General features: G+C 37.5%; 60 protein-coding genes (2 of these 60 running past the window's edge). 21 read left to right on the forward strand and 39 right to left on the reverse strand.

Going from position 1 to position 57,671, the window contains the following annotated elements; genetic code table 11:
* From ABYK18_RS02805 to ABYK18_RS02845, 9 genes are all read right to left on the reverse strand, one after another.
* A protein-coding gene (locus tag ABYK18_RS02805; RefSeq protein WP_373035096.1) for an FAD-dependent oxidoreductase crosses the window boundary here: on the reverse strand, window positions 1-720 show its beginning. Its footprint begins 1,275 nt before the window's first position; only the first 720 of its 1,995 coding nucleotides appear in the window; it begins with the start codon at window positions 718-720; its stop codon lies off the left edge, out of view.
* 9 nt (window positions 721-729) lie between these two features.
* Entirely contained in the window at window positions 730-954 is a 225-nt protein-coding gene (locus tag ABYK18_RS02810; protein WP_373035097.1) for an NADH-ubiquinone oxidoreductase subunit E family protein, read from the reverse strand.
* A complete protein-coding gene (nuoD, locus tag ABYK18_RS02815; RefSeq protein WP_373035098.1) occupies window positions 954-2,195 on the reverse strand; it encodes an NADH dehydrogenase (quinone) subunit D in 1,242 nt (413 codons plus the stop codon). The genes ABYK18_RS02810 and nuoD overlap by 1 nt, the downstream gene beginning before the upstream one ends.
* A 12-nt stretch (window positions 2,196-2,207) precedes the next feature.
* On the reverse strand, window positions 2,208-3,014 hold the full coding sequence (locus ABYK18_RS02820) for an NADH-quinone oxidoreductase subunit C (RefSeq protein ID WP_373035099.1): 807 nt from the start codon (window positions 3,012-3,014) through the stop codon (window positions 2,208-2,210).
* Complete coding sequence (locus ABYK18_RS02825) at window positions 3,014-3,523, reverse strand: NADH-quinone oxidoreductase subunit B family protein (RefSeq protein WP_373035100.1); 510 nt, start codon at window positions 3,521-3,523, stop codon at window positions 3,014-3,016. Before ABYK18_RS02825 ends, ABYK18_RS02820 begins: the two co-directional genes overlap by 1 nt.
* Window positions 3,505-3,894 carry an NAD(P)H-quinone oxidoreductase subunit 3 gene (locus ABYK18_RS02830; RefSeq protein ID WP_373035101.1) on the reverse strand — a complete coding sequence of 130 codons (390 nt, stop codon included), beginning with the start codon at window positions 3,892-3,894 and terminating at the stop codon, window positions 3,505-3,507. Before ABYK18_RS02830 ends, ABYK18_RS02825 begins: the two co-directional genes overlap by 19 nt.
* Window positions 3,895-4,179: 285 nt before the next feature.
* Entirely contained in the window at window positions 4,180-5,916 is a 1,737-nt protein-coding gene (locus tag ABYK18_RS02835; protein WP_373035102.1) for an ATP-binding protein, read from the reverse strand.
* A 72-nt stretch (window positions 5,917-5,988) separates the two neighbouring features.
* Window positions 5,989-6,849 carry a deoxyribonuclease IV gene (gene nfo / locus ABYK18_RS02840; RefSeq protein ID WP_373035103.1) on the reverse strand — a complete coding sequence of 287 codons (861 nt, stop codon included), beginning with the start codon at window positions 6,847-6,849 and terminating at the stop codon, window positions 5,989-5,991.
* Entirely contained in the window at window positions 6,849-7,316 is a 468-nt protein-coding gene (locus tag ABYK18_RS02845; RefSeq protein WP_373035104.1) for a hypothetical protein, read from the reverse strand. Before ABYK18_RS02845 ends, nfo begins: the two co-directional genes overlap by 1 nt.
* An 80-nt stretch (window positions 7,317-7,396) precedes the next feature.
* Between ABYK18_RS02845 and ABYK18_RS02850 the strand changes: the two genes are divergently transcribed.
* Both ABYK18_RS02850 and ABYK18_RS02855 read left to right on the forward strand, forming a co-directional pair.
* The gene (locus ABYK18_RS02850) at window positions 7,397-8,668 is read left to right on the forward strand and encodes a DNA polymerase IV (protein WP_373035105.1); all 1,272 of its coding nucleotides are present in this window, start codon (window positions 7,397-7,399) and stop codon (window positions 8,666-8,668) included.
* A gap of 50 nt (window positions 8,669-8,718) precedes the next feature.
* On the forward strand, window positions 8,719-9,669 hold the full coding sequence (locus tag ABYK18_RS02855) for a DUF234 domain-containing protein (protein WP_373035106.1): 951 nt from the start codon (window positions 8,719-8,721) through the stop codon (window positions 9,667-9,669).
* Here the strand turns inward: ABYK18_RS02855 and ABYK18_RS02860 are convergent.
* Genes ABYK18_RS02860 through ABYK18_RS02870 form a run of 3 tightly spaced genes read right to left on the reverse strand, consistent with a single transcriptional unit; the run spans window position 9,666 to window position 11,662 of the window.
* The gene (locus ABYK18_RS02860; RefSeq protein WP_373035107.1) at window positions 9,666-10,469 is read right to left on the reverse strand and encodes a J domain-containing protein; all 804 of its coding nucleotides are present in this window, start codon (window positions 10,467-10,469) and stop codon (window positions 9,666-9,668) included. The two genes, ABYK18_RS02855 and ABYK18_RS02860, sit on opposite strands and share 4 nt — an antisense overlap.
* A gap of 60 nt (window positions 10,470-10,529) precedes the next feature.
* Window positions 10,530-11,375 carry an N-carbamoylputrescine amidase gene (gene aguB, locus ABYK18_RS02865; RefSeq protein WP_373035108.1) on the reverse strand — a complete coding sequence of 282 codons (846 nt, stop codon included), beginning with the start codon at window positions 11,373-11,375 and terminating at the stop codon, window positions 10,530-10,532.
* Between the two features lie 8 nt (window positions 11,376-11,383).
* Window positions 11,384-11,662, reverse strand: a complete 279-nt coding sequence (locus tag ABYK18_RS02870; protein ID WP_373035109.1) for a peptidylprolyl isomerase — start codon at window positions 11,660-11,662, stop codon at window positions 11,384-11,386.
* Window positions 11,663-11,989: 327 nt separating this feature from the next.
* On the opposite strand from ABYK18_RS02870, the gene ABYK18_RS02875 reads away from it, so the two are divergent.
* A complete protein-coding gene (locus tag ABYK18_RS02875) occupies window positions 11,990-12,400 on the forward strand; it encodes a hypothetical protein (protein WP_373035110.1) in 411 nt (136 codons plus the stop codon).
* A gap of 75 nt (window positions 12,401-12,475) precedes the next feature.
* Here the strand turns inward: ABYK18_RS02875 and ABYK18_RS02880 are convergent, their stop codons facing one another.
* Window positions 12,476-14,089: a GMC family oxidoreductase gene (locus ABYK18_RS02880; protein WP_373035111.1), complete on the reverse strand. Its 1,614-nt coding sequence runs from the start codon at window positions 14,087-14,089 to the stop codon at window positions 12,476-12,478.
* Window positions 14,086-14,589 carry a gluconate 2-dehydrogenase subunit 3 family protein gene (locus ABYK18_RS02885; RefSeq protein WP_373035112.1) on the reverse strand — a complete coding sequence of 168 codons (504 nt, stop codon included), beginning with the start codon at window positions 14,587-14,589 and terminating at the stop codon, window positions 14,086-14,088. Before ABYK18_RS02885 ends, ABYK18_RS02880 begins: the two co-directional genes overlap by 4 nt.
* 101 nt (window positions 14,590-14,690) lie before the next feature.
* Between ABYK18_RS02885 and ABYK18_RS02890 the strand changes: the two genes are divergently transcribed.
* From ABYK18_RS02890 to ABYK18_RS02910, 5 genes are read left to right on the forward strand one after another with little or no spacing between them, the layout of a single operon-like run.
* Window positions 14,691-15,470 (forward strand): TOBE domain-containing protein, encoded by a 780-nt coding sequence (locus tag ABYK18_RS02890; protein WP_373035113.1) that lies wholly within the window; start codon window positions 14,691-14,693, stop codon window positions 15,468-15,470.
* 9 nt (window positions 15,471-15,479) lie between these two features.
* A complete protein-coding gene (gene modA / locus ABYK18_RS02895; RefSeq protein WP_373035114.1) occupies window positions 15,480-16,217 on the forward strand; it encodes a molybdate ABC transporter substrate-binding protein in 738 nt (245 codons plus the stop codon).
* Complete coding sequence (locus ABYK18_RS02900) at window positions 16,214-16,615, forward strand: molybdopterin-binding protein (RefSeq protein WP_373035115.1); 402 nt, start codon at window positions 16,214-16,216, stop codon at window positions 16,613-16,615. Before modA ends, ABYK18_RS02900 begins: the two co-directional genes overlap by 4 nt.
* Window positions 16,609-17,301 (forward strand): molybdate ABC transporter permease subunit, encoded by a 693-nt coding sequence (gene modB, locus ABYK18_RS02905; RefSeq protein WP_373035116.1) that lies wholly within the window; start codon window positions 16,609-16,611, stop codon window positions 17,299-17,301. The genes ABYK18_RS02900 and modB overlap by 7 nt, the downstream gene beginning before the upstream one ends.
* Window positions 17,302-17,336: 35 nt before the next feature.
* On the forward strand, window positions 17,337-18,191 hold the full coding sequence (locus ABYK18_RS02910) for an ABC transporter ATP-binding protein (protein WP_373035118.1): 855 nt from the start codon (window positions 17,337-17,339) through the stop codon (window positions 18,189-18,191).
* On the opposite strand, the gene ABYK18_RS02915 is transcribed toward ABYK18_RS02910, so the two are convergent.
* From ABYK18_RS02915 to ABYK18_RS02975, 13 genes are all read right to left on the reverse strand, one after another.
* The gene (locus ABYK18_RS02915; RefSeq protein WP_373035120.1) at window positions 18,178-18,495 is read right to left on the reverse strand and encodes a cupin domain-containing protein; all 318 of its coding nucleotides are present in this window, start codon (window positions 18,493-18,495) and stop codon (window positions 18,178-18,180) included. The genes ABYK18_RS02910 and ABYK18_RS02915 overlap by 14 nt on opposite strands.
* Window positions 18,492-19,277, reverse strand: a complete 786-nt coding sequence (amrB, locus tag ABYK18_RS02920; RefSeq protein ID WP_373035121.1) for an AmmeMemoRadiSam system protein B — start codon at window positions 19,275-19,277, stop codon at window positions 18,492-18,494. Before amrB ends, ABYK18_RS02915 begins: the two co-directional genes overlap by 4 nt.
* 13 nt (window positions 19,278-19,290) lie before the next feature.
* The gene (gene amrA / locus ABYK18_RS02925; protein WP_373035122.1) at window positions 19,291-19,863 is read right to left on the reverse strand and encodes an AmmeMemoRadiSam system protein A; all 573 of its coding nucleotides are present in this window, start codon (window positions 19,861-19,863) and stop codon (window positions 19,291-19,293) included.
* Window positions 19,864-19,903: 40 nt separating this feature from the next.
* Window positions 19,904-20,776, reverse strand: a complete 873-nt coding sequence (locus ABYK18_RS02930; protein ID WP_373035123.1) for a TIGR01777 family oxidoreductase — start codon at window positions 20,774-20,776, stop codon at window positions 19,904-19,906.
* A gap of 105 nt (window positions 20,777-20,881) precedes the next feature.
* Entirely contained in the window at window positions 20,882-24,223 is a 3,342-nt protein-coding gene (locus ABYK18_RS02935; RefSeq protein WP_373035124.1) for an EAL domain-containing protein, read from the reverse strand.
* Window positions 24,224-24,321: 98 nt separating this feature from the next.
* Window positions 24,322-27,891: a bacteriohemerythrin gene (locus tag ABYK18_RS02940; protein WP_373035125.1), complete on the reverse strand. Its 3,570-nt coding sequence runs from the start codon at window positions 27,889-27,891 to the stop codon at window positions 24,322-24,324.
* 74 nt (window positions 27,892-27,965) lie between these two features.
* Window positions 27,966-30,203: an AAA family ATPase gene (locus ABYK18_RS02945; RefSeq protein ID WP_373035126.1), complete on the reverse strand. Its 2,238-nt coding sequence runs from the start codon at window positions 30,201-30,203 to the stop codon at window positions 27,966-27,968.
* Window positions 30,204-30,206: 3 nt separating this feature from the next.
* A complete protein-coding gene (gene glyQ / locus ABYK18_RS02950; RefSeq protein WP_373035128.1) occupies window positions 30,207-31,088 on the reverse strand; it encodes a glycine--tRNA ligase subunit alpha in 882 nt (293 codons plus the stop codon).
* 31 nt (window positions 31,089-31,119) lie between these two features.
* Window positions 31,120-31,977, reverse strand: a complete 858-nt coding sequence (locus ABYK18_RS02955; RefSeq protein ID WP_373035129.1) for a DUF89 domain-containing protein — start codon at window positions 31,975-31,977, stop codon at window positions 31,120-31,122.
* Window positions 31,977-32,447 carry a DUF3972 domain-containing protein gene (locus ABYK18_RS02960; RefSeq protein WP_373035130.1) on the reverse strand — a complete coding sequence of 157 codons (471 nt, stop codon included), beginning with the start codon at window positions 32,445-32,447 and terminating at the stop codon, window positions 31,977-31,979. Before ABYK18_RS02960 ends, ABYK18_RS02955 begins: the two co-directional genes overlap by 1 nt.
* Before the next feature lie 143 nt (window positions 32,448-32,590).
* Window positions 32,591-33,088, reverse strand: coding sequence for a 5-(carboxyamino)imidazole ribonucleotide mutase (gene purE / locus ABYK18_RS02965; RefSeq protein ID WP_373035131.1), 498 nt, complete (start codon window positions 33,086-33,088; stop codon window positions 32,591-32,593).
* 42 nt (window positions 33,089-33,130) lie between these two features.
* Window positions 33,131-34,423, reverse strand: a complete 1,293-nt coding sequence (locus tag ABYK18_RS02970; RefSeq protein WP_373035132.1) for a peptidase U32 family protein — start codon at window positions 34,421-34,423, stop codon at window positions 33,131-33,133.
* Entirely contained in the window at window positions 34,423-35,124 is a 702-nt protein-coding gene (locus tag ABYK18_RS02975; protein WP_373035133.1) for a chemotaxis protein, read from the reverse strand. Before ABYK18_RS02975 ends, ABYK18_RS02970 begins: the two co-directional genes overlap by 1 nt.
* A 78-nt stretch (window positions 35,125-35,202) precedes the next feature.
* Here ABYK18_RS02975 and ABYK18_RS02980 point away from each other — a divergent pair, with 78 nt between their 5' ends.
* Window positions 35,203-35,982, forward strand: coding sequence for a histidinol-phosphatase HisJ family protein (locus ABYK18_RS02980; protein WP_373035134.1), 780 nt, complete (start codon window positions 35,203-35,205; stop codon window positions 35,980-35,982).
* A gap of 48 nt (window positions 35,983-36,030) precedes the next feature.
* Here the strand turns inward: ABYK18_RS02980 and ABYK18_RS02985 are convergent, their stop codons facing one another.
* Window positions 36,031-36,474 carry a globin gene (locus tag ABYK18_RS02985; RefSeq protein ID WP_373035136.1) on the reverse strand — a complete coding sequence of 148 codons (444 nt, stop codon included), beginning with the start codon at window positions 36,472-36,474 and terminating at the stop codon, window positions 36,031-36,033.
* Window positions 36,475-36,529: 55 nt separating this feature from the next.
* On the opposite strand from ABYK18_RS02985, the gene ABYK18_RS02990 reads away from it, so the two are divergent.
* The 7 genes from ABYK18_RS02990 to ABYK18_RS03020 all read left to right on the forward strand — a co-directional run bounded on the left by ABYK18_RS02990 (window position 36,530) and on the right by ABYK18_RS03020 (window position 42,871).
* Window positions 36,530-37,762, forward strand: a complete 1,233-nt coding sequence (locus ABYK18_RS02990) for a hypothetical protein (protein ID WP_373035137.1) — start codon at window positions 36,530-36,532, stop codon at window positions 37,760-37,762.
* Between the two features lie 64 nt (window positions 37,763-37,826).
* On the forward strand, window positions 37,827-38,147 hold the full coding sequence (trxA, locus tag ABYK18_RS02995; RefSeq protein WP_008336027.1) for a thioredoxin: 321 nt from the start codon (window positions 37,827-37,829) through the stop codon (window positions 38,145-38,147).
* Window positions 38,148-38,167: 20 nt separating this feature from the next.
* The gene (locus ABYK18_RS03000) at window positions 38,168-38,656 is read left to right on the forward strand and encodes a hypothetical protein (protein ID WP_373035139.1); all 489 of its coding nucleotides are present in this window, start codon (window positions 38,168-38,170) and stop codon (window positions 38,654-38,656) included.
* 21 nt (window positions 38,657-38,677) lie between these two features.
* On the forward strand, window positions 38,678-39,616 hold the full coding sequence (gene trxB, locus ABYK18_RS03005; protein WP_373035252.1) for a thioredoxin-disulfide reductase: 939 nt from the start codon (window positions 38,678-38,680) through the stop codon (window positions 39,614-39,616).
* A 17-nt stretch (window positions 39,617-39,633) separates the two neighbouring features.
* Window positions 39,634-40,401, forward strand: coding sequence for a 4-hydroxy-tetrahydrodipicolinate reductase (gene dapB, locus ABYK18_RS03010; RefSeq protein WP_373035140.1), 768 nt, complete (start codon window positions 39,634-39,636; stop codon window positions 40,399-40,401).
* Window positions 40,402-40,460: 59 nt separating this feature from the next.
* Window positions 40,461-41,816, forward strand: a complete 1,356-nt coding sequence (gene purF, locus ABYK18_RS03015; protein ID WP_373035141.1) for an amidophosphoribosyltransferase — start codon at window positions 40,461-40,463, stop codon at window positions 41,814-41,816.
* A gap of 95 nt (window positions 41,817-41,911) precedes the next feature.
* Window positions 41,912-42,871, forward strand: coding sequence for a TIGR01212 family radical SAM protein (locus tag ABYK18_RS03020; RefSeq protein WP_373035142.1), 960 nt, complete (start codon window positions 41,912-41,914; stop codon window positions 42,869-42,871).
* Between the two features lie 93 nt (window positions 42,872-42,964).
* Here the strand turns inward: ABYK18_RS03020 and ABYK18_RS03025 are convergent, their stop codons facing one another.
* The 7 genes from ABYK18_RS03025 to ABYK18_RS03055 all read right to left on the reverse strand — a co-directional run bounded on the left by ABYK18_RS03025 (window position 42,965) and on the right by ABYK18_RS03055 (window position 49,650).
* Complete coding sequence (locus ABYK18_RS03025) at window positions 42,965-43,519, reverse strand: DUF2393 family protein (protein ID WP_373035143.1); 555 nt, start codon at window positions 43,517-43,519, stop codon at window positions 42,965-42,967.
* Entirely contained in the window at window positions 43,510-44,022 is a 513-nt protein-coding gene (locus ABYK18_RS03030; RefSeq protein ID WP_373035145.1) for a DUF2393 domain-containing protein, read from the reverse strand. Before ABYK18_RS03030 ends, ABYK18_RS03025 begins: the two co-directional genes overlap by 10 nt.
* Window positions 44,023-44,709, reverse strand: a complete 687-nt coding sequence (gene hisIE / locus ABYK18_RS03035; protein WP_373035146.1) for a bifunctional phosphoribosyl-AMP cyclohydrolase/phosphoribosyl-ATP diphosphatase HisIE — start codon at window positions 44,707-44,709, stop codon at window positions 44,023-44,025.
* Window positions 44,709-45,797 (reverse strand): SPFH domain-containing protein, encoded by a 1,089-nt coding sequence (locus ABYK18_RS03040; RefSeq protein ID WP_373035253.1) that lies wholly within the window; start codon window positions 45,795-45,797, stop codon window positions 44,709-44,711. Before ABYK18_RS03040 ends, hisIE begins: the two co-directional genes overlap by 1 nt.
* A gap of 35 nt (window positions 45,798-45,832) precedes the next feature.
* Complete coding sequence (locus ABYK18_RS03045) at window positions 45,833-46,753, reverse strand: branched-chain amino acid transaminase (protein WP_373035147.1); 921 nt, start codon at window positions 46,751-46,753, stop codon at window positions 45,833-45,835.
* Between the two features lie 165 nt (window positions 46,754-46,918).
* Window positions 46,919-48,181 (reverse strand): hypothetical protein, encoded by a 1,263-nt coding sequence (locus tag ABYK18_RS03050; RefSeq protein ID WP_373035148.1) that lies wholly within the window; start codon window positions 48,179-48,181, stop codon window positions 46,919-46,921.
* A 104-nt stretch (window positions 48,182-48,285) separates the two neighbouring features.
* Window positions 48,286-49,650, reverse strand: coding sequence for a methyltransferase domain-containing protein (locus tag ABYK18_RS03055; protein WP_373035149.1), 1,365 nt, complete (start codon window positions 49,648-49,650; stop codon window positions 48,286-48,288).
* A 106-nt stretch (window positions 49,651-49,756) separates the two neighbouring features.
* On the opposite strand from ABYK18_RS03055, the gene ABYK18_RS03060 reads away from it, so the two are divergent.
* A complete protein-coding gene (locus tag ABYK18_RS03060) occupies window positions 49,757-50,035 on the forward strand; it encodes a DnaJ domain-containing protein (RefSeq protein ID WP_373035150.1) in 279 nt (92 codons plus the stop codon).
* A gap of 101 nt (window positions 50,036-50,136) precedes the next feature.
* On the opposite strand, the gene pstS is transcribed toward ABYK18_RS03060, so the two are convergent.
* The 4 genes from pstS to ABYK18_RS03080 all read right to left on the reverse strand — a co-directional run bounded on the left by pstS (window position 50,137) and on the right by ABYK18_RS03080 (window position 54,792).
* A complete protein-coding gene (gene pstS / locus ABYK18_RS03065; RefSeq protein ID WP_373035151.1) occupies window positions 50,137-51,141 on the reverse strand; it encodes a phosphate ABC transporter substrate-binding protein PstS in 1,005 nt (334 codons plus the stop codon).
* 119 nt (window positions 51,142-51,260) lie between these two features.
* Entirely contained in the window at window positions 51,261-52,154 is an 894-nt protein-coding gene (ppk2, locus tag ABYK18_RS03070) for a polyphosphate kinase 2 (protein WP_373035152.1), read from the reverse strand.
* Window positions 52,155-52,167: 13 nt separating this feature from the next.
* On the reverse strand, window positions 52,168-53,064 hold the full coding sequence (gene ppk2 / locus ABYK18_RS03075) for a polyphosphate kinase 2 (RefSeq protein WP_373035153.1): 897 nt from the start codon (window positions 53,062-53,064) through the stop codon (window positions 52,168-52,170).
* Between the two features lie 96 nt (window positions 53,065-53,160).
* Window positions 53,161-54,792, reverse strand: coding sequence for an inorganic phosphate transporter (locus tag ABYK18_RS03080; protein ID WP_373035154.1), 1,632 nt, complete (start codon window positions 54,790-54,792; stop codon window positions 53,161-53,163).
* Between the two features lie 160 nt (window positions 54,793-54,952).
* Here ABYK18_RS03080 and pstC point away from each other — a divergent pair, with 160 nt between their 5' ends.
* The 4 genes in view from pstC to ABYK18_RS03100 are tightly spaced (at most 47 nt apart) and all read left to right on the forward strand, a layout consistent with a single transcriptional unit that may run on beyond the window.
* On the forward strand, window positions 54,953-55,810 hold the full coding sequence (pstC, locus tag ABYK18_RS03085) for a phosphate ABC transporter permease subunit PstC (RefSeq protein WP_373035155.1): 858 nt from the start codon (window positions 54,953-54,955) through the stop codon (window positions 55,808-55,810).
* On the forward strand, window positions 55,810-56,652 hold the full coding sequence (pstA, locus tag ABYK18_RS03090) for a phosphate ABC transporter permease PstA (RefSeq protein ID WP_373035156.1): 843 nt from the start codon (window positions 55,810-55,812) through the stop codon (window positions 56,650-56,652). The genes pstC and pstA overlap by 1 nt, the downstream gene beginning before the upstream one ends.
* Window positions 56,652-57,437, forward strand: a complete 786-nt coding sequence (gene pstB / locus ABYK18_RS03095) for a phosphate ABC transporter ATP-binding protein PstB (RefSeq protein ID WP_373035157.1) — start codon at window positions 56,652-56,654, stop codon at window positions 57,435-57,437. Before pstA ends, pstB begins: the two co-directional genes overlap by 1 nt.
* Before the next feature lie 47 nt (window positions 57,438-57,484).
* Window positions 57,485-57,671, forward strand: the beginning of a protein-coding gene (locus ABYK18_RS03100) for a phosphate uptake regulator PhoU (RefSeq protein ID WP_373035158.1). Its footprint extends 485 nt past the window's final position; only the first 187 of its 672 coding nucleotides appear in the window; its start codon is at window positions 57,485-57,487; the stop codon falls past the right edge of the window.

Below are 57,671 nucleotides of genomic sequence, written 5' to 3' on the forward strand. Positions count from 1 at the left end.
ACCAAGACGCTTAAGTTCCATGATAGAGATAGGTTCATCAAGATTCGTTCTTCTACAAGCATCTTCACAAGGATGCGGACAAACACGACCGCAAACATGTGCTAAAGGCATAGTTTGACGCGTAGCTTGCAGAGAATCATCAAATCTTAAATCTCTTACACCCTCAATATATCCCGGAATGTCAACATGTGCAGGACACATGTCAGTACAAGGCGCAGTAATTTTTGCAATATAACCGACTTCATCGTTATAGTGTTTAGACGGTTTTTGATTGTTTATACAATCCATGAACTCATCTTCAAAATGAGTCATTAAATCAATAATAGGATTTGGAACAGTCTTACCGATCTCACATTTTGAAGTGATCTGCATACTTTTACCGATTTCTTTTAAGTGGTCCATATCAGCTATGCTACCTTCACCACGTGCAATCTTGTCTAGTTGGTCATATAGAATTCTGCCACCCCATCTTCCGGGTGCACATCTTCCACAAGCTTCAGAGTATACTTGATACTGCGCAGCATATTCCATAGCTAGACGGATTACATCAACATCCTCGTTGAACAGTGAAACACCGTCCCAGCCGATAAAGGCTTTCGAGTCACGATGGTCATCGTAAGTTGCAGGTAGGTTATAAGCTGATTCTTCCCACTCTTCTTGTGGTTTGCCGACATTGTTAATCAGTTCACCATTCCAAGTAGAAAAATATACTTTACTCAAATTAAATCCCTAAGCTTTTTTTACTACGATAGTCCAGTCGACTTCGTTAAACTTTAAAGAGTTCATCAACTCATAACCACATTCTCTTACTAAATCTGCTGATTTTTGAATTGGAGTAAAATCACCAATTTCAAATAAAAAGATTGCTACTTCTTTTGCACTGTGAGTTCCTAAAATCTCTTTCATTCTAGGTTCAAACTCAGATTTCAAGTGTCTTAAATCATATCTTTTCATTATCTGTCAACCTCACCAAATACAATATTTGTAGTACCAATAATTGAAACAACATCCGGGATAAAGTGTCCAGGAAGCAAGTCAGTTAAAATACCTGTGTGCCAAAAAGACGGAGCACGAAGCTTCAGTCTGTACGGATACGGTCCGCCTTGGGAGTTGATGAAGAAACCTAACTCACCTTTTGGTGATTCGGTAGCTACATAAACTTCTCCTACAGGAGGTCTCATACCTTGTGTTACAAGAACAAAGTGCTGCATTAAAGAGTAGTTTTGCGTCATGATATCAAGCTTTGGAGCCGATACATATTTAGGAGCATGAGCCATTAACTCTGTTTCTCCGTCTTTAACACATTTTTCATACATATCTATTACTTGGTAAAGAATCTTAGCAGACTCTCTCATCTCTTCCATATAGATACGGTAACGAGCGAAGTTATCGCCTTTATCTGAGTAAGGAACATTGAACTCTACTTCATCATATAACTCATACGGCTCTTCTTTACGAAGATCCCAAGCTACACCTGACGCACGAAGCATAGGGCCTGTACAACCCCATGAAAGAGCCATCTCTTTAGAAATAGTACCGACTTCTTCCATTCTCATTAACCAGATACGGTTAGTATCAAGAAGATCTTCATAATCTTTGATATTTTGAGGTAATTTATTTAAAAATACTCTTAGTTGATGTAGGAAGCTATCTTGAATATCCAAAGGAACACCACCTATACGAATAGCAGCATGCGTAAGTCTAGCTCCACAATAACCTTCGATGATATCCATCAAATATTCTCTCTCGCGGAATGCAAACAAGAAAACTGTCATCGCACCTATATCCAGAGCAGTAGTAGCTAACCAAAAAAGGTGAGACATAAGACGGTTAATCTCTAAAAGCAGCATACGTATAACTTTCGCACGGCGAGGAACTTCTAAACCGATAAGTTTCTCAACTGCAAGAGCAAATCCGTAGTTGTTCGCAGATGAAGCGATATAATCCATACGGTCAGTTGTAGGCATGAACTCATTGTAAATCATGTTCTCAGCCATTTTCTCCATACCACGGTGAAGATAACCAATATCCGGATGCGCTTTTACAATCATCTCTTGTTGAAGGTGAAGCATTAAACGAAGCTGTCCGTGAGCTGATGGATGCTGAGGACCGAAGTTTAGGATAAGCTCATTATCGTCTCTATCAAAAGTGATATTTTCAAAAAACGGTGTTAATCTATTTTTAATTTGTGCCATATTTTTACCACCCTATCTTTGAGGATCATCAATAACAACTGATGACTCTTTATCAAGTTTCTTAATCAAGAACACACCACCGTCTTCTTGGTAAGCCTGCTCTATAGCAAGCTCGTCTCCTGTAATTGTTGTTCCTTTAGGAACTTCATGTCCTAAACGAGCAAATCTCTGTGAATCATAACGGTCAATTCTTGAAGTGTCACGAATTTCAGGCCCAATTTCTTCTCTCGCTTCTTTTCCATAGATCTTATCTACTTCATACCAAGCCGCAAACTCATCACCTTGTAATGGATAAGTCTTAAGAAGAGGATGTCCCTGCCAGTCATAAGGCATTAAAATTCTTTTCATAAACGGATGTCCGTTAGCTTGAATACCGAACATGTCAAACATCTCTCTCTCAGACCAGTCAGCCGAGCGGAAAAGTTTCTCTACAGAGTTTACCGCTTGTCCTTTTTCTATGAAAAGTTTAATACGGATACGTTTACGTTTGCCCATACTCAGCATCTGATAGAAGATTTCAAAACCGCCTCTATCTGCAAGCCAGTCAATAGCACTCATCTCTGAAAGCTGAGTATATTCAAGCTCATCTCTCATAAGTTCTAAAACACCGTAATTGTCTTTAGCGTTGATGTAAACAACCATCTGTCCAACTTGGATGAAAGCATCTAAAACTTCAAACTTAGATTTTATTGCCTCTAAATCTGCGCTGAAAACTTCATCACTTTCTACCGTACTCTTTGCAACTTGCGGAGATTTATAAAATCTGTCCGTATAGTATGCTTTTTTCTGTACATTGTCTTTAGGTGTATATGCTCTCATTACATTAACCTTTTTGCTTTTTGTGCTTTAGACGCATGATTTGCACGGATTTTTTGTTGTAGTAACATAACTCCGTACTGAAGTGTCTCTGGACGAGGTGCACAACCAGGAAGATATAAATCAACAGGGATAATTCTGTCAACACCCTGAACTGTTGCATATGTGTTGAACATACCGCCCGTATTTGCACATGAACCCATTGAGATAACCCATCTAGGCTCAGTCATCTGGTCGTATAGTCTTTTGATAAACTCAGCGTGCTTCTTTGTAAGCGTTCCCGCAACAATCATAACATCTGCTTGACGAGGAGATGCTCTAAAGATTGTTCCAAAACGGTCAAAGTCATATCTTGACGCACCCGATGCCATCATCTCAATACCACAACAAGCAAGACCGTAAGTAAGTGCCCATAATGAGTTTGAACGACCCCAGTTAACGATTTTATCAATACTTGTCAGCGCTACAGGCAAGCCGGCGCTTTGTGTATAATTTACTTTATGTTGTGCCATTCAAGTGCTCCTTTCTTCCATGCATATACGAATCCAATAGCTAATAAAAATATAAACATTAGCATCTCGGCAAAACCAAACCAGCCGAGTAGTTTAAAGTCTACCGCCCATGGAAACATAAAAATAATCTCAACATCAAATAGTAAGAAAAGTAACGCAAATAGATAAAATTGTGGTGATATTCTATTTGGTTGTCTAGTTACCTCTGGTCCACACTCGTAAACTGAGAGTCTAATCTTTTCGCTATTTTTCGCAGCTAACGCGCGACTCGCTAAACGAGCTATCATAGTCGTAGCCGTAAATGCACCAAATGTTATAACAAATAATACAAATACCCCAAAATACGGATTTGCAGTGCTAATATGCTCCATATAACCTACCTTTAAATAATTTTTTCATTGTTTTCAAGCATTATCCTAGAAAAAACAGTTAGTGCACTATATCAAAAAGAGTATTAAATTTACGAAGCCAAAAGGGGAAGAATTTTAAAATGCTACTAAACGCTACATGATTTTTAGCACTTGGTAACATAGGTGTAAAAAAGTAACACTAGGATTTACAAAGAGTGAAAAACAGCTAAATTTACGCTTAATTATTAGATTAGATTTTTTATGAATTATTATAAGAATGTGCAATAACTCTACATTAAAGTAGAATTATTTACTTAAAAACCCCATGGATTTTTCACTGTCGAAATTTGCATCTCTTTCTCTTTTAATCTCACTTATGAAATCATTTAAAGTAAAAAGAGGCTCATCTGTTACGGCTACTTTATATGCCGTGTTTTTTATGATTAGATTGATTTGTCCGCCTGTCAATGAGTAGCTAGCCAACTCTTTTACGTCAAAACCTTTTTCATACGGAGCATTTAGAGGAAGCATCTTCTCCCAAAGTATGAGTCTTTGTGCTTCATCTGGTTTTTTAAACTCTATCTTGTAATTAAATCGTCTTGAAAACGCTTTGTCTATGTTTTCAAGCAGGTTAGTCGTAGCTATAAGCATACCTCTGAAGTTCTCGATCTGTTCTAAAAAGATGTTTTGCATCTGGTTGTGCATCTGCTCAGAACCACTTGAAACACCGCTAGAACGTGCACCCAAAAACTGGTCTGCTTCATTTAACAAAAGAATAGGCTCAGATTTTGTTCTCTCGCAAAGGTCATAAAAGGTATCAAATATCTTACGGACGTTTTTCTCACTCTCGCCGACATACATTGAGAGAATCTTAGAACAGTCAAAAGCGAGCACCTGGCGCTTTAGTGATTTTGCCAGTGAGTAGGCAGTCATAGTCTTACCGGTTCCAGCGTGACCGTAAAAGATGATTCTTGCATCTATACCGCTTTTTTTATCTTTTATTCCCCACTCTATCAAACGGTTTACTACTTCTTTGTCAACTTGGCGCATCAGGTTTTCAAGTGTAGTTTGTGTCTCTTTTGCAAGAACTACATCTTCTAAAGAGGTCTCCGGTTCTATGAGTTCAAAGATATCCTGGTCATCTATGACCGCGTTAAGTTTGAGACGACGTACTTTTTTATTCTTTTGCGGATGGATAATACTTTGAAGTATGTCATCAACGATGTAAAACGCTCTTGAGATGCCGCCAAAAGGGTTAAGCATCTCTTCATAGTCGATGATTCCTTCATTTAGCAGACTTGAACCGTCTTCTAAGAGAGAGCGGTTTTTAATACGGTCATATTCATCCAAAGAGATTAGATCAATCAAAGTGTTCATCTCTCTTAGAGATGCATCCGTAGCACTGTACTCCTCGCGAAGGAGTGCTAAAAAGATAACTTCTTCTTTAATCTGAAACTTTTTTTGTTTAAAAAATTTATCTAAGACCAATTTTTCCGTAGTCTGTTCTACTCTTTGACTTATTCTCTGTTCAAGCAGTTGAAGTTTATGCTGAACTCTGTCGATGCCAAGAGAGTGCTCGTGAACGTTTTGACGGATGGTGCTCATCTTTTGATAAAGCTCAATCCTGAAAAACTGGTCTTGCAAATACTCAAGATGGTCTGTATAGGGTTTAATATCAGGTATCTCTGTATCAGTCGCACCGTCTTGAAGCAGTTTTAAAAATGACGGACTGAGGCCGACTGCAGTGTTCAAAAGCTCCAAAGGTGTCACTTCAGATATTTTTACCGGAGTAAAACTCTGCTGATGTATCCAGCCAAGTTCAAGAAGTATCTTCACTTCTTGCAGATGATCAAGATGCTCAAATCCTTTGTCATCATAAAGTTCGCCTAATAGTTCCAGGACCAAGACATCGTCTTGTCCTTCCATATACTTTTTAGACAAGTTTTGAAGCATTAGAGCTTCGTTGACACTACACTTAAGCTGTGCAAATATTTGAGATTCTTCAATCTTCTTGCTTTGTAAAAAATCAACTAATGTTTTCAATTAAATCCTTAAAATTTGTAACTTACACCCATTTTTTTCAAAAAATCCCAACTAATATTACATGAATAATACTTAATTCTCCAAAGAATAAAGTAGTTCTATTTCCTGTTTCCAGATGCTATCATCGATTGTTTCTAATATTAACGGGATGTCATCCATTCTTTTATCATTCATTATAAATCCAAACGCATCAAAACCTATCTCGCCCTCTCCCAAAGAGTGGTGTCTGTCTTTCTTTGAACCAAGAGGCGGCTTAGAATCGTTAATGTGCATTCCCATCAAGTACTCAAACCCTACGACTTTTCCAAACTCATCCCAAGTTTTATCGTATGTTTCTTTTGTCCTTATATCGTAACCCGCAACAAACATATGACAAGTATCTATACAGATGCCCACTCTGCTTTTATCTTCTACTTTGTCAATGATTTGTGCCAGTTGCTCAAACTTGTAACCAAGGTTGCTTCCTTGTCCCGCCGTATTTTCTATAACAGCTTTTACTCCGCTTGTCTTATCAAGAGCTATATTGATAGACTCGGAGATTATACTTAGACACTCATCCTCACTTATTTGTTTTAAGTGGCTTCCCGGATGGAAGTTAAGTCTGTCAAGTCCAAGCTGGGAGCATCTGTGAAGTTCATCTATAAATGCTTCTCTTGATTTTTCAAGTTTTTCAGATTCTGGATGCCCGAGATTTATAAGGTATGAGTCATGTGGTAAAACATGTTTAGGAAGTATACCGCTCTCATCAAGTGCACGTTTGAACTTGTCTATAGTCTCTCTGTCTAAATCTTTTGCAACCCACTGTCTTTGGTTTTTTGTAAAAAGCGCAAATGCTTTGGCACCTATCGCCTGAGCATTTGTCACGGCATTAAAAACTCCGCCGCTTGCACTTGTGTGTGCTCCTACAAATTTATTACTTTTAGCCTTGCTCATTATTTAGTATCCTTGATTTTAAATATTATTTTGTTTTTTCTGTCTTTAAAGTAGATAGCATCTGAACTCACTCTGTAAGTTATATCTACATTATCATCTTCTAACTTTTGTTCAAAACCGCTTGGAGTCTGAACTCTGTTTTTTCCATCATAAATGGCATTTCCAAGGAGTATATTTTGAAGTACCCCACTCGGATATGACTCATGCAGGTAATCTTTGTTGAAACTGCTTTTTGTCATACAACCTTCACTAGTGCATATAAGATGATTGATAGTTATCTTCTCTATCGCTTTTCCAGCCGCAAAAAGCTCCAATTCTACTGATTTTTCAGAGTTTCGCAAGTAGCCCACATCAGCAAACTTGATTTTTGGTGACTTTATAATAAAGATTTTTGTCTGCGTAATTTCATAGTTTTTCGTACTACAAGCACTAAACAAAAGTACAAATGCAATGAGTAAATATTTCATGAGTGTCATTATAGCAAGAAGTTTATTTTCAATTTGTCATATTTTTAACAGAAGCGTTTAGTTTTATATATAATTAGACTATGAAAATCCACATTGACATCGACTGCTTTTTTGTAAGTGCTGCCCGCATCAAAGATTTGTCACTTGAGCATAAACCTGTTGCCATAGGGGGAAGAAGTGACACAAAGATTTTTAACAAAGATGCAAAAAGACAGACCGTGAACTTTGAAAATTCCGGTTCTTTTGTTCCTACTTTTTACAAAGATTATGAAGAAAAAGATGACGACTTAGACGCCTTTAAAGATGCGGACGGAAAAGTACGCGGGATTTTAACAACTTCAAGTTATGAAGCAAGAGCATACGGCGTAAAAACCGCTATGAGCATTAAAGAAGCGCTTAATCTCTGTCCTGAACTAATCATAAAAGCACCTAACATGTCTCTTTATCAAAAATTATCTCATGAGCTTCATGAGTTTTTGCAGTCTCGCATTCCGCTTGTAGAACAGGCAAGCATCGATGAGTTTTACGGAGACTTGTCCGGCTGGATAGAAGATGATGAAGTCGAGCAGTTCATAGACAACCTAAGACATGAGATAAAAAGAGTAGTCAAACTTCCCGTATCCATAGGAGCGGCAAAAACCCGCTACATCGCAAAGCTTGCCACAACGGCTGCCAAACCCTTTGGATGCAAAACTATCTATCCTTACGAGCTGGATGCATTCATACAAAATATCCCCGTCGGAGAGTTTGCCGGAATCGGTCGAAGTATGAAAGAGAGGCTTCGCTCAGCCCAGATTCACACACTTGGCGATTTGAAAAAAAGACGCGGAACAATCGAGTCGTGGAGTCCCTACGCAAAGGAACTGTACAAAAGAGTAAGCGGTCTTGCAGATGCGCCAATAGAGACGACACACAAAAGAAAGTCCATCGGCATCTCCCGTACTTTTGATCCTCTGCACGATAGGAATGAGCTAAGAAGAAGAGTTCACATATTAGCAAGGCATCTCAGCTTTGCCATCTTAAAACTAAAGGTCGTCCCGACTGTATTTCACCTTAGCATCTCTTATGAGATGAGTCAGAGTTCTCACAAAAACATATCTCTTGCCGAAATTTTTACAGAGAAAAAATTTGACTCTCTTTGTCTTAGCCTTTTTAACGAAGCGGACACCCAAAGACGGCTGCATGTCATAAGACTCAGTATAAACTGCTCGAGCTTTACGCGAGACTCTAAAAAAGAGCTCTCACTAATCGGTTTTAATGATGAACAGAAGATGAAAAAGCTGACAGACAACACACAAAAGCTCAGAGAAAAGTACGGAATAGATGCATTAAAATGGGGAAGTGAACTTTAGGGCATCTCTAAAAACCCTATAGGTAATAATTTTATGATAAAATACACTTAATGACAAACGCAAAACTATTAGAACAATTTCGTTCATTTTATTTTAGAAACTTTCCCGATGATATGGAGACTCAAATTGAGTATTTCGCTATCTTTGGCGGTCTTGGTCTGGAGATTGATACGACAAAACCCATCTCTTTTCTTATAGAAGATATCATCCTTCAAAACTTTGATGAACTAAACCAAAAGATAGAACAACTGACACTAAACGAGACAAACTATAAAAGACTCTTAACTGCTCTGGCAATCGGTGACAGAAGAATATTTTCAGCTTTTAGACGAGCTGGGCTGAACAACGGAAACGGCGGCGGTGCACTTAACTTTCTTCAGGAAAAAGGTCTTATCCAGATAGAATACTCCAGAGAAGAACCTGCAAAAAGTCTAAACCCAGACGGTAAACTGAAAAAAGAGATAGCAAGACACAGAATCTCTCATAAAGTCCTTTTTACATACCCTTTTATAAGGTTCTGGTTTTACTTTATATATCCAAATATCAGACATATAAAAAACGGTGATTACGAAAAATTCTTTAAAGATTTTGAGACTAAACAAAACAGCTATACAAGTCTGGTCTTTGAAGAACTCTCAGAAGTACTGCTAAACTATAACCTTAGAGATGCACAGATACTTAGTTCAGGAAGTTACTGGGATGCAAAAATCGAGATAGACATACTGACAGTCACGAACAAAGAGAAAGTTTATGTGGCAGAATGTAAATGGACTAATCATAGAGTAAACAAAAGTGAACTGCATAAACTGCAAGAAAAATGCGAAAAACTAGATATAGAACCCTATCAGGTAGTTCTGTTTTCTAAAAGAGGATTCTCAAAAGAATTAAAACAGATGCAGGGAAAATATTTAGCACTCTACAGTTCTGAAGACTTTGAAGCACTTCTAAAAAATGCTTCAAACACTCAGCTTATCGGTAACCTCTTTGAACTAAATATTTAACTAACGATTCGAAGTGCCGTATATGCTTCTTGTAAAAGCTGAAATTTTTGCGTGTAGTGTTCTACCATGTTTGGAGACTCATGCACAATCTTGTCGGGATGATAGACTTTAGCCAATTTTTTATAGCTTTTTTTGAGTGCATCTTGACTCGCACCGACCGGACATTCAAGTAGGGTATAAAGCCGAATATTCTCATCATCTTTTTGTTTTTTACACAAATCACCAAAACTGTAACTTGCAAAATCACTGTAGAGTTTACTCATAAAACGGTTATCGTAAGAGTACTGTATCTGATAATGCAAGATATGTCTTTTATTTAAAGCCCTCTCAAGTCTTGCTTTTGCTTTATAGTCGCCGACATCTACCACCAAGGAGATATCGGTTCCTCTTTCTACATAGACTTCCAACTGAGAACGAAAATAATTTAGAACCCATAAATTAGGCTGATCTATGGAGATTAAAACTGTGTTTTTATCATACGCATAAAGATTTACTTTTACGGTTTGAGGATCTTCAAGTTTTTCCAGTTCTATTCTTATAGGCTGTGTGCCGTACTTTAGCATCGAGCGAAGAAAAAATCTATGATCAAAATCATGCGTTTTTGCATGGTGCTGTGAGAGCTCGTGTAAAAATTCCTCTCTAACTTCAGTCAGTGTATCATTTCTAAATACCAAGACTGCTTTTGGTAAAAAAAGCATACCTCTTGCGTGATGATTTAAAAAATCCTTCATCCACGGAGTATTTAGAGTGTCAAATCCTGTAGTGATAAGAATAAGATTATTGCGCAATACAATTTCCATAAACCTACCTTTGCTGAGATATTTTTACATCTCTAAAGCAAAAAAGGTTCCAAAATCACATTAGTGAGATATTATGCCATATTTAGAAGGCTGTCTATCTCTTATAAGTCCCCAGTACTCTCTTTGTTTGGCATTGTCCTCTAAATCAAACTCTGCATAGATAATCTCTTCTTTGTCTCTGGAAGCTTCGGCTATTTTGGCGCCTGTATAGTCTGTTATAAACGATGAACCGTAAAAAGTCAAAGAACAACTCTCGCCTTTTTCTTCACCGATGCGGTTTGCAACAACGACAGGAACGGTGTTTGTTGCGGCATGCCCCATTTGAACACGCTGCCAGTGTTCTTTTGAGTCTAAGTGAATCTCAGGCTCGCTTCCTATGGCAGTAGGATAAAAGATGATCTCGGCACCCATAAGCGTCAAGGCTCTTGCAGTCTCGCAAAACCACTGATCCCAGCAGATACCGACACCTATCTTGCCATAGGCTGTCTCATAAACCTTAAAGCCTGTATCTCCAGGTTTGAAGTAGAATTTCTCTTCATATCCGGGACCGTCAGGGATGTGAGTCTTACGGTAGTTATCCATTACTCTTCCGTCTGCATCTACAACAACCAAAGAGTTAAAATAGTCGTCTTCGCTTTTTTCAAAATAACTGACTAATATAACTACACGAAGCTCTTTTGCAAGCTTTGAGAAGCGTTCTACTAGTGAGTTGTTTTTCAAAGGAGTTGCCAGAGAAAAATACTTTTCATCCATATCTTTACAAAAGTAAAGGGATGAAAAAAGTTCCGGTAAAAGTATGATTTGTGTGCCGTTTGCATGAGATTCACGAACATACGCTTCTGCTTTTGCGACATTTGCTTCTATGTCGTCGCTCATCTGCATCTGTATAGCACTTACTTTTACCATGATATAGCCTAGCCTCTAGATGTTACTTCAAGAAGGTGGTAACCAAACTGAGTCTGAATAGGTCCGTATAGAACTCCCACATCACCACTAAACACTGCCTTGTCAAATTCAGGAACCATTTGTCCCGGACCAAACTGACCTAGATCTCCGCCTTGTGCGCCTGATGGACACTGAGAATGTGCTTGTGCTACGCTCTCAAAAGAAGCTCCGCTTTCTATCTCTGCTTTTAAAGTATTACACTCATCTTCACTTGCTACTAAAATATGTCTTGCCGTTGCGTAAGCCATAATTATCCTTTTTGTTTTTGTAATGCAATTTTACAATAATTTATCTAATAGCTAAAAGAACATTATGTTCTTTTAGTGAAATACTTTACAAATCAACAAACATTTTATTCAAATAACAACTATTTTAGTATTAAATATACATGATTTTTTTAAGCTTTTATAGCTATTTTGATTAAAATCATATCTTTTATCACTTTTTTAAAACATAGTTCTAATTAATAAAACGTTTTTAATGTTCTGTTATTTCTAATTTTTGTATGTGCTTATGCTACAATATTCGTTAAATAAAAAAGGAAAAAAGTATTGATGAGAATTTTAATTTCTATAATGATTCTTTTATTCTTAAGCGGCTGTGTTCATAAGATGCAAATAGTCAATTTTGAAACAGGTACAGCTTTAGATGCAAAATACAATGAAGCAAATCGTATGGTTACAGTAGTTATGCCAGACGGAGAAATTTTAACTGGACAATACAGTGCTGTTAGCAATGCTAGTTTTAGCCTTGGAAATACATTTGGTAGTGCTACTGCTTATTCTGGGACTTCAAGTGCATCAGCTTATGGTAGTTCAACATCTTATACTCTTACATCTGGAGGTACTTCAAATGCTTATGCATTGCTTCGAAGTAATGTAAGTAAATTAATGATGGAGGTTATAGTTCAATATAGTGAATGGAATGGTCATGGATTTGGTGAAGCAAGAACAAACGACGGAAAACGTTTTAAAGTACAGTTTTGAATTATTAAACAAATCATTGGAGAGGGATAGTTAACCATAAGTGCACAACCATTCCTAAAATCAAATGTTACAAAATCACAAAATACTCTTCAAATAATCAGCAACTCTAAAAGAATTTGCATAGATAGTCCATGTGTATGGAACGCTTCCGCCCGTTGGCATGAAGCTGGCATCTGTGACGTAAAGATTGTCTAACTCATGGGCTTTGCAGTTTTTATCCAGTACCGAACTCTTTGCATCTGCTCCAAAACGACAGCCTCCAGCCACCAGATTTGGAGGAGGAGAGTTTGATATATCTACGGATATCTCGTCTGCTCCCATTTTTTTTAGGACTTTCTCAGCCTTTGATGCCAGATGCTCTCCCACCTCAATATCTCTTTTATGTCCGTAGAGGTTTATTGCCCCGACCGCTACGCCGTACTTATCTTTTACTTTGTCATCTATACTGACATAGGTGTAGTCAGTTGGAAGCCAGTCGTTAAATACTTCAAAGGTTAAGATTCTCGAAGTGGTTAGAGTATCGTGAATCTTTTTTTGAAGTTTTTCTCCCCACATTATGTTGCCATTTTCATCATAAAACTCTCTGGATGCACGAGAGATGATGTTCGAGTGTTCAAACAAAAAGTCTATAGTCCCGCCCTTGTATTTTTTGCCGTTTTCTTCATACTCGTACCAGTCTTGAAGTGAACGGTTAAAAAACAAGCCCGGAGTCATCAGTTCTTGGAACTCTGCATCACTTAATTTCTCCTTTTTTATGCGGCCTGTTCCTGCTCCTCCGCCTGAGAAGACAAGATTTTTTCCGACTTGTCCCGAGTTGTTTGCCAGACCGTTTGGAAAGTAAGAGTTCTTAGAGTTTAATAGAAGTCTTGAACTCTCAATAGCCTGAGCCGCTACGACAAATATCTTAGCATCTACAGAGTGGCTTTTCATCTCTTTGTCGTAATAATGAGCTTTCGTCACTCTGCTCGCATCACTCTCAAGCTTGTAGACAAAAGCTTCGTTGATTATCTTTGCATCGCACTTTTGAAGCAATGCCGCTCTTGCACTCCCTTTTGCCCCTGTGGCACATGGATAACTTCCGCAAAAGTTTGAATATGAACAACTGTTTCTATCTAACGCAGGAGTAGAAAGTATTGCTCGCGGTGTAGCGAAACTTTTATATCCTAACTCTCTGCATGCTTTGTCAAACCACTTTGTAGCACCGTTTACTTCTAAAGCTTTATACTCCATGCCCTCGCCCGATACGCCGACAACTTTTTTGACCTTTTCATAGTATGGTTCCAACTCTTCTAAAGAGATTGGCCAGTCAGCAACATTTGCACCTTCTATATCTCCGTAAACACTTTTAAGCCTGAAGTCATTTTCGTGCATCTTGTGAAAATAACCGCTCATAAGATTAGATGAACCGCCGACCATAGAGCCGTTCCAAAAGTTCCAGTCACTCTGAGCTCCCTCATATCTATTTAAAGTCCCGTCTTCTTCTCTTACATTCATTACATGTTGTTCATCTTTAAGCAGAGGCGTAAATTTATTTCTTCGTGAGATTGCCAACTCATCTTTTGAAAAGTCTTCTTCTTTGTAAGACTTCCCTTTTTCAAGAACGACCACATTAAAACCGGCATTTGAGAGTTCGTAGGCTATTGGAGCAGCTCCCGCACCGCTCCCGACTATGCAGACATCATACTTCACAGCAAAGGCTCCTTTGGTCTTGGCAGTCCGGATGCATGACGAAGCCATTTCCAACCGCTTTCATTTTTGTTTACACCGTAAATGGTATCACCCAAAACTGCCTCGTAAATGAAACTGAGCATCACATTCATCCAGTTTTCACCCCACTTGTACTGAGCGACTGATTCCAGAGTCTTTTGACGCTCGTTTTTATCAAGTTTCGTGTATGGTTTTTTATAAAGCTTCTCAGCCTCTTCGTCCAACCATAATGCACCGTTTTTTATAAATTTCTTTGTAGATTGCATAACGCGGGAGTGAGTCAGAACAAGGCTTAAATAAGCTCTTGCATTTATCTCTTTAAAGCTTGGAGCATCGCTTGAATCCCCATATAAATCTCTTTGAGCAAGTTCAAGAGTATCAAGCACAGATGCAGATGCAAAAATTTCCGCCGCTGGCAAAACAAGGGCAGTTGTACTAAAGGCTGTCTTTTTTAAAAAAGTACGTCTGGTTTTTAAATACATAGACTTATTATACTATACAAAAAAAATTATTTATCATTATTGACATCTTTTTTCTAAAGTGATATTATTTCGTTATATATTTTAATATACAAAGGTTTAGTGTGGAAATCGAAGGTAGAATCTGGTTTAAAAAAGAAGGTAAAAACCTGCTTGGAAACGGTAGAGTTGAACTTCTGGAAAAGATAGATGAACACGGTTCTATCTCAAAAGCATCTAAAGCCATGAAGATGAGTTACAAAGCTGCCTGGGATATGGTAGATGCCATGAACAATCTCTCTGAAAAACCTCTTGTAGAGAAAGTCACAGGCGGTAAAAATGGCGGAGGCGCACAGGTGACCAAGGTCGGTAAAGACCTGATAAACTCATTTAAAAAATTCAAAGAGTTTTATAACGCCCTCTTGCTTGAAGTAGATGAGAACGAGATAAACAATGACAACCATCTCTCACTTATACGCAAGCTTCATATGAAAAGCAGCTCTCGAAACATGATAACAGGCTACATAAAAGAGTTCTCCACAGCAGAGTACAACACTAAAGTCGAACTCGGCATCTCTGATGATACCTCACTTTTTGCCATCATTCCGACTGCGACATTTACAGACATGAATCTCAAAAAAGGCGATAAAGCCTTTGCGCTTGTTCAAGAGAGTTCCATCATGCTCTCAACCGGACAGCTTCACGGAATCAGCGCCAGAAACATCATAAAATGTACCATCTCGGCACTAAAGACAGATGCAGTAAGTACTGAGGTAAAACTCTCTATAGGCAAAAACACCCTCACTTCTGCCATAAGCAATGACTCTTTGGAATCACTAAAGCTCAAGATTGGCCAAGAAATCTATGCGATTATAAAAGCTACAGATATTATTGTCAGCATCTAAGGAATATAAATGAAAAGATTATTGATACTACTGGCACTCGGCATCTCGGCACTTGGCGCAGGTACTATAAACATAGCCGTAGCGGCAAATGTAAGTTACGCCATAGAGGACTTAAAACAGGAGTTTAACAAGACTCATCCCGATACAAAAGTAAGAGTGACTCTTGGAAGCAGCGGAAAACTTACAGCACAGATAAAACACGGTGCTCCGTATGATCTGTTTATGTCTGCAAACATGAAATATCCGCAAGCGTTATATAAAGAAAAAATAGCGATAACAGAGCCTAAAGTTTACTCTTTAGGCTCTTTGGCACTTATAAGCAGTAAAAAAAGAGATTTCAGCAAAGGAATAAATCTGCTTTTAGATAAAGAGATCTCAAAAATAGCTATAGCAAATCCAAAAACCGCCCCATATGGAATAGCCGCTGTGCAAGCACTGAGAAATGTAAAGATTGAAGATGCCGTAAAAAGTAAGTTTGTTTACGGAGAGTCAATCTCTCAAACTCTCTCTTATGCTCTAAGTGCAGCCGATATAGGAATCATAGCAAAGTCTTCTCTATACTCTAAAAAGATGTCAAAATATAAAGAGAACATAAACTGGATCGCAGTTGATACAAAACTCTACACCCCAATAAAACAAGGCATCGTGATGTTAAAAAAAGATGCAGAGGTAAAAGCTTTTTATGACTTTATCCTCTCAGCCGATGCAAAAAAGATATTTAAAAATTACGGATACTCAGTGCAATGAACAGGTTCACGGCAAAAATAACAAAAATCCAGAGTGTACAAAACCTTAACATTGTAAACTTTGACTTCTGCGCTCAGAAACTTAGTATGATGAGTTTGGATCTAAATGAAAAGATAAAAGTCGGCTGTAAAGTCATACTCACTGCAAAACCGACACATATAGCCATAGCAAAAGAGTTCAGCGGAGATATCAGCTACTCAAATCAGCTTGATGCAAAGATAACCGAGATAAACAACGGTGAACTTTTAAGCAGTGTAAAACTTAGTATGGGAGATGCTACTTGCGAGAGTGTCATCACTAAAGCTTCATCTGCAAGAATGAACTTAAAAGTTGGTGACAGGGTCACCCTCTTTATAAAGGCAAGCGAATTGTCAATCAAGGAGATTATAGAATGTTAGAATCCTTGGAATTTGCTCCTTTTATACTCTCTTTTAAACTGGCAGCAATCACGACACTTATACTCTTTATACTCTCCATGCCTCTTGCATGGTGGCTCTCACAGACCCGCTCAAAAAGCAAACCCGTCCTTGAAGCAGTAACAGCACTTCCTATAGTTCTGCCTCCGTCTGTTTTAGGTTTTTACATCCTTATAGCTCTTTCTCAAAACTCCCCCATCGGTGCTTTTTTTGATGAGTATTTTGGAGTGAAACTGGTCTTTAACTTTACTGGTCTGGTCATTGCAAGCTCTTTTTACTCTCTGCCTTTCATGGTCCAGCCCCTGCAAGGCGGTTTTGAGTCCATAAACAAAAACATGCTCGAAGCCTCCTACATCAGCGGAAAAAGCAGATTGGAGACTATTGTAAAAGTTGCCCTTCCAAACATGAAACCTGCACTTATAACTGCCATTATCGTAACCTTTGCCCACACTGTCGGAGAGTTTGGAGTGGTTCTTATGGTTGGCGGGAGCATCCCAGGTGAGACAAAAGTGGCATCTGTAGCTATTTATGAGATGGTCGAAGTTATGGACTACTCTTTGGCTCACATATATAGTGCGATAATGGTAGGCATGAGCTTTTTAGTTCTGCTTAGTGTCTACATCTTTAACCATAAAAACAATAATAAATTTGCCGGATTTCACAAATAAGGTGAATTGCAAAGCAAGAGAGGATAGCCTGGGCTATGATAAAAATAGATATAAATAAAAAACTTCACGGTTCACAAGCGGATATGGAGTTAGCTATAAACCTCAATATCCAAGAGGGAGAGTTTTTAGCATTAAGCGGAAAGAGCGGAAGCGGAAAGACTACACTGCTTCGCATCTTGGCAGGACTTGAAGATGCTATAGGAGATATAAAAGTTGGCGAAGAGAATTGGCTGGACTCTACAAAGAAACTTCCTCCACAAAAAAGAGCCATAGGTTTTGTTTTTCAAGACTATGCTCTTTTTGAGAATATGAGTGTTTTAGACAACCTTCTTTATGTAAAAAAAGACCTTGAACTTGCAGAGCATCTGCTTGGCATCACTGAACTGATCGAGCTTAAAAAGAGATTCCCAAACACTTTAAGCGGAGGACAGAAACAAAGAGTTGCACTTTGCCGTGCAATGATGAACAGACCAAAACTCCTTCTTATGGATGAACCGCTCTCGGCACTTGACCCGCAGATGAGGACAAAGCTGCAAAATGAGATACTGACTCTGCATAAAGAGTTCAACACCACGACCATCATGGTAAGCCACGACCCAAGCGAGATATACAGACTTGCATCTAGAGTAGTTGTTCTTGAGCATGGTAAAATTACAAATGATGGAAAACCAAAAGATATCTTGCTAAGAACATCTGGAAGTCAAAAGTTTTCATTTTCCGGCGAGCTTCTTGATATAAAAAAAGTAGACGTCATCTACATAGCAGTTATAGCCATAGGTCAGCAGCTTGTAGAAGTGGTAGTAAGCGAAGATGAAGCACAAAACCTAAACATAGGAGATGCCATAGAAGTCAGCACAAAGGCATTTACTCCTATAGTCAGTAGTGTATAGCCAGCCAGACGCTCTCTTCATCGGGTTTAGTCCAAGAGACTCTGTGTTTTGTGTGTGCGGGGATGTTTAGATAATCACCCGCTTGAAGTTTTACATCGGGAGCATCTTCAAACTCTAAAACTGCCTCACCCTTAAGCAGGATCACCCACTCATCACTTGTTTGGTCATACCACTCAAACTCTGTAGTAGTGTGTCCTTTTGAGACTATCCGCTCTATTCTCAGCCCATCTTTTGATATGATATCTTCAAAGAGTTCTTTTTGAATCTCTGCAGGTATATTTGAAAATATATTTGTCTTATTCATGAAAAACAAGCACTCATATATCCTACGACTCTGCTGGTATCTCCGCTGGCATCCGCACTGGTTCTGTAATCAAGCAGATGCGAGGTCAAAGAAAGTTCTTTAGCACTTAACATCATCCCTTTAACACCAGTAATACCGCAAGCTTCGCAGCCTTCATGAACTAAATCCAAATCTAAGTTTTTAACGGCTTTCAGGCAGATATTGTCCAATATATTTGCTTGTTTTTCATCATAAAAATGACTTAGATCCGTGCTTATGATAACCCCGCAATCATCAATTGAGAGTACAAAATCAATGATTTTTGAGACATAGTGTGAATCTACACTGCTGTACACCAGCTCTACTATCTCTGCATCCGGTAGATAGTGCTTAATAAATGGAAACTGCACTTCTGTACTGTGTTCATGATGTGCCTCGGGATAACACGGCAATGAAAACCTGTCTCTTATTTTTTGGGCTATCTCATTTTGGGAACTTATATCTCCGAAGGGAGTCTCATAACTTGTAAAATCACAAAGACTGATACCTTCAAAACCTACTCTGTGAGAAGGTCCGATAACTACAAACTTCTTCACACCGCTTTGGCGCAAAATCCTGTAAGCAATATTCGCCGTGTAACCTGAGTAAACATAACCTGCATGCGGAACTATTACAGCCCTGCTCTTCAGGCTTGGCAGAGTAAATTCCTCATCATAGACGGTATTGAAGTGCTCAAAATATCTCTCAAGCTCAACCGGTCTTGCCGGGTAAAAACTACCGGCTACACTCATACTTCTTTTCATGTTAAATCCTCCTCTAAAGTGCTTGCACCCCATCGAATTTTTTCTCTATGTGCTCAACACCATATCTGTATATTGTCGGATGCTCTTTGTATATAGACGGATTAGCTCCGGCTTTAAAACTCAGATGCTCCAAAAACAGTTCCGCTGAGGGAAGCTGTTCCCAGACCTGTGGCAAAAACGTCCCCTGATATCTTCCGTGCTTTAAAATCAAGCCATCAATCTTAGGCTGGATTTTTCTCAGCAGGTCTTCATAATCGTCATACTCTAAAATCTCAGGTTCACTCAAGAGCGATACTTCAAGATTTAGATGCGAGAGTTCACTCTCATTTAAAGCATTAAACCTCGGGTCGGAGAAAGCTGCAGAGACTGCGTTATGTATAACATCATCAATGAGTCTTCTATGCGCTATGATAGAACCTATGCATCCGCGCAGATTATTGTCATAGTTTAAAGTCACAAATACGGCACCGTCTCTGGCTAAAAAAGGATACTCACGAACAAGAGCCTCCTCATCTATTTTGTATGTGTCATCAAATTTGCCCAGTATCGCACTCTTGGCAATGCGTAGTAAAATAGCATCTATCATCACTTTTTCCTATGTTTATCTCCCTATATCATAACACAAATCAACGAATTATGTCTTTTAGGGCATCTTCAAATCTGTCAAATTTAAACTCAAACCCGCTCTCCAATAGTTTTCTCGGGTAGACATCTTTTGAGTCTAAGACTACAGTCGAACCCTCTCCAAATACCAATTTTATCATAAATGCAGGAACACCTAAAAAAGTAGGACGATGAAGAACTTCGCCCAATATTCTAGTTTGTTCTATGTTTGAGAGTGTGTGTTTTGTGGTAAAATTTATAGGCCCTCTTAGCTCAGGAGTTCTAATGATAAACTCAAAAGCACGAACCAAATCATCTATATGAATCCAAGAAATTATCTGGTGTCCTTCACCCAGTTTTCCCCCGACTCCCATCTTAAATGGAGGCAGTATCTTTTGCATCGCTCCTCCGTCTTTTGAGTAGATGACTCCGAATCTTGCCTGAACACTTCTTACGTCATACTCCTCTGCACGTCTTGCTTCTGCTTCCCAATCTTTGCAGATATGAGAAAGATAATCATCGGCATATTCAGTGGAATAATCATCATGCTTTGCCTCCGAATCATAAATTCCGACAGCGGATGCCGATATGAAAAGTTTTGGTTTTTTGTCACACAGAGCAATAGCATCTACAAGTTTTCTTGTTGTATCTATTCTACTGTTGTAAAGTATGTTTTTATAAGTCTTGCTCCATCTGGCCAAAATGGTAGCTCCACTGAGGTTAATCAGAACATCGCATCTGTTTATATCTTTTGCAATATCTTCAATCTTTGTGTTTTCTCTAATTTTGACACCGATGACATCACTATGTTTGGACGTAAACATCTCTTCTAGTTTTGAGCCTACAAGTCCACTTTTACCACATATTGCTATTTTCATTCTAAATCCGTTTGACATCTGAGAATCCTTATGAACAATTATAAATAATTATAGATGATTTAAAATAAGATGTAGCTTTGATTACAACTCTAGTAGTACGGTATAGAATTCTTGTTAAAAACCTTATACCAAACCCTGAGCGTAAATAAAAGCAGCCCTGATATCTTTAAGCATCAGTTCATCGTTGGACAATGATTTGGAAATAATCTTATGTACTGCACTCTCATTAACGGCTCTTGCAATAATTTTTGGGTCATTGTATGAAGTAAGCAGGACGCGTATTGTATTTGAATAGAGTTTTCTAACCTTTCTTAGGAGCTCTACACCATCCGTCTCCGATAAATCCTGGTCTACAACAATGATATGAACATTGTTTGTCGCCATTATTTTTAGCGCTTCACGGGAGTTGTATGCATGAAGAATCTTATATCCGTCATTTTGCAATATGTGTTCAAGCTTATCACTTATTGTTTTATTGTCATCTACTATTAAAAGAACTTTTTCTTTTTTTTGCAGCTTTGCAATATCTATCTTGCTTCCGTTATCCAAAAGTTCCCGTATTTGAGCCTCGGGTAGAGGGTGGCTGAAATAATAGCCCTGAATCTCATCACATTGACGTGAACGTAAGAACTCCTGCTGCTCAAGACTTTCTACTCCTTCGGCCACAGTTCTTAGATGCATACTGTGAGACATCGAAATAACAGCTTGTGAAATAGCGGCATCTTCGGAATCAGTTGTTATGTTGTTGACAAATGATTTATCAATCTTAATTTTGCTTATAGGAAATTTTTTTAGATAACTAAGAGAAGAGTACCCTGTACCGAAGTCATCTATAGAAAACGATACCCCTAGTTTTTTAAGCTCCTCCATTATAATTACGGTGTTTTGTGCGTCTTTCATAACTATTCTTTCCGTCAGCTCAAGCTCTAAATACTCGCCTTTTAGACCAGTTTCGCTAAGTATTTTTGCTACAGTCTGCGAAAAGTTTTTTTGATTAAACTCAACAGATGATATATTTACGGACATCTTAAGTTTAGCAAGCCCATTGTCAATCCATGATTTTAAACACGTACATGCGCTGCGCAGAACCCACTCCCCTATATGAATTATAAGTCCTGTCTCTTCCGCAAGAGGAATAAAATCATCCGCCTCCATCAACCCTTTTACAGGGTGCTGCCAGCGGATCAGTGCTTCCATACCTGCTATCTGTCCACTGTAGAGATCAACAAGCGGTTGATAATATAAAACCAACTCATTGCGCCCTATGGCATTTCGCAAACCGTTTTCCATCTGCATTCTCTTCATTGCATTACGAGTCAATTCATCCGTATAGTACTGGTATGCATTGCGCCCCTGTGCTTTTGCGCGGTAAAGTGCACTGTCGGCATTTTTATAAAGAGTCGTTATATCTTCGCTGTCATCCGGATATAGACTTATACCAATACTGCAAGTAACAAAAACCTCATGTCCTTGAAGATTGTACTTCTGGGCCAATGAGAAAATTATCTTTTGAGCAACGTCACTGGCAAAATGTGAATCATGAAGTTCTTCAAGTATAACTATAAACTCGTCTCCACCTTGACGACATACCGTATCCTCTTCCCTTACGCAGTTGCTCAAGCGGCTTGCAACCTCTTGAAGAAGCAAATCACCGACCGGATGTCCAAGCGTATCGTTTACATTTTTGAAGTGGTCAAGGTCAAGAAACATAACGGCTATCTTGTTTTTATTACGCCTAGCTCTTGAGAGTGAATGAGTCATACGCGCATCTAAGAGTAAACGGTTCGGCAAACCCGTAAGAGGGTCATGATGAGCAAGATGATCAAGTTTTTGCTGTGACTCTTTTATAGCACTTATATCCGAAAAAACCCAAACATAGTTGGATATCTCTTTGTTTGCATTTTTTACAACACTTATATTTAGCCACTGAGGATATATTTCGCCGTTTTTTCGTTTATTCCAAATCTCACCCTGCCAACTGCCTGTTTTGGCTACTACTTCCCATATGTCACTGTAAAACTCTTCATCATGGCGCTCAGACTTTAATATTGAGATAGGTTTTTGAATAATCTCTTCATTTTTGTATCCTGTAATATCGGAAACTGTTCTGTTTGTTGAGATGACTTTTCTATCGGCATCCGTAATTATCACACCCTCTGTCGTGTTTTCAAAAACTGTCGCAGATAATCGGAGTTTATCTTCCATCTCTTTACGCTTTGTTATATCAAGCATAGTTCCGGTAACTATGGTAATTTTGCCATCGGCATCAAACAGTGCTTTGGCTTGAGTGTGAATGCTTCGCACAGAACCGTCTTTTTGAACTATACGGTAATCAAGACTAAAATCATCTCCGTTGAATCCTGCTTCGGCAGCTTCTTGAACCGTTGCTCTATCATCTGAATAAATAATCTCCATAAACTTTTCCAAACTCATAACTTTTTGAAATTCAGCACTGCCCATAACACTCATAGCTTCGTCTGAAAAGTAGATTTTATTCTCGACTGTATCCCACTCCCATCCTCCAAGATGTGCAATCGTTTGAGCTTGCTCCAACTTTTCCAAACTGCTAGAGAGTGCATCCTGAACGTGATATCGTTCTATTAAGCCTGCAAGAGTGTTTGCGACACTATTCAGAAACATAAGCTCTCTCTCATCCCTTGCATACCCGTGAGTCAAATATAAAACTATAACTCCGAGTACTACATTTTGTGATATTATAGGTATGTTGTAGTGTCCGTGTGGCTGAATGCCGTCGTACGTTGTTTCGTGACGTTTATCCAGACAACATGCGTACTGTATCTCTTTGGTTGCAGCAGCACGTCCACATAGACAATGTCCAAACGGTACTCTTGCACACATAGTTAAAAGTGCAGGATGAAGTCCGTGTTCTACAGTTAATATTAGCGTATCGCTCTGCTTATCTACTAAAAATATTCCTCCTGTATCTCTTATGGTAAGCCATGATAAGGAGAGAAGTATGCCAAGTGCTCTCTCCAACTGCTCTTTTAAAGAGATATTTTCTAAACTTAGACTCAAAATAGAGTTGAGAGCCCGCTGCTCTTCGCTTTCAGCTGTTAAGCTATTTTGAGCTTCTATCTGTTTTGTGCTGTTTATACCTACACACAAAGCGCCTTCTATAGAGTTTTCTTTATTTCGAAGTACAAAAATCTCCCATGTAACAAAATCCGATTCATACTTTTCTGTAATACGCATCTTTTGAAGTTCATCTATTGCAGATTCTTCTCCTGATACGGCACGCTCAAATAGATTTACGGCACTCTCTTTTTGTTCAGATGATAATGAAAATTCAAACCAATTTTTCCCGCTTATGCCTTTGTTCTTATCATCAAAAATTGCACCAAAGCATCTGTTAAACAACACTATCGAACCAACTGGGCTTAAAACAGCCATAGCAACATCTATAACATCTAAATCATCTCTATTCCACACTCTGGTTTTTGACATAAAACAGCCTTTTGAGAGCTTTAATAAAATAACATTTGTTAATAGTAACTAGCACTTCCTTTAATAATCTTTAACAATTCTATAACAATATATAATTATTACTCCGAAAGAACTGTATCTCTTCTTGTATCTTCAAACTTTTTAAAAGCATTTATCAGATTCTTACTCAATTTTTTTATTTCATCTATAGGTGCTTCTAAATTTTCTAAGCTGTTATAAGCATGTTCTTTTACATAAATATTTATTTCCTCATGCAGCTTACGATGCATCTTTTCAACTTCCTCAAATTCAAGGTTATCTTTATAGCGTTCCATTCCGCTTTCATATAGCCACATTCCAAAACGGCACTCGTGATGATTTAGTGTTGGAGGAGTCCGACGTATATTTTTAAAGTATGTCAAAATATTATTTAACCATGCTTTATGCTCTACAACAGCATAGAGTAAAGGCATATCATTTCGACTGATAGGTGTAGTATTTTTCCACTTTTCATCTACTTTGTACTGCTTTATCCAGCTTGAAATATTTTCAGGCGGCATAGGACGGGCGATGACATACCCCTGAGCAATTTCACATCCAAGTTTAAGTAACATCTCACCATGTTCGATGCTCTCTACACCTTCAGCGATAACCTTACGGCGAAATGCACTTGCGAGTCCAAGCACACCGTCTAAAATTGCCAAATCATCCGGATCTTCGAGCATACCGCGCACAAAACTTTGATCGATTTTAAGCTCTTTTGCAGGTAGGCGTTTGAGGTAGGTAAGTGAAGAGTATCCTGTGCCAAAGTCATCAAGCGAAAATGAAATGCCGATTTTACTGCACTCTTGCATAATCTGTGAGATATGAGTAATATCTTCCAGGGCACTTGTTTCCAAGATTTCTAGTATTAAATCCGATGGTTTTACTGTCGGAAATTTTGTTAAAAGAGTTATTAGCTGCTCTACAAAATCATTTTGCTGCAACTGCATAGCATCTACATTTACACTAACAGGGATATCTATATCTTTACTTTTCCACTCTTGTATCTGCTCCATTGCACGGTTTATTACCCATTCTCCCAGTTTCACAGAGAGAATATGCCCCTGGATAACCGGTAAAAACATCTCAGGAGCAAGTATTCCGCGCTCCGAATGATTCCATCGTATAAGTGCCTCGGCACCTACTACTTTACCGCTTCGCATATTAACTTTTGGTTGATAGTAAAGAACAAACTCATTGTTGAGAAGTGCCATCTCAATCTCATCTAGACTCTCATGGTGTGTTCTTATTTTCTTATCTTTTAATGAATCAAAGATATAGTAACGATTTTTTCCCAATAGTTTTGCCTGATACATCGCCTGATCAGCTTGGCGAAGAAGTTGATCAGCATCTAACTCATCATCCGGATCAAAGAAAGTCACTCCTAAACTTGCCGTTACCTGCATCTCAATATCATCAACTATTATCTTTTGTGAACTTGCCTGCAAAAGACGTTTTAGCATTGGGATAGCGTCTTTGTGACTTTTCAGATCCAGTAAAACCGCTACAAACTCATCTCCGCCCAAACGGGCTATCGTATCACCTTCACGAAGAGTGGTTTTCATATGTTGGGCGAGTATAGCTAAAAATTTATCTCCGTTTTCATGTCCGTATCTGTCATTTATGGCTTTAAAGCCGTCCAAATCCAGATAAACAACTGCCAACGACAAATTGTGTCTGTGTGTTTGCCTCAAAGCCTGATATATACGATCTGATAGTAATACTCTGTTAGGAAGTCCAGTAAGAGCATCGTAGTGTGCTATATATTCTAAATGTCGTTGATGTTGTTGACGCTCAGTAATATCTTCACCTGCACTTAAAGTGCTGACAATCTTACCCTTCTCATCACGTAAATAGGAATTGTGCCAGGCAATTAAGCGTTTATCTCCTGATTTTGTCTTAATATTATTTTCAAAATATTCAGTCCCTTGCAAATTTCCATTCATTATACTAAGAAATACGGGATAAACCTTTTGCATTCCCTCCGGCTGTGCCAGACATATGCTAAACCACTCTTTTCCAATTAGTTCTTCGCGCGTATAACCGAGAATTTCACATCCTTTGCGATTAATAAGAATGATCTTTCCATCGCTGTCTAAAGAAACTATCATAGCTTCTACGGTCTCAAGATAGTGCTCAAAAAGGTCTCGTTCCATCATAAGATTTTTTTGAAGTTCTTTATTTTGCGTTATATCACGTGCCGTACCGAGAACACCAATGAGTTTGCCATCCTTGTCATGCATCGAAACTTTTGTGGTTTGAACTATCTCTTTATGTCCGTCGTTTGCAAATACAAGTTCCTCTTCATTCATTGTCGGCTTGTCACTGTTCATCGCCATTTTGTCATGCTTTCGGAAAAAATCGGCAAGTTCCTTATCTACAAAATCATAGTCGCTTTTTCCGACTATATCATCTTCTTTTGCACCAAAAAAATCTTCAAAGCGGGTATTACATGCCAAATAAGTGCCATCGGGATCTTTAAGCCAAACTAAATCAGGGATTGTTTTTATGAGTGTTTTGAGAAAACTTCTCTCATGAGAAAGTTCCGATTCAATTTGTTTACGGTCTTCAATATTAGCAAGTAATTTACTAAAAAGATCAAGAAGTTCTATCTCATCATCTGAAAAATTGTGTTTTGTTTTTACACTATCAAAACCTACAAATCCCCTACAAATATTATTTTGCATAAGAGGAATGGTTACTATACTTTGTATCTTTTGAGAAACCACAAAATCTTTTATCTTACTCTCAGATATGTCTAAGACATCTGAAACTAAAATGATTTCTCCTCTCACATGTGTATCTAGCCACTCTGAAATAATATCAAATGAAATATCTTGAAATTCGTCTATATGAGTCGAAACTCCATCTGCACACCACTCATGAGTGTTTGATATTGTATTTTTATCTAGATTATATTCAAAAATATAAGCGCGATCAGCATCTACAAACTTTGCCATACTATCAAGTGAATCTTTTATCCCTGAATCAATCTGTTCTAAAGGTAAATTGATAAAAGAAGTTGAGAGATTTAAAAGAAGCTGACGATATTTTTCTTGGTAACTTAGTGTCTGCTCAAAAAGTACATGTGTTTTTAGTTCACGCATCAGCTTTAATGTGTTTGAAGACAACGTACTGTATATTGATAAAATTATATTGATTAAGAGGCCGCTTGAACCGCTCATCTTCTCTTGTGCGCTAATCCTAGCCTCTTCAATGCTTAATCCATCTTCAACAGCAAATACCGTATAAGCCATGAAGCGATCTGTATCTAATATATGAGAAGCAAGCCATTTAGCTAAAAATCCAAGTGCTTCGTCTGCCAGCTCCGAAAGAGGTTTTACATCTTTTTCAACATTTAAACGAACAGCGACATCTATAAACTTCTGATGTACTTCATGATGTTCTATAGTTAAATTATCGTGAGGAAAATACTGTTCCCAAATTGCCTCTTCCGTTTGGAAATGATAAACAGTGTAATCAATGAGCTCATCAAATATATTTCTTAAATCATCTTCATTTGACTCGTACGCTACATGCGTGGCCAAACGATTAAGTATCTCAACTAACTTGGCATGTTGTTCATCTATAATGTCTATACCTGTTTTAAAATGCTCATTCCACGGAAAAATATCAATTGACTGCATAGTTTCACTTTATATATATAATAAGATATTGCATCCAATGGTAGCAAATAAAATCTTAATTTGTTCAATATAAATTACAATTCTAGCAGTACGGTATCTCTTCTTGTTACTTCAAATTTTTTGCAAGCACTCTCAAATGCGCCACTCTCGCCTATGAGTATACACTTGTGTTTTGCTCTTGTAATAGCTGTATATATCAGTTTGGTATTGTGCATGATAAAGTGCGAGAAAGTCATTGGAATGACGACTATATCGTACTCCATACCTTGAACTTTATGGATGGTCAGGGCATATGAAAGCATTAGATGCGTCTTTATCTCTTCATACTCGTAAACTACCACCACGTCTTCATTCGGATAGAAGACGAACACCTGTTCATCATCCTCTTCTATCTTAAAAAGAAGTCCGCTCATACCGTTAAAGATGCGTCTCTGGTTTGAGTCTTCACCCATCTTAAAACCGTCCGCACTCCATGAAGTCATGTTCTCATTTTTAGTGTGAACGACTTTATCCATAAGCCTAAATTCACTGCCACCTTTTTTGACACACTTTTTAGGATTTGGGTTGAAGTACTCCTGTAAAACGATGTTAAGATTGTTTGAGCCTAAAGTTCCGCCTTTCATGGGAGTAATGACTTGAAAGTAGTTTAGATACTCTTTTATGAGTTTGTTGTTTAGTCTATATCTGGCTTTCTCAACCGACTCTACGACTTTGTGTACTATCTCTGTTACGATTGAGAGGGAGTTGGCTTCTCTTAAGTCTTGTTGTTCTTGTTGTGAAAGCTGATTTTTCATAGCATAGTAGTTTTGGATGCTGATATCTATAAACTCAAAATCTTCATAAGCCTTTTTATAGTTGGGAACCATTCCTTTGCGGATATCATTTGCTATAAGAGTTATTGCCTGATCTTCACTCTGTCTGTAAATCTTTGTAAGTTTTACAATAGGTGCTAACTCCAAAGTAAGCACATCGCTCAAAACATTTCCCGCACCGATTGGGGGAAGTTGTGCATCATCTCCAACGACAATGACTATGGCATCGCGGTGCACTTTTGACATAAGTCTTGCAAACAAAGAGGAGTTAATCATAGATGCTTCATCTATCAAAACAACCTTAAACGGGAAATCGTCTCTGTCCTCATACTTGACCAAAAGAGACTGTATAGTCGCACTCTCATAACCTGTGGTATCTGCAATGCGCTGAGATGCGATGCCGCTAAGTGCGCAGGTCATTATCTCTTTTTCATCATATCTTGTGTTTAATAAATCAAGTATGGTCTTTGAGGTAGTGCTCTTTCCTGTTCCTGCATAACCGACTAAAAAGAGCAGAGATGCACCTTCATTGATTTTCTTGACTGCCTCTTTTTGCTGTTCTCCGAGTTTTAACTCTTTTGTTGCTAAAAACTCATCCAAGTTCTTTACAAATCCGCCGCTGTCTTTTTTTGCTCTTTTAGTAAAGGTGTCGTGTAAAAATTTCTCTGCATCGTAGAGTCTTGCGGGAGAGACTCTTTCATTTTTCATGATTACAATGCTTTGCTCACTGACTCTCTCGATAAGTGCCGCTTCATAAAGATTGTTTTTATCATCAAAGCCTAAAAGCTCATTGAGTCCTGAAAAGAGCAACTCTTTTGCTACACAGCTGTTTCCCTGCTGTTCGCAGTAGTTCATAAGTACGTAATCCATCGCCGAACTTATGCGGTTTTCATCTTCTGCTTTTACACCCATTTTTAAAGCCAACTCATCAGCTCTTTTAAAACCTATGGAGTTTATGGAAGTAAGGATGTAGGGATTTTCTTTTATTTTGCTGCACGGTTCTTCTACATCTTTCATAGCAGATGCGATGGTAGTAAGCAATGCCTGTGAAACATCGTACGGGCTTAAAAACTCGCCGAGTTTCCTCATAGAGCGAAACTTTTTCCAAGAAGTCTGTATCTTTTTAAGACGCTTCTCTTTAATGCCGTTAAACTCTAAAAGTCTCTCTATGTCGTTATCTAGAATATCTATGAGTTTTTCACTTCCGAAGTGCTCTATGAGTTCGGCAGAGAGTTTTTTTGTAAAACCTTTTACGATTTTGTTTAAAAAGAAAAAGAGTTGATTTTGATTTACTTTGATGGAGTCAAACTTGAAAGTCTTGCCGTATTTTTTATGTTCTTCCCAAAACCCTTGAAGAGTTATGGCAGAACCTTTTATATGAGAGACTTCACTCTCTAGGTAAATACCGCTTATCTTTTCACCAGTTTTCAAAACTGCGATGAAAAAGCCCTCATCTTCAAATAGAATACGGTCTATTTGACCGATGAGTGTAGTGCTCAATACTTACGCCTTTACTCTCTCTATTCTATCTGCTTCTTGAGCTTTGTAAAGTTCTGCACAACCACGTGAGAGTTCACGGATTTTAAGGATGTAGTTTTGTCTCTCTGTCTGAGAGATAGCTTTTCTTGCATCTAGGACATTAAATGTGTTAGATGCCAACATACAAAGGTCATATGCAGGAAGAGGAAGCCCTGCTTCTAGTGCTCTTAGGCACTCATCACTTTTTGCACTGAAATCTGCAAAAAGCATATCTGTATCTGCTACTTCAAAGTTGTACTTGGAGAACTCTATCTCGCTCTCTTTATGAACATCTTTATAAAGTGTTTTGCCATGCTCGTTTTCATTCCAAACGATATCAAAAACATTGTCAACACCCTGAAGGTACATTGCAAGTCTCTCTGTTCCGTAAGTAATCTCAACAGCTACGGGACTGCACTCGATACCGCCTACTTGTTGAAAGTAAGTAAACTGAGTAACTTCCATACCGTTTAACCAAACTTCCCAGCCAAGGCCCCAAGCACCAAGCGTTGGAGATTCCCAGTTGTCCTCTACAAAACGGATGTCATGCTGAGACACATCAAGACCAAGATACTCTAATGATTTTAGGTAAAGCTCTTGAATGTTGTCCGGCGAAGGTTTAATAAGAGCTTGAAACTGATAATATGAACCAAGTCTGTTAGGGTTCTCTCCATATCTTCCGTCTGTCGGACGTCGTGAAGGCGCTACATATGCAACAGACCAAGGCTGTGAATCTAGTGAACGTAAAAAAGTAGCCGGGTGAAATGTTCCTGCACCTGCGGGGATATCGTAAGGCTGAACAATGTTACACCCTTGTTTCATCCAAAATTCTTGAAGTTTTAGTAGCATCTCGCTAAAAGTTATCATATCAAAAGTACCTATATTAATTTTTTTGGCATTATACCATTTTACAAACTATATCGCCTACTTCTTTGTTTAAAGAGTTTGCGACAACATCGCATTTTACTTTGAGAAGAAAACATATATCTTTTCTATGTGAGGGGCTCATACACTCATAGTTGCCCATACCTTTAGATATAACCAAGTCAGCAGAGTCAAAAAGTTTTTTTGACTCTGCATTTGCACGGTTATATGTAAAACCGGGAGTATTAACACCGCTGTCCACTAAAGAGCAAAGCTTATCAAAGCCTGCCTCTTTTGCCTCTTTCATAGTCACATCGTTTATAATCGGATTTCCTCTTACCATATATGAATACTCTACATCCGGATAAAGCTCTTTTAGAGTCTCTATGAAAAGATAGTCAAAAATATGTTCACCTACATTATCTCCAATGATTAGAACACTTTTGGCAGTTGAGAGTTTTTCTTTAAACTTATCAAAGTCGTTGTATGCAAACCCTGTATGAAATACTTTTGATAGTTCTTCTTCGAGACAAAACTCCACTGCTGCCGCCAAATCTATGACATTTCCCGCAACGGCAGTTTTCGTTGCAGTTAAAAGTTTGTTTGTCGATGTGCGAAGTTCTTCTTTTACAAGAGGGACAAACGACAAAGCTTTTTGAGTGGAGAGTTCTTTTACCTCATCATAAAGGTCAGTCTTGTTGGCAAGCTCTGCCATTTTTTCATAAACATAAGATGCGATTTCAGGGGGATTGTCATCATAGGAGAACTCAGCACTCATCTCTTTGACTGTGGAAGTCATTTTATCTTTTAGAGCTTCGGATGCGTGGATAGCATCTGCGACTTTTACACTCTGGTTGATTATACAACCGATACAAGCTTCATCTATGGTCATCAGCTAACAGTATCATCAATTGCTTTGTTCCACATGAGTTTGTATTTTCTTCTCATAAATTCAACTTCTTGTTGGGAAAGTTTGAGTTGTTCTTGAAGTGTGTGGATAGTTTTACGATCTTCGTCGTAAAGTTCTTGAAGTGAACCTAGAGCTTCTCTGAGAAACGTATTTTCAACTTTTACAGCTTCAATAGTCTCATCTTTGGCATCTAGGACTTTTTCATGAAGGTTGATGATAGTGCCTATTGTCTTTTCAACAAATTCAGGCTGAACCAGCATCTCTTTAGTGTTATGAGCAGAAAGTTCCTTTAATTGAGCCGGAACTACTTCTTGAGCACCTTTTGACGGGTCAATCATTCTTACCCCGCCTTCTACTTTTACAGTTAGTTTTCCGCGATCACATAAATCATCGACCGCATCAATATCTAAACCCGTAAGCTCCATGTACTCATCATCACTCATCCACTTCATTGCCATTCCTTTAATTTATTTCATAAATTCAAGGGAACCCTTGCATTTTGCTTATGAACGATAAAGGAACAAGTCCCTTTATCTACGCTAACGCTTAGTTTCCCTCGGCGGGAAGCCCACGACACATTAGTGCCGTTTACAATTTACTTAATTATTGTTTCTATTTCCAAAGAGTCCATTTCAACTTTTTTAGCTTTAGCGATTCTATCTTCTTTTAGTTTTACTGACAATTCTTCATTATCAAGTGCCAGCATCTGCATTGCTAAGAAAGCTGAATTAATAGCTCCGGCTTTTCCTATGGCTACTGTAGCAACTGGCATTCCAGCAGGCATTTGAACAGTTGAAAGCAGTGCATCAATCCCGCTTAAAGCAGAAGCTGACATCGGAACACCGATAATAGGTTTAACTGTTTTAGAGGATAAAACACCTGCTAAGTGTGCAGCCATACCAGCAGCAGCAATAAACACTTGGGCACCTTTTTTCTCAGCTTCTAAAATATAAGTTGCTGTTCTCTCCGGCGAACGGTGAGCTGAAGAGATAATCATCTCATAGTTAACACCAAAAGCTTCTAATGTGTCTGAGCAAGACTTCATGACTTCATAATCACTTTTAGAGCCCATTACGATTGATACAAATTTCATTTCATTTTTCCCTTGAATTTTTTTTGGAATTATACACTTTTTTTACTTCTTTGGGTATGTTCCCATATCCGGATGTGCCGGAATCCTAAAGAATGTATATGATGGAAACTTGGTCGGAAGAACTATAGGATTTACATTCCCGCTATGGACTTCTTCCCATATCTTTCCGTTTATAGCCTTTAACCGTTTTAGTTTTAGAAAAAACTTTCCGTCCCTCTCGTACGTAGTACCGATTTCATTATCGACTATCTCAACTTTTGAGCCAAGTGGAAATACTACTTCCATCTCATCATTTGGCAGAGTCTTGTATTTGCATAAAAAATGCGTACCTTCTTCATTCACCTGACCCGTCACCTGATGTGTTCCAAGCTGCATAGTAAAGTCTAAACTCTGAGTATCATGTTTTTCAAAAGGCCTTGAAATAAGATAAGCATCTGTATAACCGCGATTTTGTAGAGACTGAAGTTCATACTGATATTTATCCACATCTTCCACACCGTTATAATAATCGTCTATAGCCATTCTGTAGGCTTTAGCCGTAGTAGCTGCATAATAAGCTGTCTTTGTGCGACCTTCGATTTTAATAGAATCAATGACTCCGCTGTCAAGCATCTCTTTGATGTGAGATGCAAGATTCAGGTCTTTTGAGTTCATAATATAAGTCCCCACCCCTTCATCTTCTTCAAGCTTAAAGAGCGTTCCGGTTTCAGGGTTTGCGGCATACATTTCATAAGGAAATCTACAATCATTCGCACAAGAACCGCGATTTGGCACACGACCGCTTTGAAGCGTAGATATAAGACATCTTCCGCTGTAGGCAAAACACATAGAACCGTGAACAAAAACCTCAAGTTCCAAGTCAGGCAGTTCTTTTTTTATAGCTACAAGGTCTTTTAGCGAAATCTCTCGCGCCGTTATAATTCTTACAGCTCCCATGTCGTAAAAGACTTTTGCATCAAGAACGTTCATAACATTTGCCTGAGTTGATAGATGCAGAGGAATCTGCGGAGCCAGTTCATGACACAGCTTTAAAACACCAGGAGTAGCTACGATAAAAGCATCTGGACCAAGCTCTGCCATCGCTAAAATGTGTTTCTTAAGAAGTGAGAGCTGAGAATTAAAAGGAAATCCGTTTATAGTCGCATATACTTTTTTACCGCGAGCATGAGCGTAGTCTATACCTTCCTTAAACTCTTCCATACTGAACTCTTTGCCCGAACGTATACGAAGAGAGAAGTGACTTACGCCGCCGTAAACTGCATCTGCACCAAAATCAAGTGCAATCTTTAATTTTTCAAGTGTTCCTGCCGGAGATAGAAGTTCTACTTTATTCATTAATTTCCAAACTGTGCTAATAGTGCTTCGATGTCATCCGTAGATGCTAAGTCATTATGCGTATCACCTGCAATGTGTTGAGCAGAAGAAACTCTTTTTTCATCTTCGATTTTACCCTCAAACAGAGTATTCATATATTTAGAAAGTGCACGCATTACATTGATAACACGCTCAATTTTTTGGCGGTGTATATCTTGATACTGCATGATGTCCATTACACTCATTATTGAATCACCGCTGTTTTGAAGCATTTCTAAAGTTTCATTTGTATCATTAAGTGCTGCTTCATTTTTTTCTAACTGCGTTTTAAAAGCTTCAACATCCGGAAACTTCGCACTTAGTGTAGTAAATAGTTCAATATTTGAAGTTATTACTTCAATAGCATTATTAACATTTTCCTCTTTTTCCATCAAGTCATTACTGATAACTTCAATAATATCAAAAATCTCACTAGCTTTTGCTTCGCTCTCTTTTGTCACATCGTCAAGTTGATGAACCATCTTGTTTTCATCTGTTGCAGGAAGAGGCCAATGATGCGAAGTGTCTTCATTATAACCTGGGGGAAGACCGATATCTCCGGGGTCTTCTTGAGACTTTGATTGTTCAGCTTCTACATCCACTTTTTCATCGGTATCATCTTCAAGTCCATCAATATCATCGATTTCTCCATTCATCATAGCATCTAGTTCTTCTTGAGTCATTTTAATTCCCTAGCCAAATTTATTTATTGTCACTATAATAGCATAAATATCTATAAGTTTTATTTTAGAGGCAGCAAAATGATAGTCGATTTACATAACCATACTCCGCTTTGTAATCATGCAGATGGAGAAATATTTAAATATGTTGAAAAGGCAATAGAATCCGGTACAAAATATTTTGGTTTTTCAGATCATGCTCCTATGGATTATGACCCAAAATACCGTATGAATTTTGCGCAAATGCAAGAGTACGAAAAAGCTGTATTTGAAGTAAAAGAGAAGTATAAAGACAAGATAGAAATACTATTGGCTTATGAAGTTGATTTTCTTGTAGGCCATATGGATAAAAGAGTGCTGAATGCAGATGTTGACTACCTTATAGGCTCTGTACATTTTATTGATGAGTGGGGGTTTGACAACCCTGAATTCATAGGTCATTATGAGCATGAAGACATAGATGAGATTTGGCAGAAATACTTCAATGCAGTTGAAGAGTTGGCTAAAAGCGGACACTTTGATATTGTAGGGCATCTTGACCTTATAAAAGTCTTCAAATTTATGCCAAAAAAAGATATAAATCTGATTGCAAAAAATGCTTTGGAGGCCATTAAAAAAGCCGACATGGTCATAGAATTAAACGTGGCAGGATATAGAAAACCTGTAGAAGAGGCTTACCCCTCACCATCACTTTTAAAACAGGCTTATGAGCTTGGTATCCCAATAACATTCGGCTCAGATGCACACAAGCCCGAACAAGTCTCTCTTTTTAGTGATGCGATAATTCAAATGGCAAAAGATGCAGGTTACACGGAATGCGCCGTTTTTAGAAAAAGAAAAAGAGAGATGATTGCTTTCTAGTCAAAAGAAGCTGTTATGCACAAGCTTCTTTTATTTTGACTGTAAATTTTAACTTTTTGTATTAACAAGCCACATGGAGAAAATATTTAAGTAGTCCCAAAAGCTTTGAATATACTCCTCTGTAATACCTTCTTCAACAAGAGCTTCTAAAAGCGGAGCATAGAGAGAAAGCCATACTTTACGACTCTCCTCATCGATGCGAAAAGGTGCGTGTCTTCCAACCATTCTAGGCTCACCTCTGGTCTGCTCAAAATATCTAGGTCCTCCTGAGATTTGAATAAGAAAATCAAAGGCATGTTGTTTGGCATCGGCAAAATCTTCTTCATCATGTACAGGAAATAAAAATGATATATCACTCGTCTTTATTAAATCATAATGATCAAATACTAATTTTTTAAATCTCTCTTCACCGACTTCATGTAAAAATCCGGGATGTGGTTTGGTTACAGGCGGTCGTACACCTATCTGTCCGTCACTTATTGTTAATTTCATTGAAAACCTTTAATAATTTGATAGAATTATACAAAAAGATAATTAAGAAATATAAATGAACGTATCACCGGACTTTTCTCCACCCATAAAATTAATGAAACCCTATTTCATACTATCAGGATTTTTTTATCTCTTGAGTATGCTTTGGCTTTTTTCTATAGATCCGCTGGATGCACTAAGTGATTTTTCCATAGTCTCTTGGGTTCATATCTATATGCTGGGCTTTGTCATGATGGCAATATTCTCGGCAATGGCACAACTTGGCCCAGTAGTCGTTGAGACAAAACACCACAATGTCAATCTGTTTAAGTACATCTGGATTTTTCTGATATTTGGTCTTATCTTAATGATTATGGGTTTTTATATAAATATAAAACTTCTGACACATGGCGGTTTTCTAATCCTAATTGCTATGAGCATCTACGCTACTGAGTTTTTTATGACTCTAACAAAAGCCAGAAGAAAGACCAGTATTACAAAGGCTATGAAGATGAGCAATCTTTTTTTACTACTTGGCATTATAAGCGGTTTAATCATGGCATTTGGTTTTAACGGATACATAGACATCAATCCTGACTCGATTTTAAAGACTCACACTTTTGGGCTTGTTGTGGGGTTTGTCATACTTCTGATAATGGGCATCTCTATAATCTTAGTCCCCATGTTCGGCTTTTCAAAACGCATAAGTGACAATGAGTTTTCAAGCAGTTTTTACACTCTTTGCCTGGGAGTTACAGCAATGCTCCTCTCACCGTTTTTTCTAACCGTATACCTGGAAAAATCGGCATACATTTTAACAATAACAGCATTATTGCTTTATTTTTACCAGCTCTTTAAGATGACAAAATCTAGAAAAAAAGTAGTTCATGATGTGTGGGCAAAATCTATGTATGTAGGGTTCAGCTCTTTTATCCTCTCTTTTATTTTACTAATCTCGTATCTGTTTAATGAAAATGAATTGATACTCAAACTTGGCATGTGGGTTATGCTTGTTGGTTTTTTTGGTTTTGTAATCATCGGAAATTTTTATAAAATTATTCCATTTTTAGTATGGTTTCAGATTTATGCACCACTTATTGAGGAACAAGATGTTCCAATGCTTCATGAATTGCTTAGTGAAAAAATTTCAAAACTACAATGGAATTTCTCATTTCTTGGTTTAATAATATCCTCTACAGGAATCTTAATTGAGGACTTGTATCTATTTTACAGTGGTGTGGCACTGCTCACAATCGGCGGGTTTTTATTTGTCTTTAGCATTAATAAAACTCTAAATCTAAAAACATAAAGAGTTATTTAAAGGTAGGGTATGTATAATACATCTCATATAAATTATTCCAAAGGAAATATAAATGGGCAAATACATAGAATTAACTGGTGCAGATTTTGAAGCGACTCTAAGTGAAGGCGTATCTCTAGTAGACTTTTGGGCACCGTGGTGTGGACCTTGTCGTATGATCGCTCCAGTAATCGAAGAGTTAGCTGAAGATTATGACGGAAAAGCTAAAATCTGTAAAGTAAATACTGATGAAGAGCAGGATATTGCTGTTAAATTCGGTATTCGTTCTATCCCTACTATTATGTTCTTCAAAAATGGTGAAATGGTAGACCAAGTTGTTGGAGCACAATCAAAACAAGCTCTGGCTGAAAAAATCGACGCTTTATTAGCGTAACTTCAAAAGAAGCTTCAACAGTGGCAAAGAGAGGAGGCCAAAGCCTCTTTTCTCTATCTACACTACTTGCTTCATTCTTTGGCGCTGCTATGATAGCCGGCGCCTTTGCATACTTCAACTACAAGTTTTCAGAATACAAGTTCATTGATTTTAAAGAGTGGGTGTTTTATGAAAAAAACGATATTTTTTCTCCCACAGCCCAAAAGTATGTTATTGTCTTTTACAGTTCCAAAGATAAAGATACAATGGACCTGCTTTCTAAAACAAAACTTAAGCTTCCTATACTGGCAATTGATTACTACAACGAAGTGAAAGAAAACAGCGAAACAACGACCTTTTTAAGAAGTGGTACAAAAACTTCCCTTAGCTTTATTCAAAGGTTTAATATCTACGAATCCCCATCTATTTTTTTTATAAAGAAATCAAAAGAGTCTCTTTATAAACAAGATAGTATGATACGAAAATTAGATAATTTAAAAGAATTAGCTTCACAAGTAGAAGCTCTATAAGGAAAAAATATAATGTCAAATATATTAGATTGTGCAATTATTGGTGGAGGCCCAGCCGGTCTTACTGCAGGACTTTATACGACTCGCGGTGGGTTAGAAAATGTAACCATGTTTGAAAAAGGTATGCCAGGCGGTCAAATAACTCAAAGTTCCGAGATAGAGAACTACCCTGGTGTAACAGGCGAGATTACAGGTATGGATCTTATGATGCCGTGGCCCGAGCAGTGCCAAAAATTTGGTCTGAAGCATGCGATGGTAGAAGTAACAAGAGTCAGCAAAGAGGGCGATATTTTTAAGATTCACAAAGGTGACGGTACCATCGAAGAAGCACACAGTGTAATTATAGGTACAGGTTCATCTCCGCGTCGTGCAGGCTTTGCAGGAGAAGATGAATTTTTTGGCCGCGGAGTAAGCACTTGTGCTACTTGTGACGGTTTTTTCTACAAAGGAAAAGAGGTCGCAGTTATCGGTGGTGGAGATACGGCTTTGGAAGAAGCACTATATTTAGCTAAAATATGTTCTAAAGTTTATCTTATTCACAGAAGAGATACATTTCGCTCAGCTCCAAACACAGTAGAGAGGATTAAAAGAACACAGAACATCGAACTTGTCTTAAACTCTATTCCTGATGAAGTATACGGTGACAAAATGGGTGTAACGGGAATTCGTGTAAAAAACAATGACGGTGAACTTCGTGATATTGAAGTTCCAGGTGTATTTACTTTTGTTGGAAACGACGTAAATAATCAAACGCTTATCCAAGAAGACGGCAGTTTCTTATGTGATGTGAATAAGTCAGGTGAAGTAATAGTAGATATCAGCATGAAAACTTCGGTAGAAGGTTTATATGCTACAGGCGATATGAGAATAGCCGCTCCAAAACAAGTGGTAAGTGCAGCCGGAGACGGTGCTGTTGCGGCACTGCAAGTCATCTCATATGTAGATGAAAAATTAAATTAAGTTAGGAAATAAATAAGATGGTAAAAGTTGGTGTATTTGGTGCGAATGGAAGAGTTGGGAAGTTAATAATAGATGATTTAAAAGATAGCCAAAATATCAGTTTAAGTTCGGTATTTGTAAGAAATGAACTAAACTTCTCTATTGACCCTTCTGTATTAGTAAGTACGGATATAAAATCATTTCTAAATGCTTGTGACATAGTAATAGACTTCTCACTTCCTGAGGCTTGTGAAGCTCTGCTTGAAGCTGCTATAGAGACTCCGAAACCGCTTGTAATAGGTACAACCGGTTTAAGTACACATCAACTGAACCTTTTAAAACAGGCTAGTGAAAACATGCCTGTACTTTATGCTACAAATATGTCTTTAGGTGTAGCGCTATTAAATAAACTTGTCTATCAAGCTGCGGCTGCACTTGATGGTTTTGATATTGAGATAGTTGAAATGCATCACAAACATAAAAAAGATGCACCAAGCGGAACTGCTCTTACTTTAGGTGAATCTGCAGCTGCAGGTCGCGGTCTTGACTTAGACAAAGTACGTGTAAGCGGAAGAGATGGAAACATCGGTGAAAGAAGTAAAGACGAGATAGCTGTTATGGCTATTCGCGGCGGAGATATCGTCGGTCGCCATACTGTAGGCTTTTACAACGATGGTGAGTTTGTAGAACTAAACCATACAGCAACTTCTAGAAATACCTTTTCTAAGGGTGCCATAAGAGCCGGAGCTTGGTTGGCAGATAAAGAACCGGGTCTATATTCTATTAGTGATTGTTTAGAATTATAAAGTTTTTAAGACAAATCAAGTATAATTCGCGAAATGAATCGTAGAACAAGGAAGAAAATTTGCTAGAAGATGTAAATGAAAAATGTGCTGTCGTAGGGATTTATGGTCATCAAGAAGCTTCTAAACTAGCTTACTTTTCACTTCACGCACTTCAACATCGCGGACAAGAAGCAGCAGGAATAAGCTCTTCTGATGGAGAAAAACTACACACAATCAAAAAACGCGGTTTGGTTATGCGTGTTTTTGATGAAGCAAAACTAAAAACGTTAAGCGGTTCAAGCGCTATCGGTCACACTCGCTACTCAACTGCCGGAGATGACTCTATTCTTGATGCTCAGCCGGTATTTGCCAGATATGACCTGGGTGAAATGGCAATAGTTCATAATGGAAACCTTACAAATGCCGATGAAATCCGTAACAAGCTTATTGAAAAAGGTGCGATTTTTCAAACTTTTATGGATACGGAAAATCTTATCCATCTTATTGCAAAAAGTGAACAGAAAAAACTACTTGACAGAATAATAGATGCCGTTCAAAGAATTGAAGGTGCTTTTTCACTTGTATTTTTAAGCAGAACAAAAATGTTTGCAATGCGCGACCGTTTTGGTTTTAGACCACTAAGCCTTGGTCGCCTTCCAAATGGCGGCTATATTGTTGCATCTGAGACTTGTGCATTTGATTTGGTCGGTGCAGAGTTCATTAGAGATGTAGAACCTGGCGAACTTCTTATTTTTGAAGAAAACAGTGAACCGACAAGTATAAAAATATTTGAACCGACACCTAAACACTGTATTTTTGAATATGTTTATTTTGCAAGACCTGACTCAAAAGTTTTTGGACAATCAGTATATCAGACAAGAAAAAATATGGGTAAAGAACTGGCAAACATACAGCCTGTTGAAGCTGATATTGTTATCCCTGTTCCTGATGGCGGTGTTCCTGCTGCGATTGGATATTCACAAGAAAGTGGAATTCCATATGAGATGGGAATCATGAGAAATCATTACATAGGCCGTACATTTATTGAACCTACTCAAGAGATGCGTGATCTTAAAGTTAAAATGAAACTATCACCGATGACAGATATTATTAAAGGTAAAAGAGTCATTGTAATCGATGACTCTATCGTTCGCGGAACAACTTCAAGAAGAATTATTAGAATGTTAAAAGAAGCCGGAGCAAGTGAGGTTCATATGCGTGTCTCTTCTCCTCCTACTACCGACCCTTGTTTTTACGGCGTAGATACTCCTGATAAAAGTAAATTGATTGCTGCAAATATGACAACTGATGAAATATGTAAATATATAGAAGCTGACTCTTTAGCTTACCTTGATGAGGCTTCACTTCTTAGAAGTGTAAATACACAAGAGAGCAACTACTGTACTGCTTGTTTTACAGGCAAATATATAGTTTAATAAAAAATCCTGATTTTTTATTCTTGTCCATTTTGGACAAAGCTTTAGTGAGAGGAAATTTTCTAGGGCTTTGCCGTAGAAAAAGGAGATTTTAATTGAAGCAAATATATACCTTCGGCAACTACTTAAAATCTAAGTTTGCTTGCAAAGTTTACAAAGTAGGAATCAATATATCCGGTTTCACTTGTCCTAATATAGACGGTACGGTTGCCAAAGGCGGCTGTACATTTTGTGAAAACGACTCTTTTAGTGCCAGTACGGGTGAAATACAGGAACTAAAAGGTTTTCACCTTAACCTAAATTCAAAATCCAATCCAAATCTTCAAAAACAACTAGACCAACTAGAGATGCAATTTAATGCCATCAGCAAAAGACAGCGTGAAGAGTACGGCGCTGAAAAATTTTTAGTCTATTTTCAATCTTTTACAAATACCTACGCTCCATTTCCTACACTAAAAGCCCTTTATGATAAAGCTCTCTCTTTTGATAATGTTGTAGGCTTAAGTATAGGAACACGTTCAGATTCTATTACTGAGGAGACTCTTGAATATTTGTCCAAGCTAAGTAAGGATAAAGAGATATGGATAGAGTTTGGGATTCAATCAGTTTATGATGAAACGCTTGAAAAAATCAATCGCGGTCACTCCAGTGAAATGACTAAAGAGTGGATTTTAAAATCAAAAGAAAAGGGTCTTAAGGTTTGCGGGCATTTAATCTTTGGTCTGCCTGATGAGACACAAGAGATGATGTTAGATACTTCAAAACAAGCGTATGACTGGGGAATAGATTCCGTAAAATATCATCCTCTTTACGTAGTCAAAAAAACAGCCCTTGCCAATGACTTTGTAAAAGGAAAATTTACTCCGATAAGTGAAGGGGAGTACCTTGATGTTTTAGTAAAGTCTCTCCAAATGAAACCCGAGAATGTGTCTGTTCAAAGAGTTACTGCCGGAATCGACGATGATTCACTTTTAAGTCCGGCTTGGTGTAGAGATAAAAACAAACAAATCAGGAATATAAATAAAGCGTTAAAACCATTAAAACTAAAGTACTAAATATCTGAGCTTAGAATAAGCTCTAGCTTTAGTAGCCTCAGCGGCTCTAGCGAAGTAAAAGAAATTACTTTCTTTTACGGACAAATCAAATGGCTAATGCCCTGAAACTTTTACAAACTCTGCAACACTTCTAAAATACGGCGGCCAACCAAAATATACTCTAAAAGGTTTCGCTTCTCCAGGTTTTAAATTTGTTGCTACAACAAATTCTTTTACAATTGTTTGAGGTTTATACAAAATATTTGCCCCGCCGCTGAAAAAATCCATAAAGCCGCTTGGTTTATAAAAATTACCGCCTTTTACATTTCCTGTGGCATGTCCTTTATTTACAAGTTTTATCTCAATCGTAACTTCTCCGATTTCATGGTTACCCTCATTTTTCACTATACCCGTATAAACTATTTTCTCTATTGAGAGAAGTCTTTTATTCTCTAATTTATATAGTTTTGGAATTTTAGTGTATTTGTCGACAACGACTATGGAAAACCCTGCCAGAACTGCCGTAATCAACGAGACTGATATTAACATAGGAAAAACAAGTTTTTTATTTGTTTGTTTAAAGGATGAGATAACACCCCCGATGAAAATAAGAAGTATGATAGCAAGTATTGTATAGTGCCAATAATTAAAAAGTGTTGTCATTTGCATCTAGCTCCGATTGATAGATTATAATCTTTTGAATAAGTAAAAGGTTCAATTATTATTTTAATCTCTCTAGTTTCACCTACTGCTATATCTTGCTCCATAATCGACATCTTGGCAAACGGTTTAAATGAATATATGTAGTTCTTTAACTCATTATTACTTACTTTAACAGCGCTGGCGGTAATCTTGCAACTTTTAAAAAACCTATTGGATTCATTAGTTATTTTACCTTTTACAACAACGGCTTGAGTAAAATTCAGCTTCTTCTGGCTGGTAATCTCAGTACTGTTTTTAAAGATGTAGTCATGCATCTTTATATAGCCGATAGTCGGACCGGTTAATAGGATTGTAAAAGATAGAAGTATAAGAAAAATTGCCAATACAGTTTTTCTTCTAAGTACAATACCAAGAATTATAAAAAGAATAAAAAGCCCAAAGGCACTGCCAAAAAGAATATAATCATAAGTAATTAATCCATTTATAAAGGCAGTAAGCTTTGCTTTCATTTAATCTTCTCTTGAATTTTTCTCGGCTATTCCACTCATGTCAAATCTACGGGCAAGTTCTTGTTTTATGCGATCAGGAGAGATGTTTTTAACAGCGAGGGCTACTAACATATGATAAGTAAGATCGGCTGCTTCATATATCATCTCAGATTCATCATCATCTTTATATGCAAAACTGAACTCTCCGGCTTCTTCTACAACTTTTTTCAGTATTGTATTGTCACCCTTACTCATTAATTTTGCTGTCCATGAACTCTCAGGATCTGCATGTTTACGCTCTTGAATTGTATGATATAGAGTATCTATTACCCCGTAAAGAGCGTTTGAATTAACTTCGATTTTGGAATTTATTTCGCCGGATTCCAGTTCTGTAAAAAAACATGAACGGCGACCTGTATGACAGGCTACACCCTCTTGAGTAACTTTAATCAAAAGAGTGTCGTTATCGCAGTCAATGTTAAAAGAGTGAATTGTTTGGATATGTCCACTGCTCTCACCTTTTTTCCAGATGCGCTGTTTACTTCTTGAAAAATAGTGCGCTACGTTTGTAGCCAGTGAAAGCTCCAAGGCTTCTTTGTTCATATAAGCCATCATAAGAACTTCGTTGTTGAGATTGTCTTGAACAATTACCGGCAAAAGGTCACTTTTTTGCCAGTCTACTCTATTTAAGACTTCATTTAAACCCATTATTGTGCCGTAGTTCTTTGCTTGATATCTTTTGTGTCAACCCAGATATTTGGAGTTGAACCGCCAGGTGTTAAAAATATTTTTGCATCTTTATTTGTACTAAGAGCTTCATTAAATTTACCTTGAACTTTTAACTGTTCTAGCTCTAAAAGTTTACTTGTTAATGATTTGGCAATCAGTATATTTGCTTTTGCTTTTGCATCTGCTTCGATTGTTACGGCGTCTGCTATACCCTGAGCTTCAATTCTAGCTTTTTGAGCTACACCTTCAGCTTCTGCTGCACGTTTAAGAGCTTCTTGTTTTGCACGTTGAACATCTTGCTCTGCTTTTTGAACTTCTTGTTTTGCAACTTGAACTCTCTCAATTTGCTCTTTTACTTTTGTAGGCAATCCGATTTCACGAAGTTGAACCGACTGAAGATCTGCCGGAGCATTCTGAAGACTTGTTACATTATCTCTAACGCTTTTGTCTATCTCCTGCGCAATCTTATTTCTCATCTGAGGCAGTGATTCTGCATCATATTTACCGACAACATTACGGACAACATCTCTTACAACAGGATTTATAATTTTATCTTCCCAGCTAAAGCCCCAGTTTGAGATTGTCTGAGCTGCGAACTGTGAATTAAGTCTATACTGAACAGTCAACTCGATAGAAACAGGAAGACCACGTTTATCAAGAACCGTAATTGCAGGTTTTATAGTGATTCCAGAAGCAGAACCGCCAGTAGCCTCTATGCGAGATGCATAGTTAATAATACGCACTTTTGTATCAACTACATAAACTTTTTGAATCACTGGAATAATAAAATGAAGTCCTGGAAGAAGTGCTTGATCTTGATACTTACCGTTTGTACTTAAAATACCGCGTTCACCCTCTTGTATGATTGTAAAAGGTTTTGCTAAAACAAGCATCACTACAACAGCTACCAGAAAGTAAACTATTCCTGCTTTTCCACCGCCAAAATTCATGTCTATCTTTGGCATCTGTGGACCACCGCCACCGCCAGAACCGCCTGTGGATTTTTTTCCAAATCCGCCACTTTCACTTTTTTTCTTGTTAAAATAGTCATTCATATCTGATGCCATAAGTAAATTATCCTTCATTATTTTTCCTAATTTTTTTAATCTATATATGTGAGGTAGTGCTCATATTTCTTATTACGTCCAAAAACTATATCAAAGTAAGTACTTTGTATTTTTTCCGTTATTTCACCACGAGAACCACTACCGATTTCTCTTGCGTCAATAAGACGAACCGGCGTTATTTCTGCTGCCGTACCTGTTAAAAATGCTTCATCAGCAATATAAACTTCTTCACGAGAAATACGGCGGCGCTCAACTTCTATGCCCATATCTTCTGCTATCTCAATAACTGTTTTTTGAGTGATAGACACAAGGGCATTATCACTAGGAGGACTTACCAATTTTCCATCAACTACCATAAAAAAACTCGCACCCGAAGCTTCTGCAACATACCCCTGATCATCTAAAAGAAGCGCTTCATCATAACCGCAGTCTATAGCTTCGTATTTAGCCATTTGAGAGTTTAAATAATTTGCAGTTGCTTTTGCCTTACCCATATTTGAAGTGTTAGCAGGTCTAGTCATAGATGCAATTTTAAGTTTGATACCTTTTTGAAGACCCTCTTCACCGAGATATGCACCCCATTCCCAAGCAGACATAACCGTTTCAACAGGAGCATTTTTATGGTAAACACCCATAACACCGTAACCTAAAAATGCGAAAGGACGAAGATATACATTATCTCCACTAAACTCATTTTTTCTGATTAACTCAATCTGTGCCTGATTCATCTCTTCAACCGAGTAAGGGATATCGATAAGAGTCATCTTTGCTGACTCTTTTAGTCTTTCAGTATGCTCATTTAAGCGAAAAATCGCATAACCTTTTTCGGTTTTATAAGCTTTTGTTCCTTCTATTACACCGTTTCCATAGTGTAAAGTGTGTGAAAGTACATGTACCTTAGCATCATCCCAAGCTACAAATTTTCCATTCATCCAAATATATTTGGCTGCGTCCATCTATTCTCCAATAATTATCACTTTATTAATTGTTGATATTTTATCCAAAATGCTGTTTATTATGTATTAAGAAGGTGATTCAAGTATTTTTTATGTTATGAAGAGAAATTTGTAAAGCCGCAATGGGCTTTACAAAAACAAGGAGAAGGATTTAACGGCTGAATTCTACCAGTGAACCTCAGCAGTAACCATTGCAGCATCCCAGTCTTGAGTTGCAGTACCTTTATAGTTTTTATTATCAGCCGCTCTATAAGATTGACCAGAAACTAACCACTTAACATTTTTATTTTGTTGCCAAGCTACACCATAAATAGCATTGTTAGTTTTATATTTTTCTTTACTAACTTCTTGCTCTGCTTCCCATCCGTCATAACGACCAATGATTGAAAACTCTTTTTTAGCTCCAAAACGTAAAGTACCATTTACAGAGTAACCTTTACCATTGTATTGGCTTGTACCAGAACCTTGATCGGCACCATCATTATCTGCTTGTACATACTGTGCAGCAATTAAAAAGCTTGGTGTATTGTAAACAGCATGAGCACCTAAGATTGCATAGTTATATGCTTTTTTTGTACCGTTAACCGTTACTTCATTTTTAGCGTTATCCATATTGTACTGACCGAAGAAAGAAGCGTCTAAATAGCTGTCTTTAGTAGGTTTTCTTTTCGTTTTACCATTTCCAAGTGCAGCAGCTGTAAATCTCCATTCAGCAGAGTTTCCAGTACCTATATCGTTATTTGTTCCATTTGAACCATGGTAACCTTCACCGTTGAAAACACCTATTTCAGACGTAAAATAATCTGTTTTAGTTTTAAAGTTAAAACCTAAATCAGCAGAATTTGTAAGGTGAGCAGATTCACTAGCTTCTACAAAAACTTTAGAGATAGAACGCATCCACCAACCTTGATGCTCTTCATAGTCAATCCAAGGACGATGAGCCATACCCAGTTCAACACCAGTAGACGGTAAAACATCATTTAAATAAAGATATGCATATTTAACATACACATCTGCGTGAGAATCAACATCATCTCTAATATCATCAGCTTTACTGTTATCATATGTAGCATCTAATGTTACACGAAGGTAAGATTTAGGATCTTCTAATAAATAAGCTTTTACTTGAAGGTAGTTTCTTCTAAATTCAAAGTTTCCTGTAGCAGATTGAGCTTTCGGACCACCATCTGCGGCACTTAACTCTTTCATATTTTTATATGTATAACCCAGGTAATGAGTACCGCTAAATTTAAGTTTTGAAGCTTTAGCAGAAACTTTTGTACTTTTTGTTTGAATCTCTGTACGACCTTCACCCGCAGTAGTAAATACTTGACCATTACTATCTGTGTAAAACTTAACATCACTAGCAGATGCTCCAACTGTACCAATTGTTAATGCAGCTAAAGCTGATAAAACGATTTTTTTCATTATTGAAATTCCTTTTTTTTCTAAAGAAACATTTTGCTATGCAAAAACGATTCTCTTGTTTTGTTACCGAAATTATAAAATTATTTGGTTACATGAAGATTACATCAAAGTATTACTTTTCTTATAACAAAAGAGCTGTACTTTTGCTCTGTATTTTTTGGCGTACTATGCGTGTGCTCCTTATACTCCACAAGCATCACACCCAAAGGCAGTTCTTGGAGCATTTTTTCTCTGTCATATTGGACTATATCCAAGCCTGCACATTGAGTTGGTCCATCAATAGAAAATGTATTTATGATTGCAATACCACCTGGTTTTAATGAATTTTGCAGAACTTCAAAATATTTAACTCTCTCTTTTTTGAGGACTAAGAAATGAAAAACAGCTCTATCGTGCCAGATATTAAACTTATTTGAACTACTAAAGTTCATAATATCCGAACATATATACTTTGGAACATCTGCATCACTCCCGAGTCTTTTTTTTACAATATTTAAAGAAGTATCAGAAGTATCAAGGAGTGTAATACCTTTATACCCATTTTCTAGCAACTTATCTACCAATAATGAAGCACCGCATCCTACATCAATAATAGAACTGTTTTTATCAGCATTAATCTCTTTAATGAGCCTCAATGAAATCTCCGGAGAATCTTGGTGCCATAAGACTTGAGTATAATCTTTAGTCTTGAAAATATTATCCCAATGTAAATTTCTAAGTTTATCAGATGCGATTTTTTTAGCTCTGAATGTAGCACCGCAAGTAGTCTCTGATGTCTTATAGTGAGTCAGTCCCATGCACTCGACATCTGCAAATCCAGCTTTAGAGATTATCTCTATCAACTTCTCTTTTTTTAGTGTTCCGGCAACACAATTTGCCCAGTCTTGTGACTCAGATGCACAACTAGAGATCTCTCCACTGCAAGAGTCATCATTCTCAGATATATCAATCATATCTGCAAAATAAATTTTCCCGTTTGGCTTAAGTATTCTATATATCTCTGCAAATACACTCTCTTTACAAGATGTAAGGTTTATAGCACCGTTTGAAATCACAACATCAACCGATTCATCTTCTAAATCAATATCATCAAAACTACTCTCTAAAACATCTACATTCGTAAATCCTGCTAAAACTGCATGTTCTTTTGCCTTTTTTACCATTTTAGGAGTGATATCAACACCTATTGCCCTGCCTTTTTCACCGACGAGCATCGCACTTATCAGCAAATCCACACCTGCACCGCAGCCCAAATCTACGACAGTTGAACCCTCTTTTATATCTGCCTTTTCAAACGGGTTTCCGACCGCAGCACAATAGTCCCAAACTTCAGGTGGAAGTTTCTCAAACCATTTTTTGGAGTAGTTATGAGCTTTAGCATTCTCTATGCCCTTCTCCCAGCCAAAATCTTTCTCAGGTTTATCCGCTAATTCCGAGTAGAGTTCAATTATCTGTTTTACATCAGCCATAAACGAGATGCCCCCTTATTATTTTTATTCTTATTAAAAAGTAATAACTTTATCATTCTTTATTTAGTTAAGAAAGGGTAACATATGAAAGATTTAAAGGAGATTTATGAGTTTTAAAGATTTTGAAAAAGCCCTTGACAGTCTAAATATAGTAACACGCATTACGCAAAGTGAACTGAAAAATCAATATCAAAAATTATCTAAAAAGTATCATCCTGATATGCCGGATGGAAGTGAAGAAAAGTTTAGAGAAATAAATGAAGCTTACAAAATCGTACACACATATATGAAAGATTTTAGATTTCAGCTTAATGAAGAAGAGTTCAACCAGCAGAATCCGTTTTCAAAGATATCACCTGATTGGTATAAAACCTTTAATAACTAGGAAGAAGATTTCCGTATTGTCTCGATACGGAAATCTTTTAAGGAGAATGAAAATTTTGCTAAAGCTAAAAGCTCTAGTGGTCATGGCGGCCAAATGGAAGATTAATGAATATTAGTTGCCCAATACTCTCTAATCATTTTTTTAGTAGCTTCTGGAAGAGGGATATAACCTAACTTTTTAGCTGAAGCATCACCACTTTTAAAAGCATAATCATAAAACTCTGTTACTTTTTTATTCATATCAGGAGTCTCAACAGGAAGTAAAATAAATGTAGCTGCAACAATCGGGTAAGAAGTATCACCTGGTTGCAGAGCTAACATTGCATAAAAATTATCTTTTTTAGTCCAGCTTGCGTATTTTGCAGCAGCTTTAAAGTTATCTTCGTTTGCAACAACCCATTTACCGTTTGCAGTTTTAAGAACGGCTGCACTTAGGTGATTTTTCTCTTTATAAGCATTTTCAATATAACCGATTGAGTAAGGAGTTTGTTTTACTAAGTTAGCAACACCTTCGTTACCTTTTCCGCCGATACCGGTAGCCCAGTCAACTGCTTTGCCTGTACCAAAGTTATTTTTCCAGTTATCAGAACTTCCGCTTAGATAATAAGTAAAGTTATAAGTAGTACCTGATCCGTCCGAACGGTGAACAACAATGATTTTCTGATTTGGAAGATTGATACCGCTATTGTTAGCAGCAATTTTAGGGTCATTCCATTTTGTGATTTTACCTGCAAAAATATCTGCAACTACGTCATTGGAAAGTTTTAAAGTCTCATCAGCGATACCATCAACGTTAAATGCCACAACGATTGAACCGATAACAGCCGGAAACTGTAACAGTTTTGCTTTTGCTAATTTTTTAGAGTTAAGAGGCTTATCAGATGCACCAAAGTTTACAATACGTTTAGTGATTTGTTTGATTCCGCCACCAGAACCGATCGATTGATAATTAACACGGTTGTTTGTGTCTTTTTTATAACTAAATGCCCAGTCATAATATAAAGGAGCAGGAAAAGATGCACCAGCACCATTGATTTTATCAGCAGCTATAGACGAACTAAAAGAAACTGCTGCAATTAACGCAACGCCAAGTATTTTATTTAACATTTTCGTACCTTTGTGTTTTTTAAGATACGAAATTATAAAGATACAATGTTACAGTCTGATTACGAAAGTAATTACAAAGGTGTTATTTTTGTAACCTCTTTGTAATTTTTGATATCCGGCTATTTTTTAAGAGAAAACTTAAACATCTTCTCCATCGCTATGGCTTCATCTCTTCCATACACTATGATATTTCTATCTACTTTTATCTCTTTAGATAAGATTTTATTCGGATATTCAACAAAACTTAATATATGTTTTATACAGTTGATTCTGGCTTTTTTCTTATCATCACTCTTTACTATTGTCCATGGAGCCGCATCTGTATGAGTTGCACTAAGCATCATATATTTTGCAAGGGAATATTCATTCCAAAGTCTTTGTGACTCTTTATCTACCGGTGATAGTTTATATTGCTTTAAAGGATCTGTCTCTCTTGCTTTAAATCTTCTTTCCTGTTCATCTTTGGATACCGAGAAATAAAACTTAAATATCTGTATATCTTCATCTGCAATCATCTGTTCGAACTTAGGTGCATCTTTTAAAAACTTATGATGTTCTCTCTCTGTACAAAACCCCATAACCGGTTCAACCATAGATCTGTTATACCAGCTTCTGTCAAAGAACACAATTTCGCCTGCACTTGGCAGATGCTTTACATATCTTTGAAAATACCATTGTGTTCTTTCTTGGTCACTCGGTTTTTCCAACGCGACAACTCTTGCACCCCTTGGATTTAGATGCTCGGTGATTCTTTTTATCGTACCGCCCTTTCCAGCTGCATCACGACCTTCAAAAATCATTAATATTTTAAGACCCTGCTCTTTTACATGATTTTGAAATTTCAAAAGTTCAACCTGAAGCTTTGAGAGTTCATCTTCATATAAAAGTTTTTCCTCTTTAACCCAAATCCTGACTTTGCCGTCTTTCTTCTTTTCTCTTCTGTCCCTATCAAGCTTTCTTCTGTCTTCTTCTTGTACTCTTTTTTCTTTTTTTGATAACTTTTTTTCTTTCACTGTTTTTGCCTTTTTAACCTATAAATTTACCCGTACTTGTTATTTGTGCATCCATAATCTCTATCTCTCTGGCTCCTGAAATAACTACATCTGGATTCAGAGCATAGTTTAAATTTTCATCTCTTCCTTCATAATCAATGGAGTTTAGTATGACTTTTATGGACTCAAGCCTCGCTAATTGTTTATCTTTAGATCTGATTATAGTCCACGGGGCGCTGTGAGAGTGTGTCTGCTTTATCATATTGTACTTTGTAATTGTAAAGTCATCCCATCTCTCCTGGGCCTGAAGGTCTATCTCACTAAGTTTCCATTGTCTTAAGGGATCATTTTTTCTTCTTGCGAATCTTCTTGCCTGCTCATCTTTTGTAACACTGTAATAAAGTTTTACAAGAATGATACCTTGACGGACAAGATCATTTTCAAATCCTTTAACACCATTCATAAAGTCGCCAAACTCTTTTTTTGTACAAAAATCAAAAACAGACTCGACCATAGCTCTGTTATACCAGCTTCTGTCAAACAGAACTATCTCACCTCCGCGGGGAAAATGCTGTATATACTTCTGATAAAACCACTGAGTCTTCTGCTCCTCCGTAGGCTTGCCAAGCGCGACAACACGGTAATGTTTTTCGTCCATATATCTTGTGACTCTTCTTATTGTCCCGCCTTTTCCGGCGGCATCGCGACCTTCAAAAAGAATTATCATTTTTTGTGAAGTGTTTTCAAGATATTTTTGAAGCTTTATAAGTTCCGCTTGATAAGGCTTGAGTTTTTGTTCATTGATTCGTTTCTCTTCAGCTTTACTTCTTATTATTTTGGTGTTTTTTGATTTTTTATATACACGAATCAACTCTTCAAGTGAGACTTTCTTTCCATCTACATCAAACATTTTCGTTTTTTTTACCGTCATGCCAATCCTTGTCTGTTTTTATAAATACTCACACTTAATAAAATTGAGTATACTCCTATTTTTCTTGATAATATCTTCAATATACACTTGTTGATATTAGAGCACGATTCCTTTTATCATAAAAAATATCATTGCCGACAAAAGAGCTGCGACTGGAACAGTTATAAGCCAAGCCGCTACAATTTTTTTAACGGCATCTCTTTTTACATACTTAACTTTTTCGCTACTTTTAAGACTTTTTTTTGCCTCTTTTAAATTTATTTCTTCATCATTAATCTTCTTATATAGATCTACGATTCTTTCATAATCCTCAAGATTTTTTTGCTTTTTTGTATTCAGTGCCTTAAGTTCTTTAATATATACTCCTAAAAGTATCTTTTCATCATATATCAGCTCTTTTTCTTGAGCTATTTCATCTTTTAAATTAGTTGTCTCAAGATATTCTCTTAAAAAACCGACACCGAATATTCCACCGATTGCGATATGGGTAGAGCTTACGGGGAGCCCAAGTTGTGAAGCTATGATAACGGTTATAGATGCAGCCATTGCAATGGAAAATGCTCTTATTTGATCAAGTTCCGTAATCTCGCTGCCGACAGTTTTGATTAGCTGTGGTCCATACAAAGCAAGACCTATCGCAATACCTATGGCTCCAACACCCATCACCCAAAGAGGAATGCCTGCATTTGCCGAAATACCTCCGCTTATAACTGCATCGTTTATTGCCGCCAGTGGTCCTATAGCATTTGCAACATCATTAGCACCGTGAGCAAAACTTAGCAGTGCTGCGGCAAAAATAAGGGGTACGGTAAAAAGGGTGTTTACTCCGGCTCTGCTGTTTTTAATACCTGCAGATTTTTTATTTACTACCGATTTCATAAACATATAAACAACTAATGCAACAATAAGTCCAAGAATTGCCGCTACTGCAAATGTCGGTTTTTTTGCGTCCGGTAAAAATATAAAGATATCTACAATACTGGGCCATATTTTTTTAAGACCTTTTAGGGTTATGTAGGTAATAAATGCCCATGACATTATTGCTACAAAGACAGGGACCCATTTGATAGCTGCTTCTTTTTTATCTTTTTGAAATACCATTGTTTTTTTGATTGCAAAAAGAAAGAGTGCTGCAATAATACCGCCAAGAATGGGAGAGACAACCCAAGAAGAAGCAATTTTAAGCATTGTCATCCAGTTTACAATACCAAAACCAGCGGCTGCAATACCGGCACCCATGACACCGCCTACTATGGAATGAGTTGTAGAAACAGGTGCTTTGATGGCCGTGGCAAAGTTCAACCATAATGCAGCTGACAAGAGTGAAGCCATCATTGCCCAAATGAACGGATCCGTATTTCCGCCAAATGCATTTATGTCTATAATGCCCTTTTTTATTGTCTTGACAACATCCCCGCCGGCTATTAAAGCACCGCTTGCTTCAAAAACAGCCGCTATCACTATTGCACCGCTCATTGTAAGAGCTTTTGAACCGACGGCCGGACCAACATTGTTAGCTACGTCATTTGCACCGATATTCATTGCCATATATGCACCAAAAAGCGCTGCTATTGCTAAAAATATACTGTTTGGAATACTACCGGTACTTAAAAAGCTGTAAATCAGTACTGCAACCATAAAGATGAGGGTAAAACCCAGTCTCATGAAGTCTATACCACTACCCTTTAACGCCTCTTTTTCCATCTTTTTAAGTATCTGGATTTCCATGCTTACCTCTGATTGATTTAGCTTGTTTGTCCTATATTTGATTTTAAGTATACTCCTACTATTCTTGATATTTTCTTGAATTTATACATATCTATTTTAGTAACCTCTATGTAACCAAACTTTTTTATAATTGCGGACTTAAAAAAAGGGGTATTACTTTTTGAGCAATATAATAGATAAACTTTTTGCCAACTCAACAAAAATTGTAGCTGTTACTATACTTCTCTTAGTAGCATGGATTTTCACAATTTTATTTCAAAATTCTATGGAGTCAATCCAGGCTTTTGGATTTGATTTTGTTACAGAATCAAAATGGGCTCCTAATCTAGAAAAGTTCGGTGCTCTTCCTGCGATTTACGGCTCTGTCGTATCAACGTTTCTCGCGATGGTTTTAGCAGTTCCGCTGGCTATCGGTGTAGCAATATTTTTAAGCGAATTAGCACCTGCTAAGCTCAAATCACCTGTCGGTGTATCTATAGAACTTCTCGCAGCCATTCCCTCTGTTATCTACGGTATGTGGGGGCTTTTTTATTTTGTGCCTATCGTTCGTGATACATTCGGCGGCATCGGTATCAGTATGCTGACTGCCGGCATTGTACTCTCTATCATGATTCTTCCGTTTATGGCGGCAGTGACAAGAGATGCTATGAATACGACTCCGGATATCTTAAAAGAATCAGCTTACGCACTTGGCGGGACCAAATGGGATGTTATAAAAGATATCATCATCCCTTACGCAAAAGCAGGGATTATCGGTTCTTTTATCTTAGCTCTTGGACGTGCTATAGGTGAAACAATGGCTGTTACGTTTGTTATGGGTAATGTTCACAAAATCTCTATTGATTTAACGGCACCTGCTACTTCTATTCCGGTAACACTTGCAAACGAGTTCACAGAAGCAGATACGGATCTTTACTATTCATCTTTGTTTGAATTGTCACTTTTACTTCTTGTTATTAGTTTTACAATCATCTCGGTTGCAAAATTTTACTTCCTTAGAAGAAAAAGGACAGCATAATGACTCATACAAAAAAGAGAATAATCACAAACAATATAGTTATGATTCTATCTACTCTATCTGCTTTAATCGGTATCGGGTTTTTATTTTGGATATTAGGCGTTTTAGTTATAAACGGAATAGACGCACTTAATATGAGCATCTTCACTCAAGAAGGAGCACCTCCAGGTTATGCCCAAAGTGGTTTAAAGCATGCACTAATCGGTCAATTGATGATAGTCGGTGTTGCGACACTTGCAGGAGTTCCTCTTGGTATCTTGGCAGGAACATATCTTAGTGAGTACGGACAACAGTCCAAACTTGCAGAGACTATTCGTGATATCTCAGATATTATGATGTCAGCTCCAAGTATTGTAATAGGTGCCTTTGTTTATGCGATCATAGTTGCACCGATGGGTCATTTTAGCGGCTGGGCTGGATCAATCGCTCTAACGATTATAATGCTTCCAATCATTCTAAGAACAACAGACGATATGCTCCAGCTTGTACCCTCGACTCTGCGTGAAGCCGCTTTTGCACTTGGTGCTCCCAAGTACAAGGTTATAATTCAAGTAGTATACCGCGGAGCAAAAGCCGGGATACTTACGGGTATTTTACTTGGTGTTGCACGTGTTGCCGGAGAAACTGCTCCGCTGCTGTTCACATCATTTAATGATAATTTTTTAAATACAGACATGAGTGCGCCTGTAGCATCTCTTACTGTAACTATGTTTAATTATGCGACCAGTCCTTATGAAGACTGGCAAAAAATCGGCTGGGCTGCCGCATTTATTTTAAGTATGTTTATTTTATCTTTAAACATACTTGGACGACTATTTATTATGAAGAAAAAGGGCAAATAATGGCTACTATTGTAGATATAACAGAAGAAAAAGCACTGGAAGTAAAAAACTTTGAGTTTACATATGCATCTGCAGATGCACCGAGTATTAAGAAGCTGGATATGCCTATTGCAAAAAATAGTATTACTGCACTTATAGGACCTTCAGGTTGCGGTAAAACAACACTGCTTAGAAGTTTTAACCGTATGCACGACCTTTATCCGGGAAATCAATATGGCGGTGAAATTCTTTTTAAAGATAAAAATATCTTGACTAAACATGAAGACCTGATAAACCTCAGAATCCAAATAGGTATGATTTTTCAAAAACCGACTGCTTTTCCTATGAGCATCTTTGACAATGTAGCCTACGGTATGAGACTTCAAGGTATAAAGAACAAGAGTGAGCTTCAAGACAGAGTTGAAAAAGCGTTAAAAGATGCTGCTATCTGGAAAGAAGTTAAGGACAGACTAAAACATGATGCAAACGGTCTCTCAGGCGGACAGCAACAAAGACTTTGTATTGCCCGCGCGGTTGCAGTTGAGCCGGAAGTCTTACTTTTTGATGAACCGACTTCTGCATTAGACCCGATTTCAACTGCAGGAATCGAAGAGCTGATAGTAGAGCTTAAAGATCGTGTGTCTATTATCATCGTTACACATAATATGCAGCAAGCCGCTCGTGTAAGCGATTACACAGGGTTTATGTATTTGGGTGAGCTTATAGAACTCGGTCGTACAGAAGAACTTTTTGTAACACCCAAAGAGAAACTTACAGAAGAATATATAACAGGTAAATTTGGTTGATAACAACTGTTGTATTTAAAAACAAACGCAAATATTAAGGAAAAAATATGTCTACAAAATATAACAATAAAATAGAAGAGATTAGAGAAATAATGGTCACTTTGCTGACAAGTATTGTAGAAGCGAATAGTATATCTTTAGATGCATACAAAAACAGTGATGATGAGAAATACAAAGAAGTTCAAAACAGACTTAGTAACATAACTGTTCAAGGCGATATAATCGATAATGAGA

The organism is Sulfurimonas sp., assembly GCF_041563495.1.
Lineage (GTDB): Bacteria > Campylobacterota > Campylobacteria > Campylobacterales > Sulfurimonadaceae > Sulfurimonas.

Coding starts and splice junctions, on each gene's coding strand:
- ABYK18_RS02845 (WP_373035104.1), bottom strand. CDS start 7,316: ATGAAATATTTACTCATTGCATTTGTACTTTTGTTTAGTGCTTGTAGT.
- ABYK18_RS03040 (WP_373035253.1), bottom strand. CDS start 45,797: ATGGCATCAGATATGAATGACTATTTTAACAAGAAAAAAAGTGAAAGT.
- ABYK18_RS02960 (WP_373035130.1), bottom strand. CDS start 32,447: ATGAAGTGGATGAGTGATGATGAGTACATGGAGCTTACGGGTTTAGAT.
- ABYK18_RS02855 (WP_373035106.1), top strand. CDS start 8,719: ATGACAAACGCAAAACTATTAGAACAATTTCGTTCATTTTATTTTAGA.
- nuoD (WP_373035098.1), bottom strand. CDS start 2,195: ATGGCACAAATTAAAAATAGATTAACACCGTTTTTTGAAAATATCACT.
- dapB (WP_373035140.1), top strand. CDS start 39,634: ATGGTAAAAGTTGGTGTATTTGGTGCGAATGGAAGAGTTGGGAAGTTA.
- purE (WP_373035131.1), bottom strand. CDS start 33,088: ATGAAATTTGTATCAATCGTAATGGGCTCTAAAAGTGATTATGAAGTC.
- nfo (WP_373035103.1), bottom strand. CDS start 6,849: ATGAGCAAGGCTAAAAGTAATAAATTTGTAGGAGCACACACAAGTGCA.
- ABYK18_RS03045 (WP_373035147.1), bottom strand. CDS start 46,753: ATGGACGCAGCCAAATATATTTGGATGAATGGAAAATTTGTAGCTTGG.
- modA (WP_373035114.1), top strand. CDS start 15,480: ATGAAAAGATTATTGATACTACTGGCACTCGGCATCTCGGCACTTGGC.
- pstS (WP_373035151.1), bottom strand. CDS start 51,141: ATGTTAAATAAAATACTTGGCGTTGCGTTAATTGCAGCAGTTTCTTTT.
- pstB (WP_373035157.1), top strand. CDS start 56,652: ATGGCTACTATTGTAGATATAACAGAAGAAAAAGCACTGGAAGTAAAA.
- ABYK18_RS02955 (WP_373035129.1), bottom strand. CDS start 31,977: ATGACCATAGATGAAGCTTGTATCGGTTGTATAATCAACCAGAGTGTA.
- ABYK18_RS02870 (WP_373035109.1), bottom strand. CDS start 11,662: ATGGCTTACGCAACGGCAAGACATATTTTAGTAGCAAGTGAAGATGAG.
- ABYK18_RS03030 (WP_373035145.1), bottom strand. CDS start 44,022: ATGAAAGCAAAGCTTACTGCCTTTATAAATGGATTAATTACTTATGAT.
- ABYK18_RS03055 (WP_373035149.1), bottom strand. CDS start 49,650: ATGGCTGATGTAAAACAGATAATTGAACTCTACTCGGAATTAGCGGAT.
- ABYK18_RS03025 (WP_373035143.1), bottom strand. CDS start 43,519: ATGCAAATGACAACACTTTTTAATTATTGGCACTATACAATACTTGCT.
- ABYK18_RS02860 (WP_373035107.1), bottom strand. CDS start 10,469: ATGGAAATTGTATTGCGCAATAATCTTATTCTTATCACTACAGGATTT.
- trxA (WP_008336027.1), top strand. CDS start 37,827: ATGGGCAAATACATAGAATTAACTGGTGCAGATTTTGAAGCGACTCTA.
- hisIE (WP_373035146.1), bottom strand. CDS start 44,709: ATGGGTTTAAATGAAGTCTTAAATAGAGTAGACTGGCAAAAAAGTGAC.
- ABYK18_RS02810 (WP_373035097.1), bottom strand. CDS start 954: ATGAAAAGATATGATTTAAGACACTTGAAATCTGAGTTTGAACCTAGA.
- ABYK18_RS02825 (WP_373035100.1), bottom strand. CDS start 3,523: ATGGCACAACATAAAGTAAATTATACACAAAGCGCCGGCTTGCCTGTA.
- ABYK18_RS02915 (WP_373035120.1), bottom strand. CDS start 18,495: ATGAATAAGACAAATATATTTTCAAATATACCTGCAGAGATTCAAAAA.
- ABYK18_RS02900 (WP_373035115.1), top strand. CDS start 16,214: ATGAACAGGTTCACGGCAAAAATAACAAAAATCCAGAGTGTACAAAAC.
- ABYK18_RS02830 (WP_373035101.1), bottom strand. CDS start 3,894: ATGGAGCATATTAGCACTGCAAATCCGTATTTTGGGGTATTTGTATTA.
- modB (WP_373035116.1), top strand. CDS start 16,609: ATGTTAGAATCCTTGGAATTTGCTCCTTTTATACTCTCTTTTAAACTG.
- ABYK18_RS02910 (WP_373035118.1), top strand. CDS start 17,337: ATGATAAAAATAGATATAAATAAAAAACTTCACGGTTCACAAGCGGAT.
- ABYK18_RS02885 (WP_373035112.1), bottom strand. CDS start 14,589: ATGTATTTAAAAACCAGACGTACTTTTTTAAAAAAGACAGCCTTTAGT.
- ABYK18_RS02985 (WP_373035136.1), bottom strand. CDS start 36,474: ATGAAATTAACAATAAGTGACGGACAGATAGGTGTACGACCGCCTGTA.
- ABYK18_RS03050 (WP_373035148.1), bottom strand. CDS start 48,181: ATGAAAAAAATCGTTTTATCAGCTTTAGCTGCATTAACAATTGGTACA.
- ABYK18_RS02975 (WP_373035133.1), bottom strand. CDS start 35,124: ATGACTCAAGAAGAACTAGATGCTATGATGAATGGAGAAATCGATGAT.
- ABYK18_RS02820 (WP_373035099.1), bottom strand. CDS start 3,014: ATGAGAGCATATACACCTAAAGACAATGTACAGAAAAAAGCATACTAT.
- ABYK18_RS02990 (WP_373035137.1), top strand. CDS start 36,530: ATGAACGTATCACCGGACTTTTCTCCACCCATAAAATTAATGAAACCC.
- ABYK18_RS03060 (WP_373035150.1), top strand. CDS start 49,757: ATGAGTTTTAAAGATTTTGAAAAAGCCCTTGACAGTCTAAATATAGTA.
- ABYK18_RS02850 (WP_373035105.1), top strand. CDS start 7,397: ATGAAAATCCACATTGACATCGACTGCTTTTTTGTAAGTGCTGCCCGC.
- ppk2 (WP_373035153.1), bottom strand. CDS start 53,064: ATGACGGTAAAAAAAACGAAAATGTTTGATGTAGATGGAAAGAAAGTC.
- pstA (WP_373035156.1), top strand. CDS start 55,810: ATGACTCATACAAAAAAGAGAATAATCACAAACAATATAGTTATGATT.
- aguB (WP_373035108.1), bottom strand. CDS start 11,375: ATGGTAAAAGTAAGTGCTATACAGATGCAGATGAGCGACGACATAGAA.
- amrA (WP_373035122.1), bottom strand. CDS start 19,863: ATGATAGATGCTATTTTACTACGCATTGCCAAGAGTGCGATACTGGGC.
- ABYK18_RS03080 (WP_373035154.1), bottom strand. CDS start 54,792: ATGGAAATCCAGATACTTAAAAAGATGGAAAAAGAGGCGTTAAAGGGT.
- ABYK18_RS02930 (WP_373035123.1), bottom strand. CDS start 20,776: ATGTCAAACGGATTTAGAATGAAAATAGCAATATGTGGTAAAAGTGGA.
- amrB (WP_373035121.1), bottom strand. CDS start 19,277: ATGAAAAGAAGTATGAGTGTAGCCGGTAGTTTTTACCCGGCAAGACCG.
- ABYK18_RS02940 (WP_373035125.1), bottom strand. CDS start 27,891: ATGCAGTCAATTGATATTTTTCCGTGGAATGAGCATTTTAAAACAGGT.
- ABYK18_RS02935 (WP_373035124.1), bottom strand. CDS start 24,223: ATGTCAAAAACCAGAGTGTGGAATAGAGATGATTTAGATGTTATAGAT.
- ABYK18_RS02980 (WP_373035134.1), top strand. CDS start 35,203: ATGATAGTCGATTTACATAACCATACTCCGCTTTGTAATCATGCAGAT.
- ABYK18_RS02970 (WP_373035132.1), bottom strand. CDS start 34,423: ATGAATAAAGTAGAACTTCTATCTCCGGCAGGAACACTTGAAAAATTA.
- ABYK18_RS02875 (WP_373035110.1), top strand. CDS start 11,990: ATGATTCTTTTATTCTTAAGCGGCTGTGTTCATAAGATGCAAATAGTC.
- glyQ (WP_373035128.1), bottom strand. CDS start 31,088: ATGATAACTTTTAGCGAGATGCTACTAAAACTTCAAGAATTTTGGATG.